Genomic DNA, 57,671 nt, shown 5'->3' on the forward strand with positions numbered 1-57,671 from the left:
AGATTACCACAGTGCCGCCCGTTCGGCTGTTGAGTGGGGAGCCGGAATGTACCGGGCTGTATTTGCAAAGGAAATTAAACGCTTTGGAGATTTCGAGCCCCTGACGTATCGATTTACTGACGACCGGATTCGTTCGTCCATTCTCCTTCCGTTGGGACGATCCGTAAGTCAACTCGGAGACTTCATCTACCAGCAATCCGACAATTCAACCCAGGTGATGAACCTGGACAACCAGAGCCACTTCCGGGGGCTCAACCCCGGATTTGCTAAAGGCCTGTTACTCGTCGTTGAAGAAAGCCATGTCAATCTGGAAGTTTCGTCAGATAAGATCTACATTTTCGATAAACCTCCGGCCGATTTGAAACCAGTGGCCGGTATCGCCACGGTTTCCGAAGGGAATCTGGTCTCGCATGTACAATTATTGGCACGAAACCTGGGAATCCCAAATGCCGTGCTTTCCAAGCAAAATTACCACGATCTCAAAGAATATTCGGGGCAGGAAGTGTTTTTTGCGGTTTCGCTGGATGGGAGTGTAATTATGAAACCGGCAAAAGAAATGACCGCCGAAGAGACAAAATTGTTCGAAGTGAAGACGCGTAGCGAAGCAATGATTGCAATTCCAACGGAACAAATCCAGCTCGACCAAACGAAATTAGTAAACCTTCGGGGGCTCAATGCCTCCAATTCAGGAAAACTTTGTGGCCCCAAAGCCGCTAACCTGGGACAACTGAAACAGCTTTTTCCCGATCATGTGGTGGAAGGGTTAGTCGTTCCTTTCGGAATTTTCAAGCAACACATGGACCAACAGATGCCTGAAAAATCGATTTCGTACTGGCAATTTTTAAATCATATTTTTGAAGAAGCTGCCTCTAAAAAGCAAGACAATCTCCCAAAGTCAGAGATCGATGAATTTGTTATTGCTCAGTTGGCAATCCTAAGGGGAGCCATCCAGCGCATGCCAATTTTGCCTTCTTTCAAAGCAGACCTTGAAAACCAGTTTGTAGAGGTATTCAGTAAAAAGTTGGGCCATGTCCCCGTGTTCTTAAGAAGTGATACGAACATGGAAGATTTAAAGGATTTTACGGGTGCCGGATTAAACCTGACAATTTTCAATGTGCTCGATTCTGAAAAAATTATTGAAGGCATCAAAGAAGTGTGGGCATCCCCCTATTCAGAACGAAGTTACAAATGGCGGCAAAGTTATTTGCTCAACCCCGAAAATGTATATCCATCCATACTAATCATTCCAAGTGTTGATGTGGACTACTCAGGTGTGTTGATTACGAAAGGGCTGCAGAGTGGCTCGCTCAATGAACAAACCATTGCTTTTAGCCGAGGGGCAGGCGGAGCGGTGGATGGACAAATGGCCGAAACCTACGTTCTGAAACCGGATGGAACCAACAAGCTTTTATCTCCTGCGCGCGAGCCAGAATATACGCAGCTACCAGCCTCCGGAGGCACAGTTAAAACTTTTGCCACTTTTGAGAAACCGATCCTGTCTGCAATGAATATTCAAAAGCTACGTGATTTCGCTCAATCGCTAAAACAAAAACTGAACACAGCCGATGCAGTGGCCAGCGATGGCCCGTGGGATGTTGAACTAGGCTTTAAGGACAATAAACTGTGGCTCTTTCAGGTTCGACCCTTTGTGGAGAACAAACGGGCAAAAAGCTCCAGCTACCTGCAGTCAATCTCAAAAGAGAAGTTTTCAGAAGAAGCCATTAACCTTAACACCAAATTGTAATGAAAATAAAAAAATCCCTGCTCGCAAGTGGGTTGCTCGTACTCATTGCGATTTCAAGCTTGGCCGAAGAAAATTATTATCCCATTGACGGTTATGAATATTCGGGAATCAGAAGGCTGAACCGGTTGCAAAAAATACTTGATGGCGAGATCAAGGATAGCAAACCAATTACCGGAGCCTTAAAATCAATTGAGGATATTAAGCTTAACTTAACCGGCGTAAGAGGAGACAGCCTGGCTACCATTCCTGCGCCTGACAAAAAGCTGCAGCAGGGCTTAAACAATCTTTTTCCTAACCTGCACGAAAGCTATTCCGTTGCCCTGCTCGATATCACCGAAGGCCAAGAAATAAGATATGCCAGCAGACAGGGAACAAAGGGTTTTCAGCCCGGAAGCGTAGGAAAACTGGCTGTTGCAGTGGGTTTATTCTCGGAGCTTAGCCGCATTTATCCCGATTCGTACGAAAAACGCATCGACCTGTTGAAAAGTCGGTTTGTCAAAGCAGGTGTCTTTGCCAATTTTGATGAACACACCATTCCGATTTTCAACCCAGAAACAAATGAATTCATCAAGCGAACTGTGCGTGAAGATGATGTTTTCTCCTTATTTGAGTGGGCCGACCACATGCTCTCGGTGAGTAACAACGGCGCTGCAAGTATTTTATGGCGCGAAGTTTTACTGATGCGTGCATTCGGAAAAGCCTACCCAAACCTAACCGAAGAACATGTCGCCGAATATTTCCAATCGACTCCAAAAGCCGTTCTGCAAAAGCTGGCTGTTAATGTTGTGAATGAACCGCTTCGGGAGCTTGGCATAGCCGAGGACGAGTGGCGGTTGGGAAGTATGTTTACGCAAGGTGCCAAAAAAATGATCCCGGGTGAAGGCGGAAGCATTGGCACTCCGGTCGGACTTATGAAGTTTTTGGTCGCAATGGAGCGGGGGCAAATTGTCGATGAAAAGTCAAGCCTGGAAATAAAGCGTTTAATGTATATGACCGACCGTCGTATTCGGTATGGTTCTTCTCCGCGATTGACCAACGCTGCCATTTACTTTAAATCAGGCAGCCTGTATAAATGTAAACCAGAAGAAGGATTCACCTGCAAAAAATACATGGGCAATGTGCAAAATTACATGAATTCCGTAGCCATTGTTGAACAGCCCGACGGAACTACCTATCTGGTTGTTGTAATGACCAACGTATTGCGTAAAAACTCGAATCTTGATCATTTGGGCTTGGGAAGCAGCATTGACGATTTGATTCGAAAAAAATAAAAATTGGATTTTCTGGAACTCTGAATTCCATTTATGGATTAATGGACTTTACGGCTGGCCAGCATCGCTTGATTCGCTTTTTGGGCAAATGTTCTGATTTTAGGATTCTGACTTTCAAGGTATGGAGCGACTAACGACAAATAGGAAGCATCAGCCAACTGCTCAAGCAAATAAAAGACCGCTAGTTTTAGCTTTACATCAATTCCGTCGAGCAATAATTGGTAGCATTCAATTTCATCCGGTTCCTTCTTTGTACCTCCCTCTCCTGCCGAGCTCGTCATCGAATTCGAAATGGCGGTTTCCAATATCGGAATCAAAACTTTTTTTAATCGCGACTCCAGCAGGTTGTCTAAAAACTCTACAGCGTTCATTCTTAAATCGGTCTTATCGCTTTGAATTCCTTTATAAACAGTGAGGATATCTTCGGGTGGATAACGAAGCTCCAGTAAACGGAAGATACGCTCCAGACTGGCATCTAACCTACGTTCCAGTATATCAATTAAGCTTTTACGTGCATCAGTTATGCTTTCATTGCTATCCATGTCATCACTAACGTTCGCCACTTTCGAATTCAATACAACTAAACTATTTTGATACAACCGCACTTCATCGGTAATCCTACTCATCACCAATCGCTTGTCGAAAACTAAATGAGGAAAAATCGACTTCACGGAATTTAATGATTTGAGACTTTCCTGATGAACCAGGTAATCTTCAAAATCCAATAAGGCAAAAAGAAATTTAATGGTTGCCTGACTATCAATTTTCTCCGCTACGGCAGGCAACATTCGTACCTGATCAATGGCCAGTTTTTCAGAATCGATCATTTGATGAAACACGCGATATATTGGGGTTCCAAACTTAGCCAAAGCGATTTGTGCCTGAGTTGTGTACATTGGGTTAACCAGAAAGCCAACCAATGAACTTACGAATTGCGGATGCCCGGAATCACCGGCAGCTTCAATAGCCTGCGTAACAATATCAGGTGAAGGATCATGAAACGCTTCTTCGATATACCGATAATAAGCCGATGCCCCGGCAATACCAATAACTGTCAAAATCAACTTGAGCTGTTCCTTTTTCAGGGACTCATCTCCGGCTTTCATCAGCTCAATCCGCTCCTGGATGCGCGTTCCCAACGAAAACCAGTTTTGCAACTCCGGGTTATCTTTTGTTTCCACAGCAAGTGCCAACAAGGCGGCCTCACTTAATTTCTCATCTTCATGTTGAAGATAAGACTCAATCAATTTGACCCGGTTTCCGGGAGCGAGCACCAGCAAATACTCAAAAGCGTTTACCCGAACCTGCTGATCAGGATCATTCACCAACCGAACCATCTCACCCGACAAATTATGATTTAAATACGATCTTAAATTAATGATGGCTTTTGCTCTTACTTCGGCCGAATTATGATCAAGTAATTTTTTTATCCCTGGAAAGAAACGATCATCCCGCACTTCACCAATCTTTCGAAGGACATAAAGCAATTGCTTCTCATCTTCCGACTCTAACTGTTTAATCAAGTTTCCAATAATCGATTCCGGAGATACCGTTTTCTTGTTTTTCTCATCAATCCGGTCATTTGAACTGATTATTAACTTGAATGATTTGATGTATTCCTTTCGAACCTGCAAGGCAAAATATCCCCAAACGAACAGCAGCCCAATAATCATTAAGCTTATAAAGTTGGTCGACAAATCCAGACCATTTACTAAAAAAATCAGAATCAATCCACCAATACCTGTCGCGGCACTGTCGACAAAAACATCGATAAATGATTTTGTTTTGTTTTTAAACTCAACCGGAATCGGCAAAGCCAGCAATTCAGTAGCCGATTTGTTGATCGATTGTTTCAGGCTTCCATCACTCATTTTAATAAAAACAGCGGCTCCTAGTATCGGAAAAAACAAGGTGCAGACAGCTCCTAACAGAATGGCTGCAGGTAGTATTAATAATGACGTGCCAACGCCAAACACACCAACTACCCGGCGGGTTATAAAAAGCTGAATGAATAAAGACAACAAGTTGAAATTGGAAAACCAGAAGCCAAAAAACGACGTTAGCTGATCGGGATCGGAAATGGCCACGGAAGCGATTGCACTAAACTGATAATCGACAAGTTTGGCAACAATCACGCTGACTGCAATAATACCGGCCAGAAAAGAAAGGTGTCTGGATTTTAAGATGATCTGTATTGGGTTGGAAGCCAGGTTTGACTCCGGTATCTTTTGGAATTTATTCCTTTGCTGGTCGGCGTTTTTATCTTTCCAGATGGCCTTGGTGACCCAATAAGTAGGCAGCAGAACCAACATACTCATAAAGATGAGATTCTCGCTCCCAATCACTGGCGCAAGAATAGATGTGAGGTAACCACCAAAAATACCGCCGGCAATAGCTCCTGCTCCGATAAAGCCAAATACTCGTTTTGCCTCCCGCGGATTAAATACCATATTGGCCAGTACCCAAAACTGAGAAGAGGTGACAACAGCAAAAATGGCAACCCATACATAAAAAAGAAACAGAACCGTTTGAACGAAGAAATTCAAACGTAGCAACACCCCAAAAACGAACAAGGTAACCACCGAGATGAGCAAAGTTCGAATCATGATCTTCTGAAACGGAAAGCGAGAAAAGAGTCGGGAGAACATCCACGAGACCCCGATGGCTAAAACAGCAAGAACGATAAAAGCAACTGGTAAAAATTCGAACCCAAAAGACGATAAAAACAACGAATTAACAATTGGTTTTACAATCAGTAAGGTTGAAATGATCAGAAAAATATTCAACTGCATCAAAAGCACACGTCGGTACTCTCCAATGCGAATATCAAAAGACTTATTCAGAAAATATTGAAAAGCCTCTTGAAAAACATTCCGAATTGAGCTGTCAAAATTTTTCATTCTGTCTATCCAACGATTGCCGGGTTAATTCGTTTATTTATATTTATCCAATACCTCTTCGACGGTATAAACCAACTGACGCAATATTCGTTCACCGTCATCGTCCTGCAGCAAGCCAACCAAAATAAACCGATCTTCTTTTCCCCACACCAATATTGAATCGGCATGATAATTTTTCCAGGTTCCCGATTTGCGAAAAAGCGTAGCATTCGGCCGGACTTTTTCAATGGTGTTTACAAATTTATGATGAAGTTCCGGATCGATCAGCATATCGAGCATCTGTTTTGAACGATCAAAACTGACCAGCTTACCTTGAATGAGTAAATAATAATACCGGCAAACCTGGTCGGCCGTTGCCGCATGGCTAATCCCCTTGATAGGCTCAGGATATCGTGCGCCGGTTTTAGCATAGCGTTTGCCCACCCATAAGCCTCCACCATTTTCTTGATCGTACAATTTGTAATCGGGGTCAGTAACTACGCTTTCTATTTTCTCGTAGCCCAGCAAATCAATTAAGCGAGTGGTGGCCGCATTATCCGAAAGACAAATCATGCGTCTCATATCCTCCAGTATCGCGGGCGTTTCTTCCAGCTCCCTCTTTTCCAAAGCATCAGAGACAGACAATAAAACAGCGATTTTGGGCAAACTAGCTGCATACATAATACTATTGCCATTCACACTTGCAAACCGGACATTATTAATGTCACGCAAATCCACCAACCCAACAGCCATCTTTTTTGAATCGACCAGTCTGCTCCATTTTACATTCTTTTTAATCTCAGCATCCAAGGTATTTTGCAATTCAAAACTATGGAGCTCCTGCAACGGCTTCAGCTCCATTACATCGGTTGAAATAGGAAGTGTCAACCCCTCGTTTGAAACAGCTTCGGTTTTCGGTTGCTCCTGGGCACAACTAATCATTAAAGTGCCCATTATAAAAAAGACAAGAAAAAAACTTGCTCTCATGGATTCAATTTCTATTAAAGTTCTAATTTTTATTTTACTAATTGGCCATCCTCCAAAAATAACCGACTACTTATCTTGCAATTATGTCGAATAACGAACCCTATTCCATTCCATTATTTGCGGTCAAATGTAACAACAATTTTGACCCATTATTCAATTTGCATGCTTTTCTGAAATCAATTCTTACCACTGATTATGTGCAACTTATAAACACACTCAAGCAACAAACACGAAATTTTTACCTAATAATTGTTAACGGGGTATCTTAAATTAGTTCTTTTCCTACTTTCGTTTGAATATTAGTAAATAAAAGTATGAACATAAGTAAGCTTCAAACACTATTTCTGCTACTCATTTCTTTAAACTTTAGCTTTCGTACACTGATCGCCCAAAATTCAGCGGTAAAAGCAAATTACAACTACCTGACTTACTTACCTGAAAACTATGATAGTCTAAATCACAAACTGTTCCCTGTCATCTTCTACCTGCACGGTCGTTCTGTTTCAGGGACCGATATTCAACAAATTAAAACCTATGGGCTCCCGTATTTTCTTGATAAAGGCAAAAAGCTCGATTTCATAGTCGTTGCACCACAGTGCCCCTGGGGGAAGAATTGGGCCAGCGACAATTGGTTCGATACGGTTTACGCTGAAATCAATGCAAAATACCGGATCGATTCGAGCCGGATTTACCTAACAGGCATGAGCCTTGGTGGCTTTGGCACCTGGGAACTGGCCAACCGCTATCCGAATCGCTTTGCAGCAATCGCTCCCTTGTGCGGAGGAGGAAAAGATGAATGGGCTGAGAACTTGTCCCACATTCCAATTTGGGTTTTCCATGGTGCGCAAGACAAATTGGTTCCGGTACTTCGGTCAGATCGTATGGTAAAAGCTCTTCAAGCGTACGATTCGCCGATAAGCTATAATCGTTTTCCGGACAAAGGGCACAATCTTCATCGTATCTATAATGATGATCGGTTATACGAATGGTTTAGTCATTTTACCTTGCGTCCCAAAAAAACAGAGGGCGATCAATTACATGAAATTGATCGCATCCATCTGGCTGAGCTCAATTCGACAAAACCCCAAACAGATGAACTCAAGAAGCATCAAATTTTTCAATATAAGACCTTTTAGGATCAGTTTAGATCATTGAATTAATTGCTTAATTTGGCACTCCTATAGCAATAAGACTGATTTAGATGCCAACCGATAGACCAAATATTCTATTCATCATTAACCCACGTGCGGGTAAAGGAAAAACCAAACGCCTAATCCGTCAATTGGAGTTGTATAAGGACAAAGTTGCTTTCCGGTTAAGCGAATACCCCAGGCATAGCCTTGAGATTGTCCGCGAAGAGCTCAACAATTACGATGTGTTTGTTGCCGTTGGCGGAGACGGGACCGTGAACGAAGTGGCCTCAGCCTTAGTCGATACCGACAAAAAGCTGGCGGTGTATCCCTCCGGATCGGGTAACGGCTTTGCCCGTGAGTTTGGCTACAAGAAAAACCTGAAACAATTGGTGCAAGCCATTGAGAGTGGGCGAACTCGTCCAACCGATGTCAATCGGGTAAATGGGTTAATCAGCGTTCACATTACGGGAGTTGGGTATGATGCCGCGGTAGCCCACGATTTCACCAAACTAAAAGGTCGCGGATTTTGGAACTACTTCATCAGTACCGTCCGGGTGTTTTTTAGCTACCGTTCTGTGCAGGCAACCATTCATCTGGAGAAAGAAACCATTGCCGGTCATTATTTCATTATCGATATCGCCAATTCAGCTCAATATGGCTACGGAGCAAGAATGGCTCCGATGGCAGATCCAACCGATGGACAATTCGACCTTGTTTTAGTGAAACCTCTTTATTGGTTCGAGTTTCCTTATTTTGCCTTCAAACTATTTACCGGGCAGCTGAAGAACAACAGAAAAATTCAGTATATCCCCTGCCAATCGCCAGTAACCATTGTCACCCCCGAAAATAAATTCCACATCGACGGAGAAGCTGTTCAGCTAAGCAGTCCGCTACAAATCGAGGTTCAGCACGGGGTGCTAAATGTGATTAATACCGGAAAGCTTAAAAGCAAGTGAGCAGTCAGTTACTTCAGCAAACGCTCCATCATATCTCCCGCTTGCTCTGCCTCGTAAAACCGTATTGCAGCATAATGGAGCAATTACTCCACCCCTTCAAAAGACAAAGAATAATCGTGCTGACCGATGGAATTATCTCTATTCCTTATGGAATAGTCTTGCTGACCGATGGAATTATAGATATTTTCGAACGCAGAATCATTATTCCATAGGAAATATCTATGATTCCACAGAGAATTGTTTTGCTGTCCTTTGGAATAGGTCTTCAGCAACAGGAAATTGCTTTGCTGCGCTATGGAATTGCCTTGCTGGGCTATGGAACAGGAGCTATTCCTAAGTACCCAAAAGCTTAGCCCCTTTGCTGTACGGGGATTCAGCAAAACATCGTATTCAATCGCTATTCCGAAGAGCCTGAAGACTGAACAGAAGACGTTTATTGAACCACCCGGATGAAAAATAAGTTGCCGAAATTGTTTTTCTGCAAACTAATTCCACCACAGCTTGTTAAGTTACCGTCAACAAATTAGAAGAATATGCAGGAGCAATTGAAATAAGACTATCTTTGCGCCTCAATTTTGAAGAACATATGCAGAAGATTAGAAACATCGCGATTATTGCGCACGTTGACCACGGCAAGACAACCCTGGTTGATAAAATGATATATCATTGTAATGTGATGAAAGATCACGAGAAAAAGCAAGAGCTTATTCTTGACAACAATGACCTTGAAAGGGAACGGGGAATTACGATCCTGGCCAAAAACGTTGCCGTTGATTATCATGATATCAAGATTAACATTATTGATACTCCTGGTCACTCCGACTTTGGTGGTGAAGTAGAACGAGTACTCAACATGGCTGATGGCGTGCTATTGCTGGCCGATGCCTTCGAAGGCACCATGCCTCAAACCCGCTTTGTACTGTCAAAAGCACTGGCGTTGGGGTTAAAACCTATTGTTGTTATAAACAAAGTAGATAAACCAAACTGTCGTCCTGAAGAAGTGCACGAGCAAGTGTTCGATCTCATGTTTAGTCTGGATGCCACCGAAGAACAGTTGGACTTCCCAACCATTTACGGCTCGGCAAAAGAAGGCTGGATGACCGATGATCTGAAAAATAAAACTGACAATATTGGCCCATTACTGGATGCCATTATCGAGCATATTCCGGAACGTGAACCAAACCCGGGTACTCCTCAAATGCTGATTACATCGCTGGATTATTCATCTTACGTTGGACGTATTGCCATTGGGCGTGTTCATCGTGGCGAATTGAAAGAAGGCATGCAAGTGGCTTTGGCGAAACGCGATGGCTCGGTAAAACGAACTAAAATTAAGGAATTACATACCTTCACCGGACTGGGCCGTATTAAAGTTGATCACGTGGTCAATGGCGATATTTGTGCCTTGGTAGGTATCGAAGGATTCGACATTGGCGACTCAGTTTGCGACCTGGAATCTCCGGAACCAATTGACCCCATTGCGATCGACGAGCCAACCATGAGCATGGTATTTACCAACAACGATTCTCCGTTCTTCGGACGTGAAGGTAAATTTGTAACCTCGCGCCACCTGCACGATCGTTTGTACAAAGAGCTGGAAAAAAACCTGGCCCTGCGTGTTGAAAAAGGCGAATCGGCCGATGTATTTACCGTATACGGACGTGGTGTGCTGCACTTGTCGGTACTGATTGAAACCATGCGTCGTGAAGGTTACGAGTTGCAGGTTGGTCAGCCTCAGGTGTTGTACAAACAAATTGGCGGCATCAAATGCGAGCCGATTGAAGAAATGCATGTGGATGTAAGCGACGAGTTTTCGGGTAAAGTGGTAGAGTTGGTTACTGCCCGCAAAGGCGAAATGCAAAATATGGAGCGCAAAGGCGACCGCATTCACCTGGAATTCTTGATTCCGTCGCGTGGAATCATCGGTTTGCGTACCAACATGCTGACTGCAACTGCCGGCGAAGCTGTAATGACGCACCGTTTCGTTGAATACCAACCGCTAAAAGGCGTTATTGAAGGCCGCAAAAACGGTTCGTTGATTGCCAAAGAACCCGGAACAACCTTTGCCTACGCGCTGAATAAATTACAGGATCGCGGACGCTTTTTCATTCCTCCGGGCGATGAGGTTTACGAAGGAATGGTGATTGGTGAAAATACGCGAGGCGATGACTTGACCATCAATGTCACTCAATCGAAAAAGTTAACCAACATGCGTGCCTCCGGCTCGGATGATAAAACCAAGTTGGCACCACCCATTCGTTTTAGCCTGGAAGAAGCGCTGGAATACATTGGCCCTGACGAATATTTGGAAGTAACGCCAAAATCGTTCCGCATGCGAAAAATTTTATTGCGCGAAGCAGAACGTAAACGTGGGGTAAAGATTAATTAGTCGATTACAAATTACGATATCTAAAAAGCTCCGATCTCATGATGAGGTCGGAGCTTTTTTATGACTTGTGTTTAATTTCTATTCAATTCAATTGGGTACATGATCAAATAGCCAAAATTCCACCTCACCACTAAAATAGAGTTTCGATTTTGCTCATATCGGTATAAAAAGAAAACCCCGAACCTTAACGGAACGGGGTTTCTTTTTATCGTGTAATGCGTTACAACTATTTAATTCCTTTCATCATTTTTTTCAACCAGGGAGAAAGGGCTAACAGTATTGCGGCAATAATTGCCGACTGGATGGCAATGAGCCAGAAAACCTGCACTTCCTGCCCCAGAGCAGACTCTAATTTTATTGAAATTGCTTTCATTTGCGAAGCAACAAAGTTTCCTGCCGCAAACGACCCCATCCAGACTCCCATCATGGTAGAAACCAATTTGGGCGGCGAAAGCTTAGTAACCATCGACAAACCAATTGGTGATAAACAGAGCTCTCCAAATGTATGCAGCATGTATACAAACACCAGCCAGAGCGGGCTCACCAGCAACACCGAACCATCTGCATTTCCTTGTGTTGACCGTGTATAGGCAAAGGCCATTACTACAAAGCCCAAGCTTAGTAAAGTCATTCCCCAGGCAAATTTCATTGGAGTATTTGGATTCAGTTTTTTCTTGTCCAATTTTAGCCACAATACACTAAAGAGTGGGGCAAATAAAACGATAAAAATAGCATTGACACTTTGAAACCAGGTGGCCGGAATTTCCCAGCTGCCAATCATTCGTTGGGTATTATCGCGGGCGAAAACATTAAAGGTTGTTCCGGCCTGTTCAAATCCACTCCAGAAGAAAATATTGAAAACTGCCAAAATCAAAATCACGGCAATTCGGCTCCATTCGGTTTTTCCATTGGTTCCTTTTACAATGCTCAATACCAAATAGACCAATCCTGAAACAGCTACAATCCGTATGATCCATGTTTGAAGCGAGGGTGCTATTGAGCTCCAGACAAGAATAAATCCGAAGATAAAGCCAACCATAACGACTACAAAAATCAAAATACCCATCCAATCCTTAACAGCGAGTCGGTTTCTGTCTGCTTTTACTTTTGGAGGCATACCAATATTTCCGAGCGTATGGCTGCGAATGAAGAACCAAATTGTACCCAGTAACATACCGGCACCGGCTGACATGAATCCATATTCCCATGCAATTTGTTCTCCCAAATAACCGGCAACCAGAGGAGCTAGAAATGCGCCAAGGTTTATTCCCATATAGAAAATGGTGAATCCACCGTCTTTTCGGGGGTCATTATTGTCATACAATTCACCGACCATGGTGGAAATATTGGGTTTAAAGAATCCATTTCCAAGAATCAGAATACCAAGGCCAGAATAAAATATCGTTTGGCGAAACTCCATACTACTTTCCATAGACATTGAGCTGAATGCCAGCAAAAACTGACCAATCGCCATGGTTAAACCGCCAATATATATTGTTTTACGTTGCCCTAAGACTTTGTCGGCCAACACCCCTCCAATGATTGGGGTAACATATACCAATCCGGTAAAAATACCGTAAATGGTAAATGCGTCGAGTTCGGCCATTTCAAACCCACCATTGGCAAATGTTGCTGTCAGAAATAACACCAACAATGCGCGCATACCATAATAACTGAATCGTTCCCACATTTCGGTGGCAAACAAAGAAGATAACCCAACAGGGTGTCCAAAAAAAGCAGTACTCTTGTCTTTAGCCATATCTTTTTACTGTTTATATTGAAGAAAGCAAATATAAACATCTTTTTGCTCCTATAAATGGTGAAATGTCACCATTTAGAATTTAATTTCAATAAGAACGATTGTAAGTGAACAAGCTTTATTTTCGCAATGTTTTTGTATTTTAGAATCACTGTTGTCCGGGAAAAATAAAAATAGAATAGTTTAAGGGTTAGAGATCGCACTAGAGCGTCCGGGCTTTAGCCCATCATTTGAAATTTTAACCGGACACAAATGTTTTAGAATGAAAATATCACGTTATGAAACTCTTTACAACAAAACAAATAGCAACTATTGACCAGTTTACCATTCAAAATGAACCCATTCCGGACATCGACCTCATGGAACGGGCATCTCTGCAAATTGCAAATTGGCTTATTCATCACATTTCAAACGAACAAAAACTGATTGTTTTTGCCGGCCCCGGAAATAATGGCGGAGATGCGTTGGCTATAGCACGTTTAATGGCTGAACACAATTACCTGTGCGAAGTTTACTTGTTGAATTTTGGAAAAGACTTAACGGGTTCGCCTGCTGAAAACCGGACTCGATTGGAGGATCAAAACAAAGTGAGCCTGACGGTTATTCAGGAGGAAGATTTGATTCCCGATATTCCGGCAGACACTGTTGTGTTGGATGGTTTGTTTGGTTCCGGTTTAAGTCGAAAATTAGAGGGACTGCCGCTGCAAATCGTTCAGAAAATAAATGCTTCCGAAGCAACAGTTGTTACCATCGACATCCCCAGCGGTCTGTTCGGCGAAGACAATTCTGAAAACAACTTGAAGAATATTGTGCATGCTGATTACACCTTGACGTTTCAGTTTCCAAAACTCAGTTTCTTTTTCCCCGAGCATGAAAAAATACTTGGAGAGTGGGACGTTTTACCAATTGGCTTGCATCCTGAAGCAATCAGCCAGACCGAAAGTCCATTTCATTATCTGACAAAACAAGAAACTGCCAACAGGCTAATCAATCGAGATAAGTTTTCGCACAAAGGAACCTATGGACACGCTTTGCTGATTGCCGGCTCGTACGGAAAAATAGGAGCAGCGGTATTGGCCTCCAAAGCCTGCTTGCGATCTGGCGTTGGACTGCTAACCGCTCATATTCCGCATACCGGCTATCAGATTATGCAGACAACCGTGCCCGAAGCCATGTGTTGCATCGACCCATCGGACTTGATGTTTACCGAATTTCCTACGCTCGATCAGTTCTCAGCAGTTGGAGTGGGCCCCGGATTGGGACTGAAACCGAACTCGCAGCGGGGACTCAAACAACTTTTAGAAGCCAAACCGGATAAATTGGTTTTAGATGCGGATGCCTTGAATATCCTGTCGATGAAACCTGAATGGCTGGATCTTTTACCCGAAAACTCGATACTAACGCCACACCCGAAAGAGTTTGAGCGCTTGGCTGGGGCAACAACCGACTCTTATTCCCGCTTGCAGCTTCAGCTAAGTTTTTCTGCAAAACACAAAGTCATCGTTGTTTTAAAAGGTGCTCATACCTGCATAACAACGCCAAGCGGAGAAGTGTACTTTAACACATCGGGTAACCCGGGAATGGCTACCGCCGGAAGCGGAGATACCTTGACCGGCATTTTGCTGGGAATACTGGCTCAGGATTATACGCCTCTTGAAACAGCCCAATTGGGAGTATTTATTCACGGCTTGGCAGGAGATTTAGCGGCAAAGGAAATTGGCGAAGTGTCGTTGATTGCCGAAGATTTAATTCAACATCTTGGAAAAGCTTTTTTAACGCTCAAAAAATAAAATGATTGAAAGTTCGGTTATTCTGTATAGAAAAGTGTTCGCAGACTAAATTTAACTGCCAGCGCTTCGCTTTTGACTTGACTTTACGTATTTTTGACTTCATTTTAAATTTGAAAATTATCATGAGAACATATTTGCTCTTAGCCCTGTTTTTGATTTCCACATCTGTTCTTGCCAATCCTAAAGATGACAGAAAAGATGAACAAATCGGAGTTGCTCCAAATGAAGGAATCGTTTATAGTTTGCCCAGAACAGGAATCAGAATTCATGTAAAGGCCAAACAGGAAAAGTTCTTTCACGGTCCATATTTCCAGTACGCCGAGGCTTTGCTGGGCATCAAAAATGCACCAACTTCCGATTTCGAAAGCTGGGTGATTACCGATATTCAGATTGAAACATTTAGCGAACCCGATCCGGACCAAGTCTACAAAGCAATGGGAAATGCAGCTTCAATGGTTAGCTTGACCGAGTCCGGAGTTTTGGCCGGAATTAATAAAGAGCAGTCGACTGTTAGTGAGCCCATTTCAGTTTCTACTTTTTTAGGAGATACTAAAACGCCTGATTTCCCATTTACTGATTTATCGCTTCATCCATTTTATGAACTTGGTGACTCAACAACTAACAACGCGATTGTAACCAAGTCGATTGAAGAAAAGGCTCAGGAGGCAGCACATACGATTACCAAGTTGCGCAAACGCCGCTTTAAATCGTTGGCTAATGCTTACGAGGTGCAATTACCCGACGGGCAAGCTTATGAACTGATGGTGAATGAACTTGGCAATCTGGAAGATGACTATGTCGCACTTTTTATTGGCAAGTCGTACAAAAAAACATTTGAATACAGCTTTGACTTTATTCCTGGTGAGAATTCCGTTTCAGGTGAAGTTGCTTTCCGTTTTTCTGAAAATAAAGGGGTATTACCCAAAACGGATCTGAGTGGGAAACCGGTCATCGTGGACATGAAGAAATTGGATGATTTGGCATCAGCTCAAAATAAATTGAAAACAGCGGGGACACCAACTGAAATGAGAAGCGGTGTTTATTATCGGATGCCGGGGAAAGCTGAAATTAGAGTAATGAACGGACTGAATTTAATGGCTGTTTCGCGGGCAACCGTAGCTCAGTTCGGAACAGTTGCCAGTATGCCTGTAAGCCTGATGGATGGAAGTTATAAAATATCCTTTCACCCGGAAACAGGAGCTGTTAAAAGCATTTTGAAAGATTAATTTTCATTAGAAAAATAAATAGTTGCCCTGTACTTGCTTTGGTATGGGGCTTTTTGCTTTACGGCTGATAAAACTCAGAACAAGCTTACACGATTAATTGTACTTTTATTAAATCAAAAGAACTCTAAAACATACAAGATGAGTAATAAAATATTGACATTAGAACCCAATCTGTTATGGGGAAATTTTTATCAACTAACACGAATTCCAAGACCATCAAATCATGAAGATAAAATTCAGGAGTTCGTTTATAGCTTTGGGAAAAAGCTAGGTCTTGAAACAATCAAGGATGAAGTCGGCAATATTATTATTCGGAAACCGGCTACCCCGGGGATGGAAAACACAAAGGGTGTTATTTTACAAAGTCACCTGGATATGGTTCCTCAAAAGAATAGTGATAAGGAACACGACTTTCAGAATGATCCGATTGAAGCTTATGTCGATGGTGACTGGGTAACAGCCAGCGGAACGACGCTTGGTGCTGATAATGGAATTGGTGCAGCTGCGGCAATGGCAGTGCTTGCATCGGATGATTTAAAGCATGGTCCGGTTGAAGCCCTGTTTACAGCTACCGAAGAAACCGGCATGGACGGAGCAGAAGGGCTGAAGCCAGGCGTGTTGCAAGGTGAAATCCTGCTAAACATGGATTCGGAAGACGAAGGCGAACTGTACGTTGGATGCGCTGGTGGTGAAGATGCGAATATTCGCTTTTCATATACCGAAGAGGTGGTCCCTGCAAATTCTCTCGCTTTAAAATTGAATATTACCGGATTAAAAGGCGGTCATTCGGGGATGGATATTATTTTGCAACGAGGAAATGCCAACAAGGTATTTTTCAGGTTGCTAAATGAAGCACAGAAAAAGCATGGAGCGTGTCTTGCTGAAATAGATGGCGGTAGTCTTCGAAATGCGATTCCGCGCGAAGCATTTGGTGTACTAACTGTTGAGAAACAAAAAGTTGATGAATTAAGAAAAACAATCGAGCTTGAATTTCAGCTTATAAAAAACGAATTGGCAGCTACTGAACCGGATGTGAAATTGATTCTTGAGGAAACTGAAGTTCCACAAGCAGTTATTGATTCAACAACTCAGCTGAATTTGACAAAAGGAATTATGGCTTGCCCCAATGGTGTCATCCGAATGAGCGACAGTATGAGTGGACTCACGGAAACTTCGAGCAATTTGGCCAGTGTAAAATTGAATCGTGCGGATAAAACCATTTCAATTGCTTGTTTGATGCGCAGCTCGGTTGATTCGTCGAAAGTTGAGTTGGGTAATCGGATTGAAGCCGTTTTTAGCTTGGCAGGTGCTCAAGTTGAATTTTCCGGCGCCTATCCCGGATGGAAACCCAATATGGAATCGCCCATACTAAAAACCATGCAAGCAGTTTATAACGAAAACTATGGGAAAATACCAGAAATAAAAGCCATTCATGCCGGATTGGAATGTGGTATCCTTGGCGGAATCTATCCTCATTGGGATATGATCTCGTTTGGTCCAACCATTCGTTTTCCGCATTCGCCCGACGAAAAAGTAAACATCGCAACAGTCAAGAAATTTTGGGACTTTCTTGTTAAAACTCTGGAAAGTATTCCTGAAAAGTAAAACAAAATAGTGAATCTTAAAATAGGGTGTGACTTGAGGTCCCACCCTATTTTTTGTAATGCAGCACAAATACCAATACGTTGGTTAACTTTTAATTCGAATTATCTCCGGTCTTGAAACTCCAGGTTGGGCTGTTTGCAACAATGTTACCTTCGTATTTTGCAACAACATACCAGTAATAAGTCGTGTTATCTTCCAAATTATCGACTACAACTTCCTTGACATTCAAGCTTTCGCCAACTACTGTTTGTGTACTGGAGTTTGATTTAAATAGGTACACATCGTACATCAATGAAATTCCGTACTTCGACTGGTCAACTTTCCATCCCATGTTGAAAGATCTTTGTTGATTAACAGCACCATTCCCGGGTACCGGATCATAAATTGTGACAGAACCATAGTCGTTGTCGTCCTTTAAAAGGATCATATTCATTTGAGTTTTTTCTCCGTTGTAAACTGAGACAACCACAGTGCTGCTCAAATAATCTTTTTTTCGGGCAGTAACACTCACGTCGCCACTCAATACTTTGCTAAATGTGAATTCTCCCGCACCAGAGGTAATGACTGATGAACTGGCCGGATTCGTTGCAATAAGAACTCCGTCAATGGGTTGATAGGTAGTTCCATCAAGTACAACTCCGGATAAGCTTCCGTAGTTAATAACATCTACTTTTTCTTCTTCGCAGCCCCATAATAAGAAGAGAAAAAGTATAACTAGTCCGGTAATATTTAAATTTTTCATAGGTGCAATATTTATTTGATGTAATATTTTAATCCGATTTTGAAACCATACAGTGATTCATTGTAGCTTCCATTGATCTCATGATCATAGTGGTCATTTAAAAGATAGTTGAAGTAGCCTTCGCCTGAAATAGCCAGATTATCGTTGAGCAGATATTCAACGCCACCGCCCAAACTGGCATAAGGGATGAAATATTTATCGGATAATCCAACATGGTGAGTGCCTGCCCGATGAACAGCACCACCTCCAATATAACCGTATGGCGATAACCTTTCGAAAGGAAACAGATAGTAGCTCAGGTTTAACTGAGACATCAACTCCTTCGTATTGAAGTAATTTTTCGCATGAATCGTTGAGCCTGAGTTCTCGAATTCCAGGTGAATATTTGGCGTCAAAGACTTGTCAATTGTAAATGTTCCAATTGATCCGATGTCGCCCGCAGTGTAATCGCCATCATAATACAAACCGCCTGCTTTAACTCCAATTCCAAATTTCCCGTGATATCGGTGTTTAATAAATTTACGGCCAACATGATCTTTTGTCAAATTTTCAGCTTTTTCTCTTTCGTATCTGGTGAACGAATTACTTGCAGAATCCGCAGGATTATCAAGTAACCAAAGTTTATCATTTACCCCTTCTATAATTAAGCTTTCAACAGCTTTTTCGATGGCTTCGGTAACACAAATCTCGGTGGGTTCGTTATAGGTAAATCCGGTTTCCGCTTCTAAAATCCGTTTGAGTTTTACATACCGAAAGAATCCGGCAGAAACCTCTTGTGATAAAATTGACTTGGTTGTGTAAACGGTTTTCAGAATTTTTCCGTTGGCCGTAGAAACTGCTCTAAGGTAGATACTAATCCGATCTTCACGGTATTGACCGGATAAATCAGCTCCGAAGTAGCGCATGCCTGCTCCACCGGTAAAAACATTCGACTCATAAGATACAATGCCACCTTCAAGAATAACTCCCGCGAAGATCAAAGGGGGAAGCAAAGATCCGTTTCCATTATCTCCTTCGTATTGCGCACGACTCGAACGAATGATTTTCCGTTCGTTTAAAAGATTGGAAATATTTTCACGCTCGATGGGAATAAACCAACCTGATTCTTCCAACGCCCGAATCAAAATAGTAGTAGCTCCTTGTGTAACAGCTGTCGACCAGTTTGCTCCGGTCTCCGAAGGTTTGTACTGTCCCGTTTGATCGCGAAACTTGTACACCGCGGCAACAATGGGTTCTTTGGGTATTGGCAATTCCAACAAGTCCCTTTTTACTGGAGTCTCCGGCCCCAGCGTAGCCCGCCTTGACGCAAGTGGCTGATGAACCAGCGTGTCGCATCCCGCTGCCATTATCAGCATCAACAGGGCAAGGCTTCCCATTAACAGATTTTTCTTCTGCTTCATTACTGAGTCCATATTCTTTCCTTCCTTTAGAAATATGGTACCTGAACAGTCGTCTGAGTTCCCGTAGCTGCGTCGGTGATCGTGATATTTAGTCCACTGCTTTGATCACCAATCTCTATTTGGTAGTCACCAAGCGTATAAGTCCCTGCCTGAAGTGCATCTTCACCAAACTGCTTGCTTACAATTTGTCTCGACAACTGACTTAGTATCTGTCGGTTTAAGCTCTCCGCAAAATTGTCTAATGGATCTGAGTTGTAATCACTACGATACGCGTTGGCAGTTGTTTCGGCAATGTCGTTTTGTGCCTGTGCCGAACTCATTAACCAGCTGTAGTTGTATGGATTGCCTCCAAAAGCCGGGTTTTTAGGTGTGTAAACAAAATCTTGTGCGTAAGTTTTTCCTGCCACGAAAAAAAATACAATGATTAGTGTGTTAAATACTATTCTCATAATTTTTGGTTTAATTTTTTTTTTAATATATGCCAGTACCTGCCTGGTCTTCTCCATTCAGTTGTTTCATAATCTCCTCATAATTCAATAGATAATTATAGGTTTGTACTATTGCTTGCTGCGATAGATTTTCCACGATGTTTTGACGTGGTTGAAGAACCGATTGAAAAACCAGATTGTCATTAATTGAAATCTCAATAAAAGTTGACGTCATTCGAAATGGTTTTTCCTTTACGGTTATGGTATAGTTTTTTGCATTTGCCGGCGCTTCCCAGTTGGAATAAAACATGTCATAAAAGTCACGACCGATTTTTGTTTTCGTATCATCGACAAGGAGCCCGTCAATTTCTATCTCAACATCATTCTCTTCGTTATTTTTTGTTGTTAAGTTATCCAGCAATTCTTGCAGTGCCTTGGGGGCTGTGCGAACCACGGTAGAGTCTTGCTCACCCAAGAGAGGAATAAGCAGATTAAATGATAATATGATATTCAATAAGAATGTCATGATTATTTCATTGGAAACGAAAAGTACGACTGATCAATAACAATTGTCATATCATGCCCGGTTTGAGTGATTTCCATTCCTCCTAATGAAGTAATCAGGCTGGTATTTAATTTCAATGCCAGGTTTTCGCCGGACTGCTTGTACGAGTTGCCATATATTTGGCCTTTGATAGTACCTGAAAATTCGATCAGGTTGTTTCTTCCTAGTTGAGTAATTGACTCCAGAAGAAACTCAGAGCTTGATTGATTCTCTTGTTTGAAATCAAGTAAATGGTTAAACTGCCCAATCTGAGTTGCCACCAGGTAGTTATTTTGTCCCATTTGAGAAGCCGACATATAATTGTCGCTTCCTACCTGCAAGCTGATTAATCCGTTATTGCTGCCTTCCTGCTTGCTAACAATCGTGTTTCGATCAGAAGAAGAAAGGTCGCCAAATACATAATCCACCAAAGAAAAATTTGCTGACAAAACCTCAAAAAGAGGTGATGGATTTGTTGTGGAAAATCGGGTTGACAAGTAACCCAGTTGCAAGGATATCAAACTATTACGACTACCCTCCTGCTCCATATCTGTCTGGTTTTGATTACCTTCTTGCAACAAAATGGCCTGATTGGCTTTTTCGAACTCACTGCTATTTGATTGCTCAACAGAAACCGTGTTGTAATTCCCTAATTGGTTAACGATTACTTTATTTTGATCTTGTTGATTTTGGGACTGAACAGAAAAGAGACCAGTTTCACTGGCCGATTGAATTTGCTCAATCCTTGTTTGTGCCTGACTGACAAAAGCCAGCGACAAAAAAATAAATCCTAAAATAATCCGTTTTACATTCATCCGTTTTGTTTTAATACCCCAGCCCGAAGGCTGGGGATTTAAACCATCAATTAAGGATACAGGGACTAACCGTTTCCATTGCTTAGATGGTGGCAGGTATTGTATATATTATTCTTATTAACAGTACACTACCCACAACATCAATTGTGAATTGAGTTAATTTATAAAATACTGTTACTGCTGAATTTGCACAACCGCAGCAGAATTGTTATTTCCAAACTGCATCATTGTTGCGTTGTTTTGGTCTGCACCTTGCTGCCATAACAAGGCCTCGTTACTGATACCATTTTGCTGTATCAATGCGATATCATCTTTCCCCTGACGTAAACCGATAGTATTATAGTCACCTCTTTGATAACTTGCAACATCCACAATTGAACCATGATTTTGTTGAGCATCTTTGCTTTCCCAAAGAGAAAGATCTTCACCGGTTGATTTCCAGACTCCAACAAACTTATTGTGATTTCCATCCTGAGTAAAGTATGCATTTCTACTTTCCTGCAGACTAGTAGCACCATTCCAGCCTACTGAGTTATTATCACCGTTTTGGGTAAGTTTAAATGTGTTATAGCTTCCTAACTGAATATTTTTTGCGTGGTTTCCATCTCCATATTGCGTTGCTGATGCAAAATTTTCGTGAGTGTTGTATACTGGGATGTTATAAAAATCATAATTCAAATCAGTATAAATCCATCCTTGAACGAATGAAACTACATTGTCATCTCCCTCTTGATTAACATAACCTTCATTTTTGTTGCCACCATACTGCCATACTCTTCCACTGTTTCCATCACCTAACTGAGATATATCTACAATGCTATTTGTTGAATATAAAGCAGGGCCTCCCCACCAAGTTCCTTCCCATCCTTGATAAATATATACTTCATTGTTTTTTCCGACTTGGTCTGAAGAACCAATATTGCTATTTCCCCATTGCCCAACAGCACTAAAGTTCTCATCACCAATCTGAACTACATCAGCATCATTGTCGTTTGCATACATATCATATGCTGGAGCATCAGGATCTCCATCATAATAGTCACTAGTCAAACCTTGTTGAATGTAGCCTTCATTTAAACTGCCTTCTTGTTCTACGTCAGCAGCATTACGGTCGCCTCTTAACTGATCTGCAACTCCAATATTCTCGTCACCAGTTTGAATTACAGAAGCATCATTTTTGTTACCATACTGATGAGATGCAGCGTCGTTCAGATCTCCAATTTGTTTAACGATTACGTCATTTTGATTTCCATCTTGCTCTGTTTCTGACACATTAGCAATAACTTGTGACATGGCCATACCTACGACAAACAGCATTGCAAATAATAAACTTAACTTTTTCATAATTTTTTTAGTTTAAGTGAATGATTAAATGAATATAATTGAGATATAAATTTGAATTGGATTGTTGGAGGTGATCGTTTCATATTGATAAGTTATTTGGGCTTTACTAATCGGGTTTTCGCTGACTGATTGAAATTGTATTGTTGTTACCGCTTTGAACAATCACCGTTTTACTGGGTACATCTTGTTTTATCTTAATCCTATTATTAGTGCCCTGTACGTTGATGTGATTCGACCAGGTGTTTGCCTCAGCATGAAGGATTTTACCCTCCATTTTTACGGTATTGTTCTCACCTCGCACACTAACTTTTGATGTATCCGGACTCTGTAGCATGCTTTTTGACTGGACACTATTCGTTATCGATTTATTTGGGGTATCGACTAACTCTTTTTCAGGTTGAGCCCAGCTCGGTTGAAGCCCCCTAAGAACCACAAACATGAAGAGGACGAATAGCTTTTTCATTTTCATTTCGTTTTTTATTGTATCGAGAAATCGTGATTACAGGGGAGACGAATGCATGTTTTTCACCCGACTATTATTTCGGCAAAAATGTATTGGAAGGCTATCTAAAATGTCTTTGTCCCTGTTATCAATAATTCGCAATATTGATAGTTCAAATCTCCGACATTCTTTCTCAGAAGTCAATCAGTACTTTTACGGTAATGACAAATATACTTTTCAGGGAAAATACGGATTGCTCATATTAACTCACACACTATCAAAACACTAATACTAGAACACAGGATGCAAAACTCTCATTAAGCCTATTTTATATAAAACCATTGTTCGTATGAAAAATCGCCCTGTTTAGACAAAAAAAAGGGCAGTTCATGAAATAGTTCTGTAAACTAGCTGTCACTCATAAAATATTTTTATAAATTAACATCCCTGAAAAAGAGGTATTTTTTATCCGTGTTTTAGCAAATAAAATTGGCGATTCTATTTCGGGACTAACTGTAAAATTGCGAAGATTCAGATGTATTAGCTTTCTGTTGGCTTAAACTGGGCGAAAAGTTTTCTTGGGAGAACAAGTGCAATACGCTTTATCTTGGAATAGATTTTTATGAATTTAAAAATAGATACCATATATGCATATGCCCCCAATCATAAAGCGAATTACCTCATGGCAGCAAAGAAAATTCTGGTTATTGAAGACGATCTATCGTTTTTAAAGACAATTTGCAATGTTTTAAAAGTCGAAGGCTATTTGGCTATTTTGGCAAATTCGGGAGGAGAAGGAATTCAAAAAGCCTATGAGCATGCTCCTGACTTAATCTTGTGTGATGTTACCATGCAACCCATTGATGGCTATCAGACATTTAAAATACTGCAAGAAAGTAGCCTGACCAAGCGGATTCCATTTATTTTTATTACCGGTCGATCAACGCTAAACGATATTCGATTTGGCTTGGATTTAGGTGCTGATGACTACATTGTAAAGCCATTTCAGAATGAAGATTTAGTAAAATCAATCCAGACACGACTTGAAAAGTATGAGTACTTAATTAATGTAGGCCGAAGTAAATATGAGACCTTTATTGAGTATTCTCCAAATGGTATTTTTCTGTTTGACGAATCTACAATATACGAAGCGAATAAGGCTTTTCGGAGAATTTTGGGAGCCGATATTGAAGATATTTGCAGCGGTTGTTTTAGAGACATCGTTCTTGCCCAAAATAAGAAAAGTTTTGATGAGAATATCAGTCGCTGTATGCGGGGGGTGATCAATAGCTTTCAGGAAAAAGTAATGATTAGGAATGTTGACGGAATTAATGAAAAGTATATTCTTCATGCAGCGCCGAGCATAAAATACAATGGGTTTTCCTTGCTGACGGGCTTACTGGTTCATGTGAAGGAGGATACGAGTCAATCGAGTCAAATTGCAGTTCGGAAGTTGGTTAATATTCTGAAAGAGGAAGATATCAGAGTTACCAATCATTTACTCGGGAAGCTCAATGAAGAATTTAATAATCGACGGCAAAAGAAAAAACGTGAAACTGGAAATGTTATAACTTCTGAAATTGAATTTTCAACCCGAGAGATGGAAGTGCTGGAGCTCTCCTGTCAGGGGCTTCCGATGAAGGCTATCGCCGAAGAATTGTGCATCTCGGGACGGACAGTTGAAAGTCATCGAGCCAGCTTAATGGAGAAGACGAGCTCGAAAAATATTGTAGAACTTATTATCTATGCCATTAAAGAGGACTTAATTAAAATCTGATCAATGCTATTCTGCTTCCTTTCACCGAAACAACGCACAACTCAATCATAGCCAGATTTCTGTATTTGTGAATTTTACTTCCTCTTGTTCATGAATTTTCATTCTTCAAATTCATGTTCGTTTTATATGCTTATTTCTTGCTTTCAAGTTCAACAAATATCCCCTTCTTTGCCGCACTGTTGTATCGTTTGGCAAGGTAAATTACGCTACCAGGCTTATCTAAATCGGTCAATCGGCTAAACGATTGAATCACCCACGAACGGAGATTTATATGGAATGGTAAAATAGAACACAGAACCCTTTCCTTCTTCGCTGCTTAGCCAGATTTCTCCACCCAGAAACTCGACAAACGCCTTAGAAATCGATAAGCCCAAGCCGGCACCTTGTCGAGCCATTTTATCCGTAATATTGGCCTGTATAAATCGTTCAAAAATGGCCTTCTGCCTATCCTTAGGAATTCCAATGCCAGTATCTTTAACAAAAAATTCCAGTACCGCTTTTTCGCTCTTCGTTCTCACGTTATATCCAAATTCGATTGATCCTTCGTCGGAATATTTGATGGCATTCTTGACAAGATTTGTAAGAATTGAATAAATTTTATACGGGTCAGTACAGATTATATCTTTTATTGCAGGCAAAGATTTTTTTACCGAAAACTGCATTCCTTTTCTATCCATTTCGGGTTTGAAAGAAGTGTAAATTTCATCCAATTTTTCATTTATGCTTAATTCTTTCAAATTAACCTTCATCAATCCCGATTCTATTTTTGAAATATCTACAATGGCACTAATAATACTAAGCATACGGATTCCACTCTCCTCCATAAGTTTAAGATATTCTTGTTGCTCTTCTCCCGAAAGATCAGCATCTCTTAATATATTAGCAAAACCTAAAACACCGTTCATCGGAGTTCTTATCTCATGCGACATATTTGCTAAGAATGCAGATTTTAGCCGGTCGCTTTGTTCTGCATGCTCTTTGGCTATGATTAACTCCTGCGCACGCTTTTCTTTTTCTTCATTCAGAAAGACAAGTTTTCTATTTGCAACGATCAACTCTTGGGCGCGCTTTTCTTTCTCTTTGTTCTGAAAAAGAAGCTCTTTGTTTGCAATGATCAATTCCTGAGCGCGTTTTTCTTTCTCTTCATTCTGGAATAGCAGCTCTTTGTTTGCAATGACTAGCTCTTCTGCACGCTTTTCTTTTAAAATTTTTAAAGAATCAATCTCAAGAAGTAATTCCTGCAACTCACTTGTGAGTTCTTCCTTCGTTTTATTCTTACTAGTCATTGCAAATTCGTTTTATAAAAGTTGAATCATTCCTAACACCGGGGATAATATCAATATAAGCACATTCTATTGATCATACCTATGGTCAATTTTAAAAGGTTATACACCTCATCAATATTTATTACGCAAACATTCGAGCTAATAAGTCGACATTTGCTTACTAAACTAGTTAATTTTACAAAACATTTTATCTGAAAATAATGTTTTTTTTTTCAAAATAAGTAAAATGAAGATTTCATTTTACTCAATAGCAATATGAAAAGCTGATTATTAATACAATGTCCAAATCTCTTCTTAGTAAAGATCAGATAGGTTAAATCACTCAAAAAAGTAAGGTTGCTATACCCGCCCGCTTGTAAATCAATAAAAATTTCGCTTGCAATGCTTTATTGCCTACTTCAAATATCTGGCATAAATGTGACTCTATTTTCACCCTTGGCTATTACGGGATAACCCTTTCAAAGAAAAACAGCAAATCGTATTGAGTAATTCGCAAACAAATCCTGAAAAAGGTTCGGTAAAAAGATCGGTTATAGCGCCAATGCATTCACGATATCCTGATCAATATCCATACAAAAGCAGTAATATGCATGCTACTCTGCATCAAACTTAAAAATCAGATCGAAACCACTATCCCTCGATGAATTATTGAGTTGAAAGAACAGGAATTTAAAAAGCTCGTATTCCAGTTTCACTTCGTATTTGGCTATGTCTTTTTCGTCGGTTTCGCCAAAGCGCTGCTCATAGCTTACAAACAGGTCGTTGGTAATGTATTTGCCTACTGTTACCGTAGCATTATCGAAATTGCCACCACCTTTTACTTCAATATAATCAACATCAAGTTTGTCGCCCAAAAAGCTGGTTAACTGCGACGACAAAATAGAAGCTGCTGCCTTCCCGGCAATATCGCCGGCTCCACTCACATTCTCCTGCTGATCCATGCTCAGTTCATTCATGCTCTTCCCAAACAAAATATACGAAAGCGCATCTCCCTCGCTCACGTTGCTTCCATCCAAGGTGAAATTCACTGTCGGATCGTCGGGCGTTCCGGCTATCTTTACGGCTAACTTTTGTAACATCCGCTGAGCATTCCGAAAATTATAGTTGGCCGTAATATCCATCCGGGGAGTCAACTCCTCCCCTCCCTGAAACGAAATTGTTCCGGTTTCAATCATAAAGGTGCGGCCAAACAAATCGTACTGCCCGCGCACCACCTCAACGCTTCCAAACAACTCGAAAAAGTCTTTGTGCTTGATAAATTCCAGGTCACCCGAAATCTCAATATGCATATCCTCATTTTTAATCCAGGTATTTTTCGGAATGGTAATCTGCAATTCGCCGGTAAGCTTGTCAAAATAGTCAAACCCCGCGGTATCCCGGCGGGTAGAATCCAGCATCGAAATGGACAGTGTATCGATGGTGGTGTTTTCAAGCGTCTCCAGCTCACGCAGCAAAATGGGTTTTGGCATCTCGGGAGCGCTCATACGCCCCATCATATTAAAAAGAGCCGGCAAGTAAACCTCTCCTTGCGGAATAGTCAGATGTCCACCAAACTGAACACTGTCTTTCATGCCGCCCAGGTTTGCATCGCCCGATACCTGCATGTTCAGTTGCTTATGACTAAGCGGATTGAACTGATCAAAATCAATAGTGATTTTCGAGCCACTAACATTGCCTTTATAGAAGTCGGAGTTGAATCTCACTTCCCCGTTCCCGGTCATTCGGCCATCCTTTGTTATTATCAGAAGCGTATCCAATTTCATTTGGTCACGCAAAAAATTCAGTTTCATATGAATTTCACGATAATCAATTCCATACTCTGGCACACGCAGAGAGGCATTTCCCAGTCGGATGTTACCTGAAGGGTCAGGAGATTCTACCGTTCCTTTTACATCTACAGCCCCCTGCAAATATCCGGAAATTCCATCGGGCACATCTACGGTTTGTAGCACAGCCAGAGGGAAACGGTCAACCACCAGTCGGGCATCAATCGAGTCTTTCGGATTGAAATTTACGATCAGGCTATCCATGATCAACTGAAAGGGAATGATACCGGACAGTTCAATCATTCCACTGTCTTGTGGCACGAGGCGCGCAGTCATATCCATTTCTGAGCCCGAATAGTTTGCAGTGCCGCCAAATTCGGCAAACGCGTAATCGTTCATCGTAGCCTGCTGCAAGTCAAAATCAGCTTTTAACTGAGGATTGTCCGAGGTACCCGACAGTTGCAAATTTAAATTGAACAGGCCTTCAGCTTTCAAATCCTGTCCGATCATTTTCAAAAACTGGTTCAAGTTAACCCGTGCAACGTTCAACTTAAAATCTTCGTTTCCACTACGGTTAATGATTCCCTGAGCCATAATATACTGAGAAGAATCGCTTGTGTTGTCGGCCAACTTAAAATTGTCAATACGGTAGCTCATCGAGTCAATTTCAACAATCGCTGGTGCATCTTGCAATTCGAAATGCTGATTTTTATAATCCAGTGACCACTGCGAAAGACTCACTCGAAGAAGATCACCCAATCGGATGCCGGCCTGCAATTGGGTTTGCAAGTCGGCATTGGCGATTTGTCCATCCACAAATACCGAATCAGGACGGGCATGTACATCAAAGGCCAGTGAATCCAGCGCCATTCCTGCCCCCACAAACTCATAGGCACTAAGTCGGGCATCAATGATGGTATCTTGTGGTGTAACTAACCCTTCGGCCTTTACCAGCAGTTGCTGAATGGTCATATCCTGCAAAGCTGTCTTGCCCAAGTCGATGGTCGACTCCAAATGCAACGAATCCGTTGTTCCCCAAAGGTGAGCCTGAAACTCTCCACTTGTTTTAATATCATCAATTGGAATGAACGCTTTAAACTCATCAAGATGATCAAGTGAAACTGTAAGATTGATATCGGAATTGGCATGCAAACTGTAATTTCCATCGGCTTGCAAGTGCAAGCTCTTTGTATTGAGCAGCATGGAATCGATCAATACGTTTTCGTGCTGATACTGTACATGGGCTATCAGTGTATCTGCCTGAATACCCATCAGTGATGAGGACGACAAATACAGCTGAGCCTTTGCCTGCAAGGTTTTGGGGTCAAACCCCTGCCCTTCAGCCTGGGCTGTCAGGTTAATATCTGAGCGAAGACTGTCTTGCCCGGTCAGTTCAGCCAAATTTAGATGGCTCGTATTTAGCTTAAGTTTATAGGCCGGATTGGTTTGCAAATTGCGGATGTACGGCTTCAACTCGAACGAGCCAAAAGCACCTTGTCCCTGCACAACAGCATCCAGAGAACCGGCTTCCAGCGCTAAGTCCAAGCTTAATACCTTTACAGTCTGATCTTGAATTTTGAAATCGTTAAAATCTCCTTTCATTCGAACGTTGGCCGACTTCGGATCGGTTCCCTCCCCATTGACCGACAGCTGACCATTGATCTGATAATTCATTTCGGGATCGCCCAGCCAATGCCGTAAATCAATGTTTTCGAGCCTTGCATCAAGTTGATATTGAAGCGGAGCCGCCGAAGGCTCAAAAACGAAGCGTGCCAAATTGGCCGACGACAACTTCAAGCGGATTCGCTGCTTACCATCTGTTAGATTAATCACTCCCGAAGCAGACTCACCATCCAGTGAACCATCAATTTCTAAAACCGGAGAAGCCGGTAATTTAAATCCCGACAGAAAAAATTCAAACTCGTTTACCTTGAGCGAATCACTCAACAAGTCAGCACTTCCCGAACGATCCGGCTGATCATCAAACTCAGCTTTTCCTTTCAATTGATTTTGTGCTGTTTTCAGCTGAAAATCGGTCAACTGCACAGCATCCTGATTTCGCCGTAACAGAAAAGTCAATTGCTGCAATGAAAAATCAGGCTGAAAAGTTTCAAACGAAAAACCAGATAATTCCAGCACTTGCTTTTCTGGTGCATACGACAAACTTAACTCGGTATTCAAATTCGTTATTTGCTGCGGAATAATGGTATCGAGCGCATTGATACGGATGTTCCCGTCAGTCAGGTGAAACAGTGCGACATCAATTTTAAAGTTACTTGAAGTTGATGTAGTATCCGACTCCGAAGCCGGCACCAGCTTTTCAAAATTCCAGGTGGAATCGGCCTGTTGTTTCAGGTGAACAAATGGGTGGACAATGCTTGCCGAAGTCACCACCAACTTGTTTTTCAGCAAAGGCCACAACCTGTATCTCAACTCCAATTCGTCGATGCTTGCCAGCGTGTCCTGCTCCAGACGAAGGAGCACATCGGACAGTTTCAGGCTCGTAAAAAAGTTGCCGTCCAACCGTCCGATCGACAGTTCCCCATTTAAGGCAGAAGCGGCTTGCTTCTCAGCAAAACGTGCAATACGATCCTGCACCGGCTGTGTTTGAATCAGCAAGCCAGCCAATAACAAGGTTAGCAATAGAAATCCAATCAAACCACCCACAATACGCAAGCTATATTTCAATCCTTTTCTCATGTTCGCTTAAAATGCTTGTCCTACACTAATAAAAAACTGAGGGCTTTTCTTTTCATTCCAAACCGGCACCCCAACATCCAGCCGGATTGGACCAATAGGCGTGTCAATTCGCAAACCACCGCCGGCAGCATAAGCCAAATCGTTTAGTTGGTAACGATACGAGTCGCTCCAGATATTCCCCCCTTCAACAAAAGCCACACCACTCACCCGCCAAAACAGCGGATAACGTAACTCCAGATTGGCTTCCAAAATACTTTTACCCCCTAGTGGTGTGCCGCTGTCGCGCTTGGGTCCAAGATCCGACCGACTCCACCCGCGAACAGAGTTGCTACCCCCGGAATAAAACCGATCCTCAACCGGAATAAACCCACTGGTATCAGCCGAACTAATTCCGCCGGCCATAATGCGTGTTGCCAGCACCCAGTCGCCAATTTCCTGGTAGTGCCTGATATCTCCCCAGAGACGGGTATAACTAAAATTGCTCCCAAACAAATGCCCATTCACTTTAAAACCTACTGAAAGATTAACCCCTTCTACGGGCGAAAACTGTGGGTTTGAGTTATTGAAAACCGTTGACAGCAACACCCCCGATTTATCATACGGAAACTTGAAGTCTTCGGCACCGGGCGGTTCGCTATCTCCCTGCTCAACCCGTTGCTCAACATCTTCCAGATAATAGGTCAGGGTGCTGTTTAGCCAGCTATTAAACCTGTAATTTATGGGAACATTAATACCATAAGTGCGGGTTTCATATCCCGGCTCCGAGCTTCGGGTGATAAACGGATTGAGCGATATTGAACTTTTCTTGCTTAAAAACTGGGGCTGAATCCATTTTAAACTCGCATGATAGGGCATTAAAGCTGAATGTTTTAAATACAAATTGATTCGACGAGCCCCACCCAAGAATCCACGATAATTCAAATCTAAGTATGTACGAAACTTATCTTCGGTACCATATCCAACTCCAAAACGGGCATCTAGCCGAGGGGCTTCCTCTACATAAAGTTGAATAGGAATTGGGTCTTTAAGCGTTTTTTTATCTTTTTGTGGTAAAACAGAAACAATCCGAAAAAGCTGCAAACGGTACAAATTCTCCCGGATTTCGCTGAGCATTGATTTGTTGTAAAGCTCGCCCTCTGAAAACATTTGTTGTTTACGAATAAACCTCGTTGAGACATGCTTATTTCCTTCGATTGACGTTTCACCGAATTGGCAAATTGGCCCCGGATCTACCTCGTAAAAGATTGGCGTTTTCAGCTCATCTAAGTTGATGTTCAGATCGTAGTTCACCTCAACATAAGCATAGCCCAGATTTCGGAATGCATTTTCAACGACCTGAACGTCTTCGATGAGTGCAGCATCGCGAAAACGAGTTCCTTTTGTTAATTGCATATCCCTGAATGCCTTATTTTGAAGGGAGTCCAAATCGATTCCGCTTACAGCATCAGTGGGCTTTATTGCAACACTGTCGACGGTAATCGGTTCTCCTTCCGTAATGGCTATGCGCAGTTTAACGGTTTTCTTTTTTTCATCAATTTGAAGAGGGTTCAACGAAACCTCCGCATGCAAAAAACCTTCACTCTGATAAATTCGCTTCAATCGCTCAATATCCAGATCAACCAACCGCTGATTATATAAAAAGGGCACTTCATTGGTAATTAGCTTTTCGATGTACGATACTTCTTTCAAGGCCATTCGTTCGAGCAAAAAATCTTCGTCCAGTGTTTTATTTCCATGGAAGGAAATATTTCTGACCTCGTAGTTTTCCTGAGCCAACAGATTAGAATTCCCCCATAAGAAAAGCCACAAAAAAAATAACAGTCCCCCAAATGATTTTGTCATATGATGTCGTTTCCTTTATCAAATTTAACTAAATATCCGACTTTAAATTATGCGCACTACATCATCTGTTCCTTAACAATACAGATAAGCTGAAGGTTGCGAATATTATACCAGTTAACCAATCTGCTAACAACCAACCACCCTCACTCAAATTTCGGGGACAATTATCCACACATTTCCCCACTAATGTGTCCATTCAAGCCGAATTGCAATATTACACGGCACTAAGAAGCTGAATTCTATAGTTGGAGACGATTGGCATAATTCTTTCTATAAAAGTAAACAGCATAAAAACGAACAATGCAATATCCATGTTGGTTTTTTAAAAATAATTCGTCTTTTCTGAAGAAATAAAAAAAGATCAAATAATTATAGCAATATGAAAAAACTATCGCTTACGTCTTTATCCTTAACCTTATTTGTCATTTCCATTTTCATATTGACTCTCTTGTTGGCACAAGATATCTTGATTCCGTTTGCAGTAAGCGTTTTTTTCACCTACCTACTGTATCCACTTACCGAAGCTATGGAGCGGCGCGGAGTGCACCGAATTATAGCCATTTTACTTGTCATTATTCTTGCACTAACAATCCTCGGCGGAGCTGCATTGTTCCTATCACTGGAAATATCCAATACCAATATCAATCTGGCAGATTTAAAACGTCAAGTGAATGGCAAGGCTGATATGTTTCAGGATTTCATGGAGCTCCAGTTGGGAGTTGATACAAGTACCATGGATCTTTATTTGGGAAAAATTACTGACAGTTTCTTTTCATCTTGGCAATCGATGGCAGGAAGCGTTTTTACGGCAACAACGACTACTCTTTTTCAACTCGGACTACTTCCTGTTTACATTTTCTTTTTGTTGTTTTATCGTACCAAAACAGCCTATTTTATTTTCAGACTTGTAGGGCGCAAAAACAAACAAAAAGCACTGAATATCCTGCGTGAAGTATCTACAGTAACCACACAATACATGGGGGGTTTACTGATTGTAGTTCTGATATTGGCCATTTTAAATTCCACGGGGTTGTTGATTATTGGCATTCCTCATGCGATGGTTTTCGGAGTAATAGCTGCTGTTTTGAACCTGATTCCTTACATTGGAACTTTTATTGGCGGCCTAATCCCAATTTTATTTGCGCTATTTACCATGCAGGAGCCGCTGGAGCCTATGATAAAGATATTTGCTCTATTCGCCGTCATTCAGTTTCTCGAGAACAACTTAATCACTCCCAATATCGTTGGTTCAAACATCAAAATCAATCCCTTAGCAATTATTATCAGTTTGTTAACGGCTAATTTGATTTGGGGAGTTGCCGGAATGTTAATCGCGGTTCCGTGCCTAGCCATACTGAAAATCATTATGCGTAATATCGACCAACTCGAACCTTTTGCCTACCTAATCAGTGACCGCGGCACATCGAAATACGAAGTATCACTCAAGCGAATTTGGAAAAGAATAAAGAAAAAACACACTTGATATGGAAAAGAAGAATCTCAAGAAAAGGGGTAGAAATACCTTTAAAATATTTAAACGAAGCTTACTGAATTTTGGAGCCAACAACCCGGTAAATATGGCTGCTACAACAGCCTATTTTGCTATTTTTTCGTTAGCCCCAATGTTGGTTATTATTATTTCGGTATTTGGTTTCTTCACCGGTGATGCAACCATGAGCACCAAGCTATTTAACGAAGTCGACAAACTTATTGGCGAGGAAAGTACGCAAGTTTTAAAAACGGCTATCGATAACTACCAAATCACAGAAAACAGTGGAATCGGAGCAATTATTGGAATTGGATTTTTCCTTATTTCGGCAACTACCTTGTTTGCTATCATGCAAAATTCAATCAACTTTATTTGGCGAATAAAAGTAAAACCAAGCCTAAAACAGAATCTTCTAAAATTAGCGATCGACCGATTGTTTTCTTTTGGCGTTATTTTAAGTCTTGGGCTGGTACTGCTCATTTCACTCATCATCGATGCTTCCATCGCATTTTTGAAAGACTTTCTATCAACTCATTTTAGTGCCGATTTCATTGTCTTCGCACAAGTAATCAATATTGTACTATCATTAGCTATCATCGCCTCAATATTTGCACTGATATACCGCTTTTTACCTGACCTTAGCGTTCACTGGAGTGCGAGTTGGTTTGGAGCCACATTTACTGCTATTTTGTTCGCCCTCGGAAAGTTTTTGATAGGAATAATTATAGGAAGTAGCAACCTTGGAGCAATTTACGGGGCCGCCAGTTCGTTTGTGGTAATCTTGATGTGGATCTATTTTGTTTCGATAATATTCTATTTTGGAGTAGAACTAACACATCAATATTCACGCTACTTTAATCACGAAAATAAGCCCGTTAAGTATGCAACTCCTTTCGAAATTTCTACTGTTGAAAGTGAAAACTAATCCATCACTATTTATCCAGCTTGAGTGGAATTAATCTTCTTCCAAATTGAAAGACAAGAATAAGTGGGATTAATCTTTACTGATAATTTTTAAGATCAAATCTCAACAATCATTCTGAACAGAAAGTCGTCGCTGGAAATAAAACACAAAAAAAGCCGGATTGAAACCTCAACTCAGCTTTACACTCTGTTCTACTTCACGTGTGTGCTGTCATCTGCCCCGAATTATCGAGACTAATATTGAAATCAGGGCCAACACCAGTAATACGTGTATTAATGCCCCGAGGGAATAGATAAAAAAACCAAAAACCCATCCAATAATCAAGATGACAGCTATTAAATATAATAATGATCTCATGCTATTTTAATTTATTAATTTCTTCTATTAATTTATCCTTGGTTTTTCCGGTTTTAGCCTGAAGACGCCCAAGTAACTCGTCCTCTTTACCCTCAACATAAGTCAGATCGTCTTCTGTTAATTCGGCATAGCGCTGTTTAAACTTGCCTTTTAACACGTTCCAATTTCCTTTAATTTCTAATTTATTCACAATGGTAAATTTTAATTTATATATTCTGATCGTCTATCTTCAATCTATTGAGAAACAGAAATAGTTTTGTAACCCTTATTGATTAACGATAAAGTAAAATTCGTGCCAAAACAACTAACCTGCTCTATTACAAAAACATAACAAAAAAAAGCAGGGAATATGTCTGTAGAAATGTTGGGGGTATGTGTGAATAATCCTACCCAAAATTCTCAGCATCATAAAATCGAGATACTCTTTATTCCACTTAAAACCGATTTCCACCAGTAATTAAAAATCGACTTTTTTTTGTCTCGTTCGAAGGAAATGGTCCCTTCTCGAAACGATTCTTCTTCTCTCAGGTTCTTTTTATGTAACAAGAACGAGTTTGTAATAAACGACTGAATTTTTTTGTTGGACTCATCTTCAGCATCCAATATATGAACATTCAGATCATCATATTCAAAAATCAAATCACCATTTGATTGATTGTTATTATACGTAAAATTGAAGGCGAATTCCTTTAAATCACCACCCTCTACAAATACAGATGCATTTTGCGTCAGCACTGGGTTGAAAGCCTTGATCGACATAGAGCTTAAAGTGCCCCTAGCCTGATTTACATGCGGATACTTCTCATTGGGAAATATAAAATCAGCTTTCAACCTCCCTTGATTCATAACCCGAGCCTCAGCGTGCATTGCTGTTTGCCGATCAATCAAACGATCAATCGTACTCAAGCAATATATTTTTACACGGAGGCTATCAAAAGTAACAGCTCCTTCATCTTTCGAATCTTTAACCCGCTCAGCATATTTAACTGACCCTTTCTCAATTGAAATTGAATCACCATGCATTCGAAATGGCAAATCCTGAATCATTCTCATTGGCAATTTAGTATCAGGTTTCTTTGGAAACGGAAGTCGTTTGTCTTTAAATGCATCTACGGAAAGTTCATTAATCTGAACTTCATTAAAGATCAGAGCAGAGTCACTCAGCAACTTGCTAAACTGAAGCTCACTCACTGTAAAACCAGCCATAACCAGATCTAACCAGTCGGTTTCAACGCCGAGCTGCTTACCTATTTCATACTTCGAATATCGACTCAAAAAATGCAGCTCGTCAATAGTCAGCCGCTGCTTATCCGTGTTAAAATCCAGCGATTGACATTCGAGTGCATACAACTGATTTGGCAAATTGTATCGCCCATTTTTCAATTTGAGGTGCACGCCTTCAAACGAGTTTTGCTTGAATACAAACTGTCCGTCAGAAGATTTTGAACTAATGTTGTAAAGATTAAAATCCAATGTTCCTGCAAAAACAGTGTCTAACCGTTCGTCGCTATTTTTCAAAAAAGAGATCTCACCACCCACAATTTCCAACTCGTCCAGCGCAAACTTCTGTTTAGGCATTTCCGACCAACTCCCTGAAACATGATCCGGATCATTCGACATCGTAAGTTGAGCCACGGGGTTTAAAATAAACACCCGACCTGCTGCAATTTCATCTCGGGTCAACCATGGCCATAGTCTAATTCCGCTCACCGACAGTTCGGTAGCAGCTATTTCTCCATTTCCGGTTGAATCTGCCGCTTCAATCTTACTGAGCGTAACTTCTCTTCTAAATAAATTAACCGACACGTCCACCTCTTTTATTAGAAATGATGAAATGGGAGCTTCCTGAAGTGTATTCTGAACATATGCAGACAATAAATAATTGCCGATCAGAAAAAAAGAAACGACAGCAATGAAGAGAATCAGAACTGTCGTCAAAAATTTGTTAAGTTTTTTCATATTGGTTCGTTTTTATTGCCCATAAGTAAAAGCCAATGATCCAAAGGTTGAATCATCAGTCACTTTTACGCTTGGTCATTGGCAATACAATACCCGCCACCAACACCAGCGCACTAACAATCAACGGAGTCCAATTTGCTTTACTTACAGCAACTTCTGCCCCTAAAACGTTAAAACTTTCGGAGTCATTAAATGCCTGGATTCCAAAAACAACAACTCCTATAATTCCTAAAATTAATAATACAGTTCCTACAATTTTCATAATTTTAATAATTAAATGTTTATAGTAACAGATGTATGATAAAACTATGCCAAGCCACCAAATCTCTTATTTAAAAGTCGGCAATGAGCTGGTTTTGTTAAGGATTAAAGGTTTATTGCGCTAATTGTAGCAAGTAAAAGCCGGCTGACTTTTATTGCATATTGTTTTCTACAACATGAGGTAGACATTCCTCACTAATGACAAGATGTGATGCTACAAATCAAACATTTAAACCATTGCTCTATTTTGGCGTTCAAATTGATAATCCAGAAAATATAAATCATAGATAAACATGGCAATCATAGGTACACTCATCAAAAAAGCGGTGGAACTGGGACACGCTTTAACTACGAAAACAGAATACCAAAAAGAACAGGAGCATGTTCTTCGGGAACTATTGATAAAAGCTGCCAACACCAGCTTTGGTAAACATTATCAGTTTGCAGACTTGTTGCTGGCTCAGGATCTGCCCAAAGCATTTGCCTCTCAGATTCCGTTTTTCGACTACAACAGCATGCATCAGGAGTGGTGGCACAGGCTGTACGAAGGAGAGGAAAACGTAAGCTGGCCCGGAAGACCGCTTTACTTTGCCCTAAGTTCAGGAACTACCGGCAAGCAAAGCAAACGGATTCCAGTAAGCGACGAAATGCTAAACGCCATTCGTATGGCTGGAATCAAACAGGTTGGCGCAACCGCTAATTTCAACTTACCTGCTTCTTTTTTTGAAAAAGAAATCCTGATGCTGGGTAGTTCAACCAAACTCAACGAAAATAACGGATACCTTGAGGGCGAAATTAGTGGGATTAGTGCTGGAAACATACCACCTTGGTTTAAAGGATTCTATCGTCCCGGTGAAGAAATTTCGAAAATTAAAGACTGGGATGAACGGGTACTTGAGATTTCCAAGAGGGCTAAAAACTGGGACATTGGAGCCATCAGTGGTATCCCATCGTGGCTGGAGCTTATGTTGAAAAAGGTAATTGAATATCACAGCGTTGACAACATCCATGACATCTGGCCCAACCTACAGGTCTATACAACGGGAGGTGTTGCTTTTGAGCCTTTTGAAAAAAATTTTAACGAACTACTAGCCCATCCGATAACCATTATCGACACCTACTTTGCTTCGGAAGGATTTATCGCATTTCAACAGCGCCCCGAAACACGGGCTATGAAGTTGTTGATCGACAATGGCATTTACTATGAGTTTGTACCTTTCAAACAAGAATACCTAAATAATGACGGAACTCTGAAAGGCAACGCGCCAGCATTAAATCTGACCGAAGTGGAAGAAGGAGTGGATTACATATTGGTCATCAGCACGGTGTCGGGACTTTGGCGCTATATGATTGGAGATACCATTCAGTTTACCGATGTCGACCGGGCAGAAATTAAAATAACAGGCCGAACCAAGTTTTTCCTAAATGTAGTGGGTTCCCAACTTTCGGTCAACAAAATGAATGATGCCATTCTTGAATTGGAGGATGAATTAAATCTGAAGATTTCAGAGTTTACCGTTTCTGCGGTGAAAATTGCCGACGAATATCATCATGTATGGTACCTGGCATGCGACAATGAGATTAATAATAAAGAATTGGCAGAAACACTGGATCAAAAGCTAAAGCAAGCCAACAAAAACTATGGCGTCGCACGATCAAAAGCGTTAAAAGGAGTGATTGTAAAAACAGTTCCTGCAGACTGTTTCCACGACTGGAACGCGCAGCAAAAGGCAAAAGGCGGGCAAGTAAAAATGGTGAAAGTGATGAAAGAAGAACAATTCAAAGAATGGGAATCGTTTGCTGAAAAATGGGTTGCCGAGAATACAAACTCCTAAACGAATAAAAAAACTCTTAAAGCTGACTATCCTTGTGGCAGAGCCAAGGGAGTATTACGCCAGCTTTATTTTGCCAAAAAGCCAAAAATCGGATTTCCCTTATTTTCCCACTTTGTTAGTCGAGAGACTGACATCTCTCCTGAAAATAAGGGATCAGAATATGAATCCCCGAAGCAGAGCCTCTTGAAATTATTTGATTAAAGCTTCTCACATTGCGATTAAAAAAATTCAAAATGGTGGAAAACTCCACAATTTGCGCAAATTAGTCTACATATCAAATATAGATCTAAACCTGAATCCAGAATAAAAAACAAACCTCAAAATACACATTATCAACACTTTACAAACACACTAAAAAGCAAAGCTATACCTTATGGCACAATTTTCCCTATTGGTAGAATGACAACAATTATTCAATCCCAAAAAAGTATTAAGTATGAAAACAAAATTGACAATTACATTTGTTATGGCATTATTCGTTAGCAGTATTTTTATTGCATGCCAACCTCAGCCAAAAAAAGACAATTTAGGAGACAAGATAGAAGCGGAGCTCAATCAACTCGAACAAGACTTAGAGGACATGGATTCGAGCGATCCTGATTTTGGTGATAAACTTGAACAACGACTTGAAGAGTTTGATGAGTCGATGGAAGAATTCGGCGAAAAAATTGAAGAAGGCGGCGAAGATGTCACTGACGAGGTGAAAGAGACATACAACGATGTTATGAACAAGAGTCAGTCGCTTCATGAAAAACTGAAAGACTGGACCGACGAAGCTGGTGACGAATTAGAAGATGCCGGTGATGAAATAAAAGATGAGTTTAACGACTTAAAGGAATCGCTAAAGAACGACTAGGATGTAAGATAATTGTAAAGACAATCTCGATTGTTCATTGAGTTTAGTTAGTCTAGGATAGACAATGACACGGGCAGGAAAGATTTCCTGCCCGTTTTATACGAAGAAGATGAATTATATAGAAAACGCGTACAATATCATTTCAGAGAAAATCGGTAATTGGATTGAGACGGCAATTGCAATGCTTCCCAACTTCATTGTCGCGATTGTTGTTATCGTCCTCTTTTATGCCATTTCGCGTATCGTTGTAGCTGTCTTTTCCAAAACGCTTTTTAAAGTATCGCGTAATATTGCAGTTAACAAGCTCATCTCATCACTAGCCCGCATCATCATCATGACAGTGGGATTGTTTGTGGCCTTAGGCATCCTTGAACTGGAAAAAACTGTCACCTCTCTACTTGCAGGTGTTGGAATAATGGGGCTGGCAGTCGGTTTTGCCTTTAAAGACGCTATTTCAAATTTCCTGTCAGGTATTTATATTACCCTGAAAAGCACCATCAACGTAGGCGATATCATTGAATTTGGAGATCAGTTCGGCACCGTTAAATCAATTGGGTTGCGCGCTGTTAAAATAACTACCCTGCAAGGTCAGGAAGTAGTTGTTCCGAACCGATTAATTTTTGAAGATGTATACACCCATTATACAATTAATCAAGAGCGACGTATTGATTTAAATGTGGGCGTTAGTTACGGGGAAGATTTGAGCTCGGTAGAAAATTTAACTCTGGAAGCAATACAAAAAATAGACTATCTGAAAAAAGGCAAACCCGTTGACCTCTACTATCTTGAATTTGGAAACAGCTCCATCAACTTTGTGGTTCGCTACTGGGTAGATTTCTATAAGCAAACAGATTATCTTAAAGCACTTAGTGATGGAATAAAGAACATCAAATCAACTTACGACGAGAATGACGTTACCATTCCTTTCCCAATTCGTACGCTCGACTTTGGTATTAAAGGCGGTAAAACACTAAGTGAAATGGATGTAAAAATAGATCAATTCTCAAAAGGTAATGAATGACCGAGATGAATCGTATAATTTGAACTATTCCAGAGAAGTAATCACCCTCCCGATCGCTTTACTTTGTAACCTTCTTTTTGAAGAATCTGAACGACTTTATCACGTAAATCGCCTTGAACAAGGATTTCCCCTTCTTTAGCCGAACCTCCTACCCCACACTTGGTTTTCAGCATTTTACCCAAATCTTTTAAATCGTCATCATTGCCTACAAATCCGGTGACTAATGTTACAGCCTTACCTTTGCGATTTTTCTTGTCCAGGCAGACTCTCAAATCCTGTTGCCGGGACGGCAACGTTTCCTCACTCTCCTGTTCTTCTTTGTCGTAACCAAAATCAGGGTTGGTTGAATAAACTACTCCCAGACGCTCTTTCCAATCTTTTGCCATAATCGTATTCCTTTCGTTCTTCAAAAGTAAAAAGAAAAACTTTCTCGAGTAAATAATCTATAATTCTTTTCCGGATGACATTTTTTTGAACTTTTTAGGAGCTCGACTGGTTGCTGTTACAAATGAACTGGAAAGAATGAAATGGCAGAACTAGTTGAAATCAATTCGAAGAAAGACATATTCCCCGAATACCAAAACACACCAATTGGCTTATTATTGGAATACCATAATTTAAACAAACGATTTTCCAACTACGAAGCTCCTAAAATGCTGATTGGCATGTGCATGGACAACCGAAAAAACTTATGGATTCCGGAAAATTTTGCCTACATTATTCGTTCGGGAGGAGCCAATCTTTTTTATCACGAATTTCAGGTTTCCTTTGCGATTGGAGTTGGAAACATTCAGCATATCGCACTGATTGGACATACCAATTGTGAAATGGTTCATCTGGATTCCAGAAAGGATGAGTTTATTGCAGGGATGGCTAAAAATGCTGGATGGAAGCTCGAAAATGCCCAGATGCACTTTGAAAACCTATCGCCTTTTTTTGAGATTGGCAACTCAGTTGACTTTCTGCTGGCAGAAGCCGGCAGACTGCGCAGGCGATATCCGAAAGTAACGATTGCACCTCTATTTTTTGATGCTGAAAACAGCAAACTTTATCAAATTGAAAAAAAATAACCCTCAAAACTAAAGTTTCAAGGGTTATCAATTGATCTAAAATTTGAAATCTATTCCGGCAAAGAAATGAGTTCCGGCTTGTGGAAAGTATCCATCCATCTTGTAGCGCTCGTTACCGTAGATATAGGAATAAACCCAGGCATTACTTTCGTATTCCACATCAAACAGATTATTGACCATTAAATGCAACTTAACTTCATCAAAGAATTTGCAGTTGATCGTATGTTCAATTTTCAAATTATTGACAAACCAAGCATCCAGTTTACGATCTTCGTTCGATGTATTATCAATATACTGATCCCCAACATAATTTGATAGTAAACTTAAGCTTAAGGCAGGTGCTGGTTTAAATTTCAATTGACTATTGACAATTACATTTGGAGAAAATGCTAAATCGGTTTCACCTAAATTAAAGGCTTTTTGCCCTCCTGCATCCCAATTATCAACATACTCGGTAAAATCGGTTATTTTATTTTGGCTGAAAGTCAGGTTCCCATCCCAGTTCAGACTACGGGTAATTTTCAGTCCTCCGGTTAATTCAATTCCGGCACGGTAGCTATCATCCGCATTGACCATGATTGGAGCACCAACATCGTTAATTTCACCGGTTTGAATCAACTGATCTTTGTAACTCATATAATACAAATTAGCTCCAACTAAAAAGCTTGATGTTTTGTAAGTGTAACCAGCCTCCAGATCTCGCAGGGTTTCAGAAACCGGTTGCTTTCCGGCCGGATCAGCATCGACAAAATTACTACGGGTTGGCTCGCGGTGAGCTACGGCATAGCTCAAATAAGCTTCCTGAGCATTGCTTGGCCGGTAAAAAACACCAAATTTAGGATTGAAAAAATCGTACTGATGCGACTGTGTCAAATCCCGCAAATCATCATCAATGCCATCAATATCGTAATCAATATGGCGATACTGCATATCGGCAAATAAGCTGAAAGCCTCTGTTAGTTGGTAACTGTATTTCCCAAACACATTGAAGTCTTTTTTCAATCCGGTTCCCCGGTACCATTCATGATCCTTTTCATTTTCGCCCATGTACTGAGCCCAAATCACATTCCCAAAATGGTCACCATCATAAGTACTATGACCTCCACCGAAAGTGAATGCGGATTTATTTCTCTCGTAATTCAACGAAAAAGTAGCCCCATAGAAATCATTATCCAACCATTTTCGGGCAACAAGGTCTGTCACTTCAATTCCTTCAGGAACTGTCATCTGATAGTCCGTGAAATCTTCATCATATTCATAGTTTTCGTAATAGCCACGACCATAAGTATAGTGCAATGCCGCATTGATATTCAGGAAGTCATTCAACTGATGAGAAAAATGCAATTGATAGTGATCTTGCTGATAATGATCTACTTCATTTTCATACGTATAAAAATTATAGGTTCTGGCATCCGAATTCATGACGTGATCAAACTGTTCTTCGTTCGCCCGAGCCGAATGTGTGTTCCACAACCAATGATCGCGGTAACGCTCCAATCCGGCAACATCATTGTTCAGTTTTGCTGAAGGCACGCCATACCACGCCTGGTAGGTCTCTTCAAAACCCGAAAAGACATTCACTTTTATGACCGTATTCTCCGAATAATATCCGGCAGATGTAAAAAATGACTTCAGATCAGCTGAAGCCCGATCAATAAAACCATCAGAATTGACCTTCGACAAACGAACATCAAAGGTAAAATGGTCATTTAATAAACCTGTTCCGGCACTTACCGAGTTTTTAAAGGTGTTGAACGAACCAACTGAAGTCCGATACTCGGCATAGGCATCTTTGTTCAACGTTGATGTTTGCAGATTAATCGTGGCACCAAAAGCCGCGGCACCATTGGTCGAAGTTCCAACCCCACGCTGTATCTGGATATTTTCGATCGATCCGGCTAAATCAGGAATATCAACAAACCAGGTTCCATGCGACTCGGCATCGTTCATGGGAATACCATTTACGGTGACATTAATCCGGTTCAAATCCGTTCCTCGAATGCGAAAATTGGTATAACCGACTCCAGCACCAGCATCCGATGTGGCCACATACGATGGCGTCATGGTCAGCAAATAAGGGATATCCTGTCCCATATTTCGGCTTTCGATGGTTGATTGATTGACTGTGGTTTTCGCTACAGGCGTTTTATCTCCCGCACGAGTTGCCGAGACCAACACTTCTTCAGCCATAATATGACGTGGCTCCAACTGGATATCTTGCTCTGTGTCTCCATCCACATCCACCGAAATACGTTTGGGTTCGTAACCAATGTAGGTCACTTTCAAGGTATAAGTACCAGCTTTAAGTTTCTCGAACTCGTACTCACCATTCTCGTTCGTTGAAGTCCCTTTGTAGCTTCCCGACAACATCAGGTTGGCTCCAACCAATTCTTCTCCTGACTCACTCAACACAGTTCCACGAAGTGAATACTCTGCAAATGAATACACGGCAAAACACTGCATCAGCAGTATTAATCCTAATCTTTTCATTTTCTTTTTGATAATCTGGTTAAAAACTAAATTAACCAATGAGGTAGGAATTTTTCCTTATGCCCTCCCTACGCCGGTACTAACCGGATCAGGTTCATTGGGTATGATCTCAGCCCTTAATTATTAAGGCACCCCATTGCTGTAAACTGCTGCAAATTTAGAATAAATCTAAATAACAGACAAGTATGAATGAGCTAAATCATCTTGAGTGTATTGAACCGCCCGGCTAATGCGTCGTAGGTCAACAACTTACCCGACAAGGATTCTCCTACTCCTGCAAGTATTTTCAAAACTTCCATGCTCTGCAAGCTACCAATGATACCCGGCAAAGCACCAAACACACCTTTCGGTTCACCATCAATGGGTGTATTTTGAGGCGGCTCCGGAAATAAATCTTCATACACTGGCCCTCCCATGTAATTAAAAACCGAAACCATGCCCGAGAATTCCTCTATTGATCCATGCACCATAGGCTTATTGAATTGTTGGCAAAACTGACTGATCAAATATCGACTTCTGAAATTATCCGTAGCATCAACAATCACATCGAATTTCTGAAAGATTGCTTCGGCATTTTGCGCTGAAATACGCTCTTCAAAAACGTCAATTTCTACTTCCGGGTTTAATGTTTGTAACACTTCCTGAGCGTGATGAACTTTTAACTTGCCAACAACTTTCGAGTTATAAAGAATTTGCCGTTGCAAATTACTTTCTGCAACAACATCGTCATCCACAAGGCCCAAAACGCCAACACCTGCAGCGCACAAATAAGCAGCAACAGGAGATCCCAGTCCTCCCACTCCAACGATTAACACCTTTGCCTTTTTCAATTTCAGTTGGCCTTCTTTGCCAATTCCGGGAAGCATCATTTGTCGCTGGTAACGATCCCGTTCAATATCTTTCAACTGCATCTCATTAAAGTTTTTGATTATTGTAAATAGCTGTCCCAATCTTTCCAAACAGCCTCATATCCGGCAGCTTGAATTTGGTTTTTCACCTCCTCCGGGCTCCGTGCATCACTAATTGAAAACTGCTCTAACGACCTGTTTTTATTTGCATAACCACCTGGTTCAGTACTACTTCCGGCACTCATTGTAGTAATTCCCAGATGAACCAGCCGGTCACGAAACTTTGCACTTTCTCTGGTTGAAAGAGATAGTTCTACGTTTTCATCGAATAAGCGATAAGCGCATATCAATTGCACCAATTCTCGATCGCTGATGATGCTGTTGGGTTGAAAGCTTCCCACATGTGGTCGCAACCGAGGAAAAGCGATAGAGTATTTTGTCCGCCAATAATTCCGGCGCAGATAATCAAGATGAAGAGCTGTAAAAAAAGAATCAACCCGCCAATCTTCCAGTCCCAACAAACAACCTAAGCCTGTTTTGTAGGCACCAGCCTGTCCAAGTCGTTCCGGGGTTTCTAAACGGTACCTGAAATTTGCCTTTTTACCTTTGGGATGATACACATTATATCGTTTCTCATGGAAGGTTTCCTGATAGATGTAAACGGAGTTCAATCCTAAACCAACCAACTCTTTGTACTGCTCAGTGTCCATCGGAGCAACCTCAATCGAAATCAATTTGAAGTGTTCTTTCAGTAAACGAATCGTGTCTTTGAGATAAAAAAATCCAGCTTTCACCGGATGTTCGCCGGTTACAAGTAAAAGGTGCTCAAAGCCGAGCTTTTTAATTGCCTCAACTTCTTCCAAAATCTGTACAGAATTTAATGTTAATCGACTAACAGAATTCTCATGATTAAAGCCACAATAAATACAGAAGTTGGTACACTCATTGGATAAGTAAAGAGGCACATACATCTGTATGGTTCTCCCAAATCGACGCAAGGTTTTCATGCGGCTCTGCTGTGCCATTTCTTCCAGGTAAGGCGAGGCCGCCGGCGAAATCAGCGCTTTAAAATCGTCAACTGTCAGCTGGTCGCTTTCCAATGCCCGAACAACATCGTTCGAACTTTTCGAATAAATATCATCTTTAGTTTTGTCCCAATCATGTGACTGAAGTAATTCATAAAAACCCATATCCCAATTGTTTTAGTCTAAAAATGATGTTAGCGGACTACTGGCCTCGGCAATCATGCTTTTACGACCAACCTTTGCTTTCCGGGCAATCGCGCCAGCCTCAACAGCTAATCTAAAAGCATGCCCCATGGCTACCGGATCGTCGGAAACAGCAATTGCAGTATTCACCAAAACAGCATCAGCCCCCATTTCAATGGCCTCGGCAGCGTGCGATGGAACACCAATTCCGGCGTCAACAATAACCGGCACATTACTTTGTTCGATAATTATGCGAAGAAAATCACGTGTTTGCAGTCCCTGATTACTGCCAATTGGCGATCCCAAAGGCATTACTGCAGCTGTCCCAACATCTTCCAACTTTTTGCACAGAACCGGATCAGCTTGAATGTATGGCAAAACAATAAAGCCCAATTTAACCAACTCCCTGGTTGCCTTAAGCGTTTCCTCCGAGTCGGGTAACAAGTAACGTGGATCGGGATGGATTTCCAGTTTTACCCAGTTAGTTCCCAGCGCTTCGCGAGCCAGTTGCGCCGCAAAAACCGCCTCTTTGGCCGTTCTCACTCCTGAGGTATTGGGCAACAACTGGATGTGAGGATGCTTCAGGTGACTTAACAAATCATCAGTTTGATCGTGAATATCAACGCGGCGCAAAGCCACTGTAACCAATTCTGATCCAGATGCAAGAATAGCATCTTCCATCATTTGATTCGAACTAAATTTACCCGTTCCGGTAAACAAGCGAGACTTAAACTCTTTGTCACCTAATTTTAAAGGTTGTGCTTTTATCATCTTGTTGTGTTTTTTGAATTTCTCTGAGAAATAATTTCGTTTTTGAAGTAATTGATTTCGCCTTGGTAATAGCCGACGAAACAGCAAGTCCATGCAGACCGCTTTGCAGCAATGAATCAACATCGCCAAGCCCAATACCCCCAATTCCAACCACTGGAATCGTTAGCTCATTTTGCATCATCCAATCCATCAGTCTCTGATAGCCTTCCAGTCCAATAACGGGACTTAAATTCTCTTTCGTTGAAGTAAAACGGAAAGGTCCTAAACCAATGTAATCGACTCCCTCTCCTACCAACCGCATAATATCATCCTCGCTATTCGCAGTTCCTCCAATAATGAAATCATCACCTAAAATCCGACGGGCTTCTCCTGGAGCCATATCCTGTTTGCCGAGATGTACACCATCTGCCTGAAGTTTCATTGCTACTTTCGGATGATCATTAATAATGAGCTTAAAATCATGAAATTCCTTCAATATCATAATCTTTCGTCCCTCAGATATAAAGCTTTCCAACTCCTGATTTTTCATGCGTAGCTGAATCCACTTGCAGCCGCCCTGCAATGCCAACTTGGCTTGATTAAATGGGCTATTCCCTTCTACCGGATGGGTCACTAGCTGTAGGCTTGCAATTGTTTTTTCAGGGTTCATAATGATAGGCTAATTTGGTATGATTACTTGTTAAAATGGCTTGCATATATTCTTTGGCTAAGCGACAAGATTCTGCCAGCGAACGACCAAGTGCAAGGTTTGCAGCAATTGCTGATGACAGGATGCATCCTGTTCCATGCTTAGAAAACCCCATCTTCTTCTCATGTCGAAAAAGTTGTTGTTCTCCGCCTGCGATCAATACATCGGTTGCAAAATCGGATTCGGAATGGCCTCCCTTAATCAATACTGCACAATTTACTTTTTCACGAATTACATTGACGTTACTGGTTCCGAATAAATACTCGCACTCTGGTAAATTTGGAGTTAATAATGAAATTTGATCTAGCAGATAGTCGAACAAATCGCGATCAAACTGTTGATGAAAATTGAATCCGGCAGAAGCATTCAAAATCGGATCCCAAATAATTGAGATATCAGAATCCTGATGCTTCAGTTTCTCAATTGCTTTCATCAGCACACTTAAACTTTCGATGATTCCGATTTTTACGGCCTTCGGCTGGTAAGCAGTCTGAAGAACATCCAATTGTCGAAGCATATTTTTCTCACTCACCCATTCCATTCCTTCAAATGACTGATCATTTTGAAAAGTCAGCGCCGTGCAAACTCCCAGACCTTGAACCCGATGCATTTCGAGGGTCTTTATGTCGGCTAAAATGCCCGCACCTCCACTCGGATCAAATCCGGACAGACAAATTACATCGGGACGTTTTGTTGACATGTGTTTAATAGTTTAATGAAACGATTTAGAATCAATGCTGCCTCAAGCTCCTTTTGCCAAATTGCCCCTAGTACAGCCACTGCATCGAAACCAAATTGAATGCATTGTCTGATTGCTTGATCAGAAACACCCCCCAATGCAACGACTGAATATTTCTTTTCGAGTCTCAAAAATGAGCTTACTTTCTGCAAATCTAAATTCCCTTCATAGCCGGGCTTTGAAAGAGAAGAAAAAACAGGACTCAAAAAGGCATAATCCACCTTATCACCAAGCATCTTTAATTCTTCAAGCGAATGACAGCTGATGCTTTTGGTTCCGGGAAATTCCAACCACTGTTCAATCTTCATTTTTGTTTTTCCTGTAAAATGAATACCACCCAAATGGTATTTCTCAGCTAGATCAAACTGATCGTGCAAAACAATTCTGGGATAATATTCCGCTGGAATTCCTCTCAATAATTGCTCGATTTGCTCCTGTCCCCAGGCTGGCTTTCGCAAATGAAACCGCTGAAGTCCCAGCTGAAAAAACCGGGCAATTAGTTGTTCCTCATTGAAAAATGATTCGGGATATGATATAACAATCAGATCCATAATCTCCAGTTATGGGTTGACATAGATTTCGCTTCCCTTTTCTCTGAATTCCTGCTGCTTTTCTTCTAACTTTTTAGCCATTTCACGGATTTCATGCGTCGATTTCATGGAGCAGAATTTATCGCCGCACATGGAGCAGAAATGAGACTGTTTGCTTCCCTGGTCAGGTAGCGTCTGATCATGAAACTGCATCGCGGTTTCAGAATCCAGGGCTAGACAAAATTGGTCTTTCCAGCGAAACTCAAAACGCGCTTTGCTCATTGCATCATCACGTACCTGAGCTCCCGGAAAACCTTTTGCCAAATCGGCAGCATGGGCTGCCAACTTGTAGGTGATAACCGCTTGTTTTACATCGTCTTTATCCGGCAATCCAAGATGTTCTTTTTGCGTCACATAACACAGCATACTTGCCCCAAAGCTACCAATCATCGCCCCACCAATGGCTGAGGTGATGTGATCGTATCCCGGAGCAATGTCGGTGGTCAGTGGTCCCAACACATAAAAAGGCGCGTCATCACAATACTGTTTTTGCAGCTCAACATTTTCTTTAATCTTGTGCATTGGTACATGTCCGGGTCCTTCAATTAAAACCTGCACATTTGCTTTTCTTGCTTTATGAGTAAGTTCTCCCAGCACTTTCAATTCAGCGAATTGAGCTTCATCGTTGGCATCATAGATTGAACCGGGTCGCAATCCGTCGCCCAGCGAAATACCAACATCGTATGCAGCCATAATCTCACAAATCTCATCGAAATGCGAATACAAAAAATTCTCCTGATGATGAGCCAAACACCACTTGGCCATAATTGCTCCTCCACGGGATACAATTCCAGTCATCCGATCAATAGTTTTCGGAACATGACTCCAAAGTAGCCCCGCGTGAATTGTAAAATAATCCACCCCTTGCTCGGCCTGTTCAATCAAAGTATCGCGATAAATTTCCCAGCTTAAGTCCTCGGCATTGCCATCTACTTTCTCCAACGCCTGATAAAGTGGCACTGTACCAATTGGCACTGGTGAATTCCGGATAATCCACTCCCGTGTTTCATGAATATGATTTCCTGTCGATAAATCCATTACGGTATCAGCTCCCCAGTAAAAAGCCCAAACCGCCTTGCCAACTTCTTCTTCAATTCCTGACGAAAGCTCGGAGTTTCCGATGTTGGCATTAATTTTTACCAGAAATTTACTGCCGATAATCATCGGCTCACATTCCGGATGGTTAATGTTGGCAGGAATCATCGCTCGTCCTGCTGCAATTTCCTGACGAACAAATTCGGGGGTGATGTACGTCTCGATATTTTGCGACTTTCTTTTATTGAGTTCCTCAATGTTCTGATTTTCACGAATGGCCACATATTCCATTTCGGGAGTAATAATACCTTGCCGGGCATAGTAATATTGCGTAGGTGTTTTGCCCGCCTTCGCCTTTAACGGATTACGGTTTATTTTGGGAAACCTTACTTTCTCCATCTCTGGATCAGCCAGCCGTTGCTGTCCGAATTCCGAGCTCAGATTTGGCAACTCTTCTACATCGTTACGTTCCTGAATCCATGATTTCCTCTGGTTCGGCAATCCTTCTTCAATATTGATTTGAAACTCGGGATCAGAATAAAGGCCGGAAGTATCGTACACGTAGATTGGCGGATTCTCTTCCATCTCTTTCCCAGTTATCTGTGTTGGAGATAGTCGAATCTCTCGCATCGGAACTTTAATCGGGTACAAATTTCCATCAACGTAAATTTTTCTTGAGTTAGGAAATTTATAGGTCTCGCCTAAGTGGCTTTTAACTTGATTCATTTGCATTTGGCTTTTGATCTTTGATCTTTGAAATTAGTTGAATGATGATTGGCATTTTAGCATGAATCATCAGCCTCCCTGGCTTGCTTTGATAATCAATACCTGGTCATTCTCTGCTAATAGATGGTTTTCCCAATGTCCTTTTTTGACAATCTGGTTATTAACAGCAACGGCAATACCTGTTGCCGAGGGAAGTTTCAACTGGCTAATAAGCGCATGCAAATTGGTTTGATTTTCAATTTCGACACTTCGGTCGTTTACAGATACATTCATGTCATTTAATTCTAAAAGAAAATGAATAAATGCAATGAGGATATAAAATATCAAGTTTGAAACACAACTCCCTCCGCCGGTACTAACCGAATCAGGTTCATTGGGTATGATCTCAGCCCTTAATTATTAAGGCACCCCATTGCGAAAAATTACGATTACAAAGGTATGTGAAAAAAAGTAGAAATTACAATTCGCGCCGTGTACCTCAAGAAACAAAACCCTGAAAATATTTCATATCCAGACAATTAACACATGCAAAAATGTCGTCAAAAAAGACAAAATGGCAACCATATGCTTAATCATGATCGAAAATCGCAGCAAAAGCTTGTTGGTATATTGTTTGAAGTTTCTTAGGCGTAATCATTGATGTTGAACTAAAAAAAGGAGGATTTAGTCATGTTACCATTAATCAAACAAAACAGAAACATGCCGAATTTATTCGACGATTTTTTTGGAAGAAATTTCTGGAACGATGTCTTTGAGAAACCAGAATGGAGTTCAAGCCCGGCTGTAAATGTGTACGAACATAAAGAGGATTTCGAAATTGAAGTGGCTGCACCCGGACTTGATAAGAAAGATTTCCACATCGACTTGAAAAACAATGTTCTCACGGTTTCTTCTCAAAAGAAAGAGCAAAAAGAAGAGAAGGATGGAGAAAAAGTTGTGTTCAGCGAATTTAACTATTCTTCATTCAGTCGTTCGTTCAGATTGCCGGAAGGTGTTGATGCCAACAAAATTAAAGCAAAACATAAAGATGGCATTTTGACAATTTTACTTCCTAAAAGGGAAGAATACAAAGAACAGGCTCCGCGCATGATAGACATTTCATAGGTAAATAGGTTTTAGTTTAGTTAGTAAGATGAGCCTCACCAATTGGTGGGGCTTTTTACTAACTAGTATGTTGAGACAACCTCAAAATCAACATCGTGCTTTACAATTCGCAAATGCTCCAACTCCTCGTTGCTTCTAATTCCGATAATACCATAAACTGCCTTTCCTGGCCAAAGAACTTGTCTTTCAAGCTGAAAATTCACCAATTCATCTTTTAGTTTTAGGTTCTCGTTCTTTCGCTGATTATCAACTGCTGAAGCAATATCACCTGTTATACTTGGTGTGTCCTCTTCGTAAGGAGAACGCTCGTAATAATACTCGTCATCGTCATCAAGCGAAGAGTAAAAGGCCGCCTCCGCCAACCAAACCGGAGCAAATAAAATCATTAGTGGTGACCTCCGCTGTCTGACCTTTTTTGCTAACCAGGCATTGTGGATGCGTTCGACTGGTTCGTCACCGTTATAAAAAGACAATTGCATTCCATGAACGGGTCTTTTCCCATTGTTCATGATTCGAACACTGATTACATGAATATGCTTTCTTTTAGCCCAGCGAGCCGCTTGCTTATTTCCGGTTTTACCCAACACTCCATCAACATAACTAAAACTAAACTGCTGATCATCTTGAAGCTGTGGATACGACCAGGTGCTTATGGCTGAAATTGTTTTGTGCTGCGTGGCACACGACGAAAAAAGGCAAGCTGCAATTAATAGCAAAGTAGAAATGCGACTCATAACTCAATAACATAAATATGAGTTGCAAATATATTATTTTACAAAATACTAAAGCCACTTATTTTTCTTAAATAACCAAAATTGAAAGCCAACAATCGTTAAAAGAATGATAACAAAAACGAAAAATGCCAAGGGACTATCGGCGCTGGGAATTCCTGCCAGATTAACGCCTAAAAGCCCGGTAAAAAAACCAAGAGGCAAGAAAAAAGCTGCAACAATTGTCAACACGTACATCCGTTTGTTCATCTCTTCGTTTTGCCTGTTATACAAGGTTTCCTGGCTAACAGTTCCCATATCGCGTGCTGCATCCAACATTTCAAGATAACGAATAAGTTGGTCCGTAATTTCCCGAAAACGAAGTTGTTGTTTTTGAGTAATCCAACTTGTTTTTTCGAGTTGAATTTTCAAAAAAGCCTCCCGCTGAGGAACCAAAAAACGCTTTAGTTGAATAATTTGTCTGCGAATATTGTGAATGTCATTTCTGTAGTCTTCATCTTCATTGTCTAACACCAATTCTTCAATTTCCGCCGAACGATCTTCGATATCTTCCATAAAATCGCCCATTCTGAATATCAGGCGCTCACATAAGTAAACTAGAAAATGAGCAGTGGACTTCGAGCTATTTCCCTCCTCAATTTGCTGCACCATATCATTTACAGAAAGTAGGTTTCGTCTTTGGCAGGTAATAATCCGGTTTTTGCTTACCAACATCCGAACAGACACCATGTCTTCCGGATCGGCCCCTTCAGCCAAATTGACCCCTCGTAACATAAATAACATATCATCGTTTGAAATTGACAGTCGTGGTCGTGTTTCTTCTTTCAACAAAGCGTCAACAAACAACTCATCGAGACCATCAATGGAGCGGATTATGTTAGGTGTATCGGGATCGGTTAAATCAAACTGCAACCATTGATACGCATTATGAGGAATCGGTTGGGCAACTTGATCCACACTTATTTTTTCAAAAGATTTTGTTGTTGGAAAAATATTGAATCCATTAATGAGTGACATAAAGAGATTGAATTAATTTGATTCAATATACAAAGGTTTTCCGATAATGCGAACAGAACAAGTAGGCAAAAATTACTCATTTACTTCTCGAAATGTTCTTTTTCCCTCCAAATAAAATTTCCAGATAATGCTCTTCACCAAAATTTCGTCGTGCCATTGAGGTGTCGCAATATTTTTGAGTTGAATTCTCTTTTGCCTCAGCTTTTTGTGCGAACGATAAAATGCGGCATGTGCCTGAAAGACACTGAAAAAACCTTTCGCATTTCCCTCACTCAACAGCTTAAATGCAGCGGCGCCATCTAACAGCATCCGAACAACAATAACCTTATAAAATTTCCGGCGAGGAAGATTTTTGTACAACAGCCACAAACTATTTCTAAAATTCAGGAACAACTTTTTAGGATTGTCATACGACAAAGTTCCGCCTCCAAGATGATAGACCTTGCTGAATGGGGTGTATTGAATTTGAAAACCCATATTTTTTAACCGCCAGCAAATGTCGATTTCCTCCATATGAGCCCAGAAATCAGAATCGAAACCACCCGCCTTATGAAAATAACTGGCACGAACCGCCATGCAGGCTCCGGTGGCCCAAAAGATATTGCAAACTTGGTCGAACTGCCCTTCATCCTTCTCCATCACATTAAGAATACGTCCCCGGCAAAACGGAAAACCCAGCTTGTCGATAAACCCGCCGGCTGCTCCCGCATATTCAAACTCATCCTTTTTATTCCAGCTAAGCACTTTGGGTTGAACCGCTGCAACTGAATCGTCCTCTTCCATTGGTTGAATCAATGGGTTAACCCAGTCGGGCGTAACCTCAACATCCGAATTCAGCAAAATGTAATAATCAGCTTCAATATCTTTTAGAGCCAAATTATACCCTTTCGCAAAACCATGATTTTCAATCAAATGAATAATTCTCAACTTCGGGTAATTGCTTTCAAGAAAATTTATAGAATCATCGTCAGAATTGTTGTCGGCGATAATAATTTCAACGCCTTCATCCTGACTATTTTCAATAACAGAAGGTAAATACTGTTTTAGCAATTTCTTGCCATTCCAGTTTAAAATAACAATCGCAACCTTGGGTGAATTCATCCGGCAAATATAGTCATGAAATTAGAATTCGGGAAAGGATACTTATTAGGTTTTCTTTCTCCATACTCCCAAGTACTTCCTGAACTTTTGCCAACTTATTCTTTTTTGTCGATTCAACAATCGCTTTCAATGCTTTAAACTGCTTCCCGGTTAATTCTTCCTCCATCAGTTCCCAGACTTTGTCTGCCGAAGATGTCGGATCGGGCAAACCTAAACTTTCCAACTCTAAAATAGCAGCTTCCAGTATTTCATCAGCCTGCATTTTTACAGGATCATCCGACTTTTCGTTGCCCGTTGCATCGCGTAAATTCCAGCTCGAATAATCGTATTTAAGTTCCGTGATCATTCGCACAATAGCATGGTCGGCACCAAAAATACGATGCAGGAAAAGTGTGGTTTGTTTTTTCCACGCTTCCAGATCAAAACTTTTATCGGCTAGCTTTTCCCGTTGTTTTTGAAGGAGGGCAATCTCTTTTTCAGCCATAGTTGCTTTTTTATGCAATTTAGTTTATTACCCGACGATGTACAATATTAGCAACGAAAAAAAACTACCCTAAAAGTTCGTTTACTTTTGAGAAGAATGCCGGGAAATAGTTCTCATTAGAAGCCACAACCTCTTTACCAAACAAATAATTATCACCTCCTTTAAAATCGCAAACTTTTCCTCCTGCCTCTTGCAGGATAATGATTCCTGCGGCAATATCCCAGGCATGCAAGGCGTGCTCAAAAAAGCCGTCAAAGCGTCCGCAAGCCACATAAGCCATATCAACAGCAGCAGACCCCATTCGGCGCATACCGCGAGTTTCCATCATAAAAAACTCAAGTAGTTCGAGGTATTCGTTCAGCATTTCAAAGTTATAATACGGAAATCCGGTCGCAAGCAGCACATCTTCGTGTTTCTTGTTTTTCGATACCGAAATTGGCTTGCCATTTAGCCAGGCACCACCACCCTGCCAGGCGGCAAAAAGTTCATCCTGTCCAACTTCGTATACCACTCCCACAATGGGCTGGTCATTTTTCATTAAAGCAATGGAAACTGAATGTGGAAATATACCATGAATAAAATTGGTGGTTCCATCCAAGGGGTCGATCACCCACTTCAATGTTTCTCCATCCGAATCGGCCGTTCCTTCTTCGGTGATAAAACCCGCTTCGGGAAGTATTTGGGTAAGTTCGTCAACAATTAACTTTTCAGCATTTTTATCGACATAGGTTACCAAGCTTGCTTTACCTTTCAATTCAATATCATCATCGGTAATTTTCAATCGCTCTTCCCGAATAAACTGACCCGCCTTCTTGGCAACTGTTTCTATTTGCTTGCAAATATTTTCTAAATCCATGGGGTTTTATTTTTCTTCGAAATTGCGTTAAAACCCCATGGATTCAAAATTATGGATGTTATTTATTTCTAAAAAAGACAGGATATTCCTTTTCAGATTAAAGAAGGTCACTCGCTAATTCGGCCAAATAACTACGCTCACCTTTCACCAGATTAACATGTGAAAAGAGCTCCTGACTGCGCATTTTATCAGTCATGTATGCCAAACCATTTGATTTCATATCCAAATACGGTGAATCAATTTGTTGCATATCGCCGGTGAATACCATTTTGGTCCCTTCGCCGGCTCGGGTAATGATCGTTTTTATTTCGTGCGGAGTAAGATTTTGAGCCTCATCAACAATAAAAAAGGCATTGGACAAACTACGCCCGCGAATATAGGCTAGCGGGGTTATAAGCAAACGCTCCTCTTTGAGTAACTCTTCAATTTTTTGGTATTCCTGACTACGTGGATTAAAAGCATGCTTAATAACCGACAGGTTATCAAACAAAGGTTGCATGTACGGACTAATTTTTTCGGTTGCATCTCCGGGCAAGTAGCCCAAATCACGGTTGCTCAATGCAACGATTGGACGAGCCAACAGAATTTGTTCGTATTGCTTATTCTGCTCCAACGCCGCAGCCAAAGCCAATAAGGTTTTTCCGGTTCCCGCTTTACCTGTTAATGATACCAACTTAATATCGGG

The 57,671-nt window shown here is 41.1% G+C and carries 51 protein-coding genes and 2 riboswitches (2 of these 53 cut by a window edge); of the genes, 18 read left to right on the top strand and 33 right to left on the bottom strand.

What is annotated here, in order from left to right; translation table 11 throughout:
• Together GR929_RS14075 and GR929_RS14080 are read left to right on the top strand one after the other, a co-directional pair.
• Positions 1-1,744: the 3' portion of a PEP/pyruvate-binding domain-containing protein gene (locus tag GR929_RS14075; protein ID WP_159520858.1), read on the top strand. It extends 1,157 nt beyond the left edge of the window; the window shows 1,744 of its 2,901 coding nt (coding positions 1,158-2,901); the start codon falls outside the window, past its left edge; the stop codon is at positions 1,742-1,744.
• Positions 1,744-3,015 (top strand): serine hydrolase, encoded by a 1,272-nt coding sequence (locus tag GR929_RS14080; RefSeq protein ID WP_201301019.1) that lies wholly within the window; start codon positions 1,744-1,746, stop codon positions 3,013-3,015. The genes GR929_RS14075 and GR929_RS14080 overlap by 1 nt, the downstream gene beginning before the upstream one ends.
• Before the next feature lie 38 nt (positions 3,016-3,053).
• On the opposite strand, the gene GR929_RS14085 is transcribed toward GR929_RS14080, so the two are convergent.
• Positions 3,054-5,915, bottom strand: a complete 2,862-nt coding sequence (locus GR929_RS14085; protein WP_159520859.1) for a hypothetical protein — start codon at positions 5,913-5,915, stop codon at positions 3,054-3,056.
• A gap of 33 nt (positions 5,916-5,948) precedes the next feature.
• A complete protein-coding gene (locus tag GR929_RS14090) occupies positions 5,949-6,836 on the bottom strand; it encodes a serine hydrolase (protein WP_201301020.1) in 888 nt (295 codons plus the stop codon).
• 359 nt (positions 6,837-7,195) lie between these two features.
• On the opposite strand from GR929_RS14090, the gene GR929_RS14095 reads away from it, so the two are divergent.
• From GR929_RS14095 to typA, 5 genes are all read left to right on the top strand, one after another.
• Positions 7,196-8,017, top strand: coding sequence for a carboxylesterase family protein (locus GR929_RS14095; protein WP_159520861.1), 822 nt, complete (start codon positions 7,196-7,198; stop codon positions 8,015-8,017).
• Between the two features lie 65 nt (positions 8,018-8,082).
• Positions 8,083-8,970 (top strand): diacylglycerol/lipid kinase family protein, encoded by an 888-nt coding sequence (locus tag GR929_RS14100; RefSeq protein WP_159520862.1) that lies wholly within the window; start codon positions 8,083-8,085, stop codon positions 8,968-8,970.
• A 74-nt stretch (positions 8,971-9,044) separates the two neighbouring features.
• Positions 9,045-9,182, top strand: a complete 138-nt coding sequence (locus GR929_RS14105) for a hypothetical protein (protein ID WP_159520863.1) — start codon at positions 9,045-9,047, stop codon at positions 9,180-9,182.
• A gap of 9 nt (positions 9,183-9,191) precedes the next feature.
• Positions 9,192-9,323: a hypothetical protein gene (locus GR929_RS22035; protein WP_262886054.1), complete on the top strand. Its 132-nt coding sequence runs from the start codon at positions 9,192-9,194 to the stop codon at positions 9,321-9,323.
• Between the two features lie 233 nt (positions 9,324-9,556).
• On the top strand, positions 9,557-11,359 hold the full coding sequence (typA, locus tag GR929_RS14110) for a translational GTPase TypA (RefSeq protein WP_159520864.1): 1,803 nt from the start codon (positions 9,557-9,559) through the stop codon (positions 11,357-11,359).
• Between the two features lie 226 nt (positions 11,360-11,585).
• On the opposite strand, the gene GR929_RS14115 is transcribed toward typA, so the two are convergent.
• Positions 11,586-13,118, bottom strand: a complete 1,533-nt coding sequence (locus tag GR929_RS14115) for a peptide MFS transporter (RefSeq protein WP_159520865.1) — start codon at positions 13,116-13,118, stop codon at positions 11,586-11,588.
• Positions 13,119-13,396: 278 nt separating this feature from the next.
• Here GR929_RS14115 and GR929_RS14120 point away from each other — a divergent pair, with 278 nt between their 5' ends.
• From GR929_RS14120 to GR929_RS14130, 3 genes are all read left to right on the top strand, one after another.
• The gene (locus GR929_RS14120) at positions 13,397-14,908 is read left to right on the top strand and encodes an NAD(P)H-hydrate dehydratase (RefSeq protein WP_159520867.1); all 1,512 of its coding nucleotides are present in this window, start codon (positions 13,397-13,399) and stop codon (positions 14,906-14,908) included.
• Between the two features lie 122 nt (positions 14,909-15,030).
• The gene (locus tag GR929_RS14125) at positions 15,031-16,134 is read left to right on the top strand and encodes a DUF4831 family protein (RefSeq protein ID WP_159520869.1); all 1,104 of its coding nucleotides are present in this window, start codon (positions 15,031-15,033) and stop codon (positions 16,132-16,134) included.
• A 138-nt stretch (positions 16,135-16,272) separates the two neighbouring features.
• Complete coding sequence (locus tag GR929_RS14130) at positions 16,273-17,739, top strand: aminoacyl-histidine dipeptidase (RefSeq protein ID WP_159520871.1); 1,467 nt, start codon at positions 16,273-16,275, stop codon at positions 17,737-17,739.
• A gap of 91 nt (positions 17,740-17,830) precedes the next feature.
• Here the strand turns inward: GR929_RS14130 and GR929_RS14135 are convergent, their stop codons facing one another.
• The 7 genes from GR929_RS14135 to GR929_RS14165 all read right to left on the bottom strand — a co-directional run bounded on the left by GR929_RS14135 (position 17,831) and on the right by GR929_RS14165 (position 23,475).
• Positions 17,831-18,481, bottom strand: coding sequence for a carboxypeptidase-like regulatory domain-containing protein (locus GR929_RS14135; RefSeq protein WP_159520873.1), 651 nt, complete (start codon positions 18,479-18,481; stop codon positions 17,831-17,833).
• 11 nt (positions 18,482-18,492) lie between these two features.
• Positions 18,493-19,881 (bottom strand): CsgG/HfaB family protein, encoded by a 1,389-nt coding sequence (locus tag GR929_RS14140; protein WP_201301021.1) that lies wholly within the window; start codon positions 19,879-19,881, stop codon positions 18,493-18,495.
• A 26-nt stretch (positions 19,882-19,907) separates the two neighbouring features.
• A complete protein-coding gene (locus tag GR929_RS14145; RefSeq protein WP_159520875.1) occupies positions 19,908-20,330 on the bottom strand; it encodes a curli production assembly/transport component CsgF in 423 nt (140 codons plus the stop codon).
• A gap of 22 nt (positions 20,331-20,352) precedes the next feature.
• A complete protein-coding gene (locus GR929_RS14150; RefSeq protein WP_159520876.1) occupies positions 20,353-20,835 on the bottom strand; it encodes a CsgE family curli-type amyloid fiber assembly protein in 483 nt (160 codons plus the stop codon).
• 2 nt (positions 20,836-20,837) lie between these two features.
• Complete coding sequence (locus tag GR929_RS14155; protein WP_159520878.1) at positions 20,838-21,668, bottom strand: hypothetical protein; 831 nt, start codon at positions 21,666-21,668, stop codon at positions 20,838-20,840.
• 174 nt (positions 21,669-21,842) lie between these two features.
• Entirely contained in the window at positions 21,843-23,012 is a 1,170-nt protein-coding gene (locus tag GR929_RS14160) for a curlin repeat-containing protein (protein WP_159520880.1), read from the bottom strand.
• Positions 23,013-23,118: 106 nt separating this feature from the next.
• Positions 23,119-23,475 (bottom strand): hypothetical protein, encoded by a 357-nt coding sequence (locus tag GR929_RS14165; RefSeq protein WP_159520882.1) that lies wholly within the window; start codon positions 23,473-23,475, stop codon positions 23,119-23,121.
• 601 nt (positions 23,476-24,076) lie between these two features.
• On the opposite strand from GR929_RS14165, the gene GR929_RS14170 reads away from it, so the two are divergent.
• Complete coding sequence (locus GR929_RS14170) at positions 24,077-25,231, top strand: response regulator (protein ID WP_159520884.1); 1,155 nt, start codon at positions 24,077-24,079, stop codon at positions 25,229-25,231.
• Positions 25,232-25,467: 236 nt separating this feature from the next.
• Here GR929_RS14170 and GR929_RS14175 read toward each other — a convergent pair whose 3' ends face one another.
• The 3 genes from GR929_RS14175 to GR929_RS14185 all read right to left on the bottom strand — a co-directional run bounded on the left by GR929_RS14175 (position 25,468) and on the right by GR929_RS14185 (position 32,825).
• On the bottom strand, positions 25,468-26,475 hold the full coding sequence (locus GR929_RS14175) for a sensor histidine kinase (RefSeq protein WP_235934346.1): 1,008 nt from the start codon (positions 26,473-26,475) through the stop codon (positions 25,468-25,470).
• Positions 26,476-27,110: 635 nt separating this feature from the next.
• Positions 27,111-30,983 carry a translocation/assembly module TamB gene (locus GR929_RS14180; RefSeq protein WP_159520888.1) on the bottom strand — a complete coding sequence of 1,291 codons (3,873 nt, stop codon included), beginning with the start codon at positions 30,981-30,983 and terminating at the stop codon, positions 27,111-27,113.
• Between the two features lie 6 nt (positions 30,984-30,989).
• Positions 30,990-32,825 carry a BamA/OMP85 family outer membrane protein gene (locus GR929_RS14185; protein WP_159520890.1) on the bottom strand — a complete coding sequence of 612 codons (1,836 nt, stop codon included), beginning with the start codon at positions 32,823-32,825 and terminating at the stop codon, positions 30,990-30,992.
• A 379-nt stretch (positions 32,826-33,204) separates the two neighbouring features.
• On the opposite strand from GR929_RS14185, the gene GR929_RS14190 reads away from it, so the two are divergent.
• Positions 33,205-34,308, top strand: coding sequence for an AI-2E family transporter (locus GR929_RS14190; RefSeq protein ID WP_159520892.1), 1,104 nt, complete (start codon positions 33,205-33,207; stop codon positions 34,306-34,308).
• A 1-nt stretch (position 34,309) separates the two neighbouring features.
• Positions 34,310-35,239 (top strand): YihY/virulence factor BrkB family protein, encoded by a 930-nt coding sequence (locus GR929_RS14195; protein WP_159520894.1) that lies wholly within the window; start codon positions 34,310-34,312, stop codon positions 35,237-35,239.
• A 210-nt stretch (positions 35,240-35,449) separates the two neighbouring features.
• On the opposite strand, the gene GR929_RS14200 is transcribed toward GR929_RS14195, so the two are convergent.
• The 4 genes from GR929_RS14200 to GR929_RS14215 all read right to left on the bottom strand — a co-directional run bounded on the left by GR929_RS14200 (position 35,450) and on the right by GR929_RS14215 (position 37,817).
• On the bottom strand, positions 35,450-35,596 hold the full coding sequence (locus GR929_RS14200; RefSeq protein WP_159520896.1) for a lmo0937 family membrane protein: 147 nt from the start codon (positions 35,594-35,596) through the stop codon (positions 35,450-35,452).
• A gap of 1 nt (position 35,597) precedes the next feature.
• Positions 35,598-35,786 (bottom strand): CsbD family protein, encoded by a 189-nt coding sequence (locus tag GR929_RS14205; protein WP_159520898.1) that lies wholly within the window; start codon positions 35,784-35,786, stop codon positions 35,598-35,600.
• A gap of 215 nt (positions 35,787-36,001) precedes the next feature.
• Positions 36,002-37,555, bottom strand: coding sequence for an AsmA family protein (locus tag GR929_RS14210; protein WP_159520900.1), 1,554 nt, complete (start codon positions 37,553-37,555; stop codon positions 36,002-36,004).
• A 55-nt stretch (positions 37,556-37,610) separates the two neighbouring features.
• Positions 37,611-37,817, bottom strand: coding sequence for a hypothetical protein (locus GR929_RS14215; RefSeq protein WP_159520902.1), 207 nt, complete (start codon positions 37,815-37,817; stop codon positions 37,611-37,613).
• 292 nt (positions 37,818-38,109) lie between these two features.
• Between GR929_RS14215 and GR929_RS14220 the strand changes: the two genes are divergently transcribed.
• The 3 genes from GR929_RS14220 to GR929_RS14230 all read left to right on the top strand — a co-directional run bounded on the left by GR929_RS14220 (position 38,110) and on the right by GR929_RS14230 (position 41,528).
• Complete coding sequence (locus GR929_RS14220) at positions 38,110-39,651, top strand: GH3 family domain-containing protein (RefSeq protein ID WP_159520904.1); 1,542 nt, start codon at positions 38,110-38,112, stop codon at positions 39,649-39,651.
• 436 nt (positions 39,652-40,087) lie between these two features.
• Positions 40,088-40,507, top strand: coding sequence for a hypothetical protein (locus GR929_RS14225; protein WP_159520906.1), 420 nt, complete (start codon positions 40,088-40,090; stop codon positions 40,505-40,507).
• 109 nt (positions 40,508-40,616) lie between these two features.
• Positions 40,617-41,528: a mechanosensitive ion channel family protein gene (locus tag GR929_RS14230; protein WP_159520908.1), complete on the top strand. Its 912-nt coding sequence runs from the start codon at positions 40,617-40,619 to the stop codon at positions 41,526-41,528.
• Between the two features lie 41 nt (positions 41,529-41,569).
• On the opposite strand, the gene GR929_RS14235 is transcribed toward GR929_RS14230, so the two are convergent.
• Positions 41,570-41,914 carry a translation initiation factor gene (locus GR929_RS14235; protein ID WP_159520910.1) on the bottom strand — a complete coding sequence of 115 codons (345 nt, stop codon included), beginning with the start codon at positions 41,912-41,914 and terminating at the stop codon, positions 41,570-41,572.
• A 141-nt stretch (positions 41,915-42,055) separates the two neighbouring features.
• On the opposite strand from GR929_RS14235, the gene GR929_RS14240 reads away from it, so the two are divergent.
• Positions 42,056-42,598: a carbonic anhydrase gene (locus GR929_RS14240; RefSeq protein WP_159520912.1), complete on the top strand. Its 543-nt coding sequence runs from the start codon at positions 42,056-42,058 to the stop codon at positions 42,596-42,598.
• Positions 42,599-42,634: 36 nt separating this feature from the next.
• On the opposite strand, the gene GR929_RS14245 is transcribed toward GR929_RS14240, so the two are convergent.
• The 9 genes from GR929_RS14245 to thiS form a co-directional block, all read right to left on the bottom strand.
• Positions 42,635-45,088, bottom strand: coding sequence for a TonB-dependent receptor (locus GR929_RS14245; protein WP_159520914.1), 2,454 nt, complete (start codon positions 45,086-45,088; stop codon positions 42,635-42,637).
• Between the two features lie 48 nt (positions 45,089-45,136).
• A riboswitch (TPP riboswitch) is annotated at positions 45,137-45,234 on the bottom strand.
• Between the two features lie 48 nt (positions 45,235-45,282).
• The gene (locus tag GR929_RS14250) at positions 45,283-45,999 is read right to left on the bottom strand and encodes a HesA/MoeB/ThiF family protein (protein WP_159520916.1); all 717 of its coding nucleotides are present in this window, start codon (positions 45,997-45,999) and stop codon (positions 45,283-45,285) included.
• A gap of 17 nt (positions 46,000-46,016) precedes the next feature.
• Positions 46,017-47,126: a 2-iminoacetate synthase ThiH gene (gene thiH, locus GR929_RS14255; RefSeq protein ID WP_159520918.1), complete on the bottom strand. Its 1,110-nt coding sequence runs from the start codon at positions 47,124-47,126 to the stop codon at positions 46,017-46,019.
• Positions 47,127-47,138: 12 nt separating this feature from the next.
• The gene (gene thiG / locus GR929_RS14260; protein ID WP_159520919.1) at positions 47,139-47,915 is read right to left on the bottom strand and encodes a thiazole synthase; all 777 of its coding nucleotides are present in this window, start codon (positions 47,913-47,915) and stop codon (positions 47,139-47,141) included.
• The gene (locus GR929_RS14265) at positions 47,884-48,564 is read right to left on the bottom strand and encodes a thiamine phosphate synthase (protein WP_159520921.1); all 681 of its coding nucleotides are present in this window, start codon (positions 48,562-48,564) and stop codon (positions 47,884-47,886) included. The genes thiG and GR929_RS14265 overlap by 32 nt, the downstream gene beginning before the upstream one ends.
• Entirely contained in the window at positions 48,554-49,303 is a 750-nt protein-coding gene (locus GR929_RS14270; protein WP_159520923.1) for a hydroxymethylpyrimidine/phosphomethylpyrimidine kinase, read from the bottom strand. The genes GR929_RS14265 and GR929_RS14270 overlap by 11 nt, the downstream gene beginning before the upstream one ends.
• Positions 49,279-49,893: a thiamine phosphate synthase gene (locus tag GR929_RS14275; protein WP_159520925.1), complete on the bottom strand. Its 615-nt coding sequence runs from the start codon at positions 49,891-49,893 to the stop codon at positions 49,279-49,281. Before GR929_RS14275 ends, GR929_RS14270 begins: the two co-directional genes overlap by 25 nt.
• Positions 49,894-49,902: 9 nt before the next feature.
• Entirely contained in the window at positions 49,903-51,693 is a 1,791-nt protein-coding gene (gene thiC / locus GR929_RS14280) for a phosphomethylpyrimidine synthase ThiC (protein ID WP_317162834.1), read from the bottom strand.
• A 69-nt stretch (positions 51,694-51,762) separates the two neighbouring features.
• On the bottom strand, positions 51,763-51,966 hold the full coding sequence (gene thiS, locus GR929_RS14285; RefSeq protein ID WP_159520929.1) for a sulfur carrier protein ThiS: 204 nt from the start codon (positions 51,964-51,966) through the stop codon (positions 51,763-51,765).
• 50 nt (positions 51,967-52,016) lie between these two features.
• Positions 52,017-52,115: riboswitch (TPP riboswitch) on the bottom strand.
• A gap of 277 nt (positions 52,116-52,392) precedes the next feature.
• On the opposite strand from thiS, the gene GR929_RS14290 reads away from it, so the two are divergent.
• Positions 52,393-52,797, top strand: a complete 405-nt coding sequence (locus GR929_RS14290) for an Hsp20/alpha crystallin family protein (RefSeq protein WP_235934348.1) — start codon at positions 52,393-52,395, stop codon at positions 52,795-52,797.
• A gap of 62 nt (positions 52,798-52,859) precedes the next feature.
• Here the strand turns inward: GR929_RS14290 and GR929_RS14295 are convergent, their stop codons facing one another.
• The 6 genes from GR929_RS14295 to GR929_RS14320 form a co-directional block, all read right to left on the bottom strand.
• Positions 52,860-53,531, bottom strand: coding sequence for a hypothetical protein (locus GR929_RS14295; RefSeq protein ID WP_159520933.1), 672 nt, complete (start codon positions 53,529-53,531; stop codon positions 52,860-52,862).
• A 48-nt stretch (positions 53,532-53,579) separates the two neighbouring features.
• Complete coding sequence (locus GR929_RS14300; RefSeq protein WP_159520935.1) at positions 53,580-54,545, bottom strand: zinc transporter ZntB; 966 nt, start codon at positions 54,543-54,545, stop codon at positions 53,580-53,582.
• 72 nt (positions 54,546-54,617) lie between these two features.
• Positions 54,618-55,646 (bottom strand): glycosyltransferase family 2 protein, encoded by a 1,029-nt coding sequence (locus GR929_RS14305; protein WP_159520937.1) that lies wholly within the window; start codon positions 55,644-55,646, stop codon positions 54,618-54,620.
• Between the two features lie 13 nt (positions 55,647-55,659).
• Positions 55,660-56,130: a hypothetical protein gene (locus tag GR929_RS14310; RefSeq protein WP_159520939.1), complete on the bottom strand. Its 471-nt coding sequence runs from the start codon at positions 56,128-56,130 to the stop codon at positions 55,660-55,662.
• Positions 56,131-56,194: 64 nt separating this feature from the next.
• Positions 56,195-56,986 carry an inositol monophosphatase family protein gene (locus GR929_RS14315; RefSeq protein WP_159520941.1) on the bottom strand — a complete coding sequence of 264 codons (792 nt, stop codon included), beginning with the start codon at positions 56,984-56,986 and terminating at the stop codon, positions 56,195-56,197.
• A gap of 97 nt (positions 56,987-57,083) precedes the next feature.
• Positions 57,084-57,671 carry the 3' portion of a PhoH family protein gene (locus tag GR929_RS14320; protein WP_159520942.1) on the bottom strand. Its footprint extends 750 nt past the window's final position, so only the last 588 of its 1,338 coding nucleotides appear in the window; its start codon lies beyond the right edge, outside the window; it ends in the stop codon at positions 57,084-57,086.

The organism is Sunxiuqinia indica (genome assembly GCF_009847015.1).
GTDB lineage: Bacteria > Bacteroidota > Bacteroidia > Bacteroidales > Prolixibacteraceae > Sunxiuqinia > Sunxiuqinia indica.

What these genes read in the sequence shown, in the direction of transcription:
- GR929_RS14210 (WP_159520900.1), bottom strand. Translation starts at nt 37,555, where the DNA reads ATGAAAAAACTTAACAAATTTTTGACGACAGTTCTGATTCTCTTCATT.
- GR929_RS14215 (WP_159520902.1), bottom strand. Translation starts at nt 37,817, where the DNA reads ATGAAAATTGTAGGAACTGTATTATTAATTTTAGGAATTATAGGAGTT.
- GR929_RS14250 (WP_159520916.1), bottom strand. Translation starts at nt 45,999, where the DNA reads ATGCAGTTGAAAGATATTGAACGGGATCGTTACCAGCGACAAATGATG.
- GR929_RS14230 (WP_159520908.1), top strand. Translation starts at nt 40,617, where the DNA reads ATGAATTATATAGAAAACGCGTACAATATCATTTCAGAGAAAATCGGT.
- GR929_RS14100 (WP_159520862.1), top strand. Translation starts at nt 8,083, where the DNA reads ATGCCAACCGATAGACCAAATATTCTATTCATCATTAACCCACGTGCG.
- GR929_RS14165 (WP_159520882.1), bottom strand. Translation starts at nt 23,475, where the DNA reads ATGAAAAAGCTATTCGTCCTCTTCATGTTTGTGGTTCTTAGGGGGCTT.
- GR929_RS14115 (WP_159520865.1), bottom strand. Translation starts at nt 13,118, where the DNA reads ATGGCTAAAGACAAGAGTACTGCTTTTTTTGGACACCCTGTTGGGTTA.
- GR929_RS14120 (WP_159520867.1), top strand. Translation starts at nt 13,397, where the DNA reads ATGAAACTCTTTACAACAAAACAAATAGCAACTATTGACCAGTTTACC.
- GR929_RS14240 (WP_159520912.1), top strand. Translation starts at nt 42,056, where the DNA reads ATGGCAGAACTAGTTGAAATCAATTCGAAGAAAGACATATTCCCCGAA.
- GR929_RS14200 (WP_159520896.1), bottom strand. Translation starts at nt 35,596, where the DNA reads ATGAGATCATTATTATATTTAATAGCTGTCATCTTGATTATTGGATGG.
- GR929_RS14155 (WP_159520878.1), bottom strand. Translation starts at nt 21,668, where the DNA reads ATGAATGTAAAACGGATTATTTTAGGATTTATTTTTTTGTCGCTGGCT.
- thiC (WP_317162834.1), bottom strand. Translation starts at nt 51,693, where the DNA reads ATGAATCAAGTTAAAAGCCACTTAGGCGAGACCTATAAATTTCCTAAC.
- GR929_RS14170 (WP_159520884.1), top strand. Translation starts at nt 24,077, where the DNA reads ATGAATTTAAAAATAGATACCATATATGCATATGCCCCCAATCATAAA.
- GR929_RS14310 (WP_159520939.1), bottom strand. Translation starts at nt 56,130, where the DNA reads ATGGCTGAAAAAGAGATTGCCCTCCTTCAAAAACAACGGGAAAAGCTA.
- GR929_RS14190 (WP_159520892.1), top strand. Translation starts at nt 33,205, where the DNA reads ATGAAAAAACTATCGCTTACGTCTTTATCCTTAACCTTATTTGTCATT.
- GR929_RS14085 (WP_159520859.1), bottom strand. Translation starts at nt 5,915, where the DNA reads ATGAAAAATTTTGACAGCTCAATTCGGAATGTTTTTCAAGAGGCTTTT.
- GR929_RS14180 (WP_159520888.1), bottom strand. Translation starts at nt 30,983, where the DNA reads ATGAGAAAAGGATTGAAATATAGCTTGCGTATTGTGGGTGGTTTGATT.
- GR929_RS14300 (WP_159520935.1), bottom strand. Translation starts at nt 54,545, where the DNA reads ATGTCACTCATTAATGGATTCAATATTTTTCCAACAACAAAATCTTTT.
- GR929_RS14275 (WP_159520925.1), bottom strand. Translation starts at nt 49,893, where the DNA reads ATGGATCTGATTGTTATATCATATCCCGAATCATTTTTCAATGAGGAA.
- GR929_RS14160 (WP_159520880.1), bottom strand. Translation starts at nt 23,012, where the DNA reads ATGAAAAAGTTAAGTTTATTATTTGCAATGCTGTTTGTCGTAGGTATG.
- GR929_RS14315 (WP_159520941.1), bottom strand. Translation starts at nt 56,986, where the DNA reads ATGGATTTAGAAAATATTTGCAAGCAAATAGAAACAGTTGCCAAGAAG.
- GR929_RS14145 (WP_159520875.1), bottom strand. Translation starts at nt 20,330, where the DNA reads ATGAGAATAGTATTTAACACACTAATCATTGTATTTTTTTTCGTGGCA.
- GR929_RS14125 (WP_159520869.1), top strand. Translation starts at nt 15,031, where the DNA reads ATGAGAACATATTTGCTCTTAGCCCTGTTTTTGATTTCCACATCTGTT.
- thiG (WP_159520919.1), bottom strand. Translation starts at nt 47,915, where the DNA reads ATGATAAAAGCACAACCTTTAAAATTAGGTGACAAAGAGTTTAAGTCT.
- GR929_RS14130 (WP_159520871.1), top strand. Translation starts at nt 16,273, where the DNA reads ATGAGTAATAAAATATTGACATTAGAACCCAATCTGTTATGGGGAAAT.
- GR929_RS14295 (WP_159520933.1), bottom strand. Translation starts at nt 53,531, where the DNA reads ATGAGTCGCATTTCTACTTTGCTATTAATTGCAGCTTGCCTTTTTTCG.
- thiS (WP_159520929.1), bottom strand. Translation starts at nt 51,966, where the DNA reads ATGAATGTATCTGTAAACGACCGAAGTGTCGAAATTGAAAATCAAACC.
- GR929_RS14235 (WP_159520910.1), bottom strand. Translation starts at nt 41,914, where the DNA reads ATGGCAAAAGATTGGAAAGAGCGTCTGGGAGTAGTTTATTCAACCAAC.
- GR929_RS14185 (WP_159520890.1), bottom strand. Translation starts at nt 32,825, where the DNA reads ATGACAAAATCATTTGGGGGACTGTTATTTTTTTTGTGGCTTTTCTTA.
- GR929_RS14290 (WP_235934348.1), top strand. Translation starts at nt 52,393, where the DNA reads ATGCCGAATTTATTCGACGATTTTTTTGGAAGAAATTTCTGGAACGAT.
- GR929_RS14305 (WP_159520937.1), bottom strand. Translation starts at nt 55,646, where the DNA reads ATGAATTCACCCAAGGTTGCGATTGTTATTTTAAACTGGAATGGCAAG.
- GR929_RS14220 (WP_159520904.1), top strand. Translation starts at nt 38,110, where the DNA reads ATGGCAATCATAGGTACACTCATCAAAAAAGCGGTGGAACTGGGACAC.
- GR929_RS14105 (WP_159520863.1), top strand. Translation starts at nt 9,045, where the DNA reads ATGGAGCAATTACTCCACCCCTTCAAAAGACAAAGAATAATCGTGCTG.
- GR929_RS14095 (WP_159520861.1), top strand. Translation starts at nt 7,196, where the DNA reads ATGAACATAAGTAAGCTTCAAACACTATTTCTGCTACTCATTTCTTTA.
- GR929_RS14245 (WP_159520914.1), bottom strand. Translation starts at nt 45,088, where the DNA reads ATGAAAAGATTAGGATTAATACTGCTGATGCAGTGTTTTGCCGTGTAT.
- GR929_RS14140 (WP_201301021.1), bottom strand. Translation starts at nt 19,881, where the DNA reads ATGAAGCAGAAGAAAAATCTGTTAATGGGAAGCCTTGCCCTGTTGATG.
- GR929_RS14080 (WP_201301019.1), top strand. Translation starts at nt 1,744, where the DNA reads ATGAAAATAAAAAAATCCCTGCTCGCAAGTGGGTTGCTCGTACTCATT.
- GR929_RS14265 (WP_159520921.1), bottom strand. Translation starts at nt 48,564, where the DNA reads ATGAACCCTGAAAAAACAATTGCAAGCCTACAGCTAGTGACCCATCCG.
- GR929_RS14195 (WP_159520894.1), top strand. Translation starts at nt 34,310, where the DNA reads ATGGAAAAGAAGAATCTCAAGAAAAGGGGTAGAAATACCTTTAAAATA.
- GR929_RS14225 (WP_159520906.1), top strand. Translation starts at nt 40,088, where the DNA reads ATGAAAACAAAATTGACAATTACATTTGTTATGGCATTATTCGTTAGC.
- GR929_RS14090 (WP_201301020.1), bottom strand. Translation starts at nt 6,836, where the DNA reads ATGATTAGTTGTGCCCAGGAGCAACCGAAAACCGAAGCTGTTTCAAAC.
- GR929_RS14270 (WP_159520923.1), bottom strand. Translation starts at nt 49,303, where the DNA reads ATGTCAACAAAACGTCCCGATGTAATTTGTCTGTCCGGATTTGATCCG.
- GR929_RS22035 (WP_262886054.1), top strand. Translation starts at nt 9,192, where the DNA reads ATGATTCCACAGAGAATTGTTTTGCTGTCCTTTGGAATAGGTCTTCAG.
- thiH (WP_159520918.1), bottom strand. Translation starts at nt 47,126, where the DNA reads ATGGGTTTTTATGAATTACTTCAGTCACATGATTGGGACAAAACTAAA.
- GR929_RS14150 (WP_159520876.1), bottom strand. Translation starts at nt 20,835, where the DNA reads ATGACATTCTTATTGAATATCATATTATCATTTAATCTGCTTATTCCT.
- typA (WP_159520864.1), top strand. Translation starts at nt 9,557, where the DNA reads ATGCAGAAGATTAGAAACATCGCGATTATTGCGCACGTTGACCACGGC.
- GR929_RS14135 (WP_159520873.1), bottom strand. Translation starts at nt 18,481, where the DNA reads ATGAAAAATTTAAATATTACCGGACTAGTTATACTTTTTCTCTTCTTA.